Annotated in this window: 46 protein-coding genes (2 of these 46 running past the window's edge); 31 read left to right on the top strand and 15 right to left on the bottom strand. The window is 44.8% G+C overall.

What is annotated here, in order from left to right; all coding sequences use genetic code 11:
• The 11 genes from AC58QC_RS03570 to AC58QC_RS03520 form a co-directional block, all read left to right on the top strand.
• Positions 1-1,077 carry the 3' portion of a response regulator gene (locus tag AC58QC_RS03570; protein ID WP_497413817.1) on the top strand. It extends 531 nt beyond the left edge of the window, so the window shows 1,077 of its 1,608 coding nt (coding positions 532-1,608); its start codon lies beyond the left edge, outside the window; it ends in the stop codon at positions 1,075-1,077.
• 100 nt (positions 1,078-1,177) lie between these two features.
• On the top strand, positions 1,178-2,002 hold the full coding sequence (locus AC58QC_RS03565; RefSeq protein WP_497414067.1) for a phytanoyl-CoA dioxygenase family protein: 825 nt from the start codon (positions 1,178-1,180) through the stop codon (positions 2,000-2,002).
• A 306-nt stretch (positions 2,003-2,308) separates the two neighbouring features.
• Entirely contained in the window at positions 2,309-2,611 is a 303-nt protein-coding gene (locus AC58QC_RS03560) for a helix-turn-helix transcriptional regulator (protein ID WP_497413816.1), read from the top strand.
• 108 nt (positions 2,612-2,719) lie between these two features.
• Positions 2,720-4,423, top strand: a complete 1,704-nt coding sequence (locus AC58QC_RS03555) for an extracellular solute-binding protein (protein ID WP_497413815.1) — start codon at positions 2,720-2,722, stop codon at positions 4,421-4,423.
• 91 nt (positions 4,424-4,514) lie between these two features.
• Positions 4,515-6,626: a beta-galactosidase gene (locus tag AC58QC_RS03550; protein WP_497413814.1), complete on the top strand. Its 2,112-nt coding sequence runs from the start codon at positions 4,515-4,517 to the stop codon at positions 6,624-6,626.
• An 18-nt stretch (positions 6,627-6,644) separates the two neighbouring features.
• Positions 6,645-7,706, top strand: a complete 1,062-nt coding sequence (locus AC58QC_RS03545) for a glycoside hydrolase family 88 protein (protein WP_497413813.1) — start codon at positions 6,645-6,647, stop codon at positions 7,704-7,706.
• On the top strand, positions 7,703-9,124 hold the full coding sequence (locus AC58QC_RS03540; protein WP_497413812.1) for a sialate O-acetylesterase: 1,422 nt from the start codon (positions 7,703-7,705) through the stop codon (positions 9,122-9,124). Before AC58QC_RS03545 ends, AC58QC_RS03540 begins: the two co-directional genes overlap by 4 nt.
• Before the next feature lie 341 nt (positions 9,125-9,465).
• A complete protein-coding gene (locus AC58QC_RS03535) occupies positions 9,466-10,116 on the top strand; it encodes a TetR/AcrR family transcriptional regulator (RefSeq protein ID WP_497413811.1) in 651 nt (216 codons plus the stop codon).
• Positions 10,117-10,246: 130 nt separating this feature from the next.
• Entirely contained in the window at positions 10,247-11,860 is a 1,614-nt protein-coding gene (locus AC58QC_RS03530) for a beta-N-acetylhexosaminidase (RefSeq protein WP_497413810.1), read from the top strand.
• A 24-nt stretch (positions 11,861-11,884) separates the two neighbouring features.
• The gene (locus tag AC58QC_RS03525; protein ID WP_497413809.1) at positions 11,885-13,240 is read left to right on the top strand and encodes an MFS transporter; all 1,356 of its coding nucleotides are present in this window, start codon (positions 11,885-11,887) and stop codon (positions 13,238-13,240) included.
• A 394-nt stretch (positions 13,241-13,634) separates the two neighbouring features.
• The gene (locus AC58QC_RS03520) at positions 13,635-14,843 is read left to right on the top strand and encodes an epoxide hydrolase family protein (RefSeq protein WP_497413808.1); all 1,209 of its coding nucleotides are present in this window, start codon (positions 13,635-13,637) and stop codon (positions 14,841-14,843) included.
• A gap of 90 nt (positions 14,844-14,933) precedes the next feature.
• On the opposite strand, the gene AC58QC_RS03515 is transcribed toward AC58QC_RS03520, so the two are convergent.
• Together AC58QC_RS03515 and AC58QC_RS03510 are read right to left on the bottom strand one after the other, a co-directional pair.
• A complete protein-coding gene (locus tag AC58QC_RS03515) occupies positions 14,934-16,280 on the bottom strand; it encodes an LLM class flavin-dependent oxidoreductase (RefSeq protein WP_497413807.1) in 1,347 nt (448 codons plus the stop codon).
• A 41-nt stretch (positions 16,281-16,321) separates the two neighbouring features.
• Positions 16,322-17,401 (bottom strand): aliphatic sulfonate ABC transporter substrate-binding protein, encoded by a 1,080-nt coding sequence (locus AC58QC_RS03510; protein WP_497413806.1) that lies wholly within the window; start codon positions 17,399-17,401, stop codon positions 16,322-16,324.
• Positions 17,402-17,970: 569 nt separating this feature from the next.
• Between AC58QC_RS03510 and AC58QC_RS03505 the strand changes: the two genes are divergently transcribed.
• The 7 genes from AC58QC_RS03505 to AC58QC_RS03475 all read left to right on the top strand — a co-directional run bounded on the left by AC58QC_RS03505 (position 17,971) and on the right by AC58QC_RS03475 (position 26,028).
• Positions 17,971-18,750: an ABC transporter ATP-binding protein gene (locus tag AC58QC_RS03505; RefSeq protein ID WP_497413805.1), complete on the top strand. Its 780-nt coding sequence runs from the start codon at positions 17,971-17,973 to the stop codon at positions 18,748-18,750.
• Between the two features lie 28 nt (positions 18,751-18,778).
• On the top strand, positions 18,779-19,657 hold the full coding sequence (locus tag AC58QC_RS03500) for an ABC transporter permease (RefSeq protein WP_497413804.1): 879 nt from the start codon (positions 18,779-18,781) through the stop codon (positions 19,655-19,657).
• A 53-nt stretch (positions 19,658-19,710) separates the two neighbouring features.
• Positions 19,711-20,712, top strand: a complete 1,002-nt coding sequence (locus AC58QC_RS03495; protein ID WP_497413803.1) for an aldo/keto reductase — start codon at positions 19,711-19,713, stop codon at positions 20,710-20,712.
• Entirely contained in the window at positions 20,709-22,019 is a 1,311-nt protein-coding gene (locus AC58QC_RS03490; RefSeq protein ID WP_497413802.1) for an LLM class flavin-dependent oxidoreductase, read from the top strand. Before AC58QC_RS03495 ends, AC58QC_RS03490 begins: the two co-directional genes overlap by 4 nt.
• A 423-nt stretch (positions 22,020-22,442) precedes the next feature.
• The gene (locus AC58QC_RS03485) at positions 22,443-23,525 is read left to right on the top strand and encodes an endospore germination permease (RefSeq protein WP_497413801.1); all 1,083 of its coding nucleotides are present in this window, start codon (positions 22,443-22,445) and stop codon (positions 23,523-23,525) included.
• Positions 23,522-24,925, top strand: a complete 1,404-nt coding sequence (locus AC58QC_RS03480) for a spore germination protein (protein WP_497413800.1) — start codon at positions 23,522-23,524, stop codon at positions 24,923-24,925. Before AC58QC_RS03485 ends, AC58QC_RS03480 begins: the two co-directional genes overlap by 4 nt.
• Positions 24,922-26,028, top strand: coding sequence for a Ger(x)C family spore germination protein (locus tag AC58QC_RS03475; RefSeq protein WP_497413799.1), 1,107 nt, complete (start codon positions 24,922-24,924; stop codon positions 26,026-26,028). The genes AC58QC_RS03480 and AC58QC_RS03475 overlap by 4 nt, the downstream gene beginning before the upstream one ends.
• 322 nt (positions 26,029-26,350) lie before the next feature.
• On the opposite strand, the gene AC58QC_RS03470 is transcribed toward AC58QC_RS03475, so the two are convergent.
• Entirely contained in the window at positions 26,351-27,130 is a 780-nt protein-coding gene (locus AC58QC_RS03470; protein WP_497413798.1) for a sporulation protein, read from the bottom strand.
• Between the two features lie 124 nt (positions 27,131-27,254).
• Positions 27,255-28,766 (bottom strand): arabinosylfuranosidase ArfA, encoded by a 1,512-nt coding sequence (gene arfA, locus AC58QC_RS03465; RefSeq protein WP_497413797.1) that lies wholly within the window; start codon positions 28,764-28,766, stop codon positions 27,255-27,257.
• 142 nt (positions 28,767-28,908) lie between these two features.
• Between arfA and AC58QC_RS03460 the strand changes: the two genes are divergently transcribed.
• From AC58QC_RS03460 to AC58QC_RS03430, 7 genes are all read left to right on the top strand, one after another.
• Complete coding sequence (locus AC58QC_RS03460; protein ID WP_497413796.1) at positions 28,909-29,805, top strand: ArsR/SmtB family transcription factor; 897 nt, start codon at positions 28,909-28,911, stop codon at positions 29,803-29,805.
• Positions 29,806-29,941: 136 nt separating this feature from the next.
• Positions 29,942-31,093 (top strand): serine hydrolase domain-containing protein, encoded by a 1,152-nt coding sequence (locus tag AC58QC_RS03455; protein WP_497413795.1) that lies wholly within the window; start codon positions 29,942-29,944, stop codon positions 31,091-31,093.
• A gap of 227 nt (positions 31,094-31,320) precedes the next feature.
• Positions 31,321-32,082: a DUF975 family protein gene (locus AC58QC_RS03450; protein WP_497413794.1), complete on the top strand. Its 762-nt coding sequence runs from the start codon at positions 31,321-31,323 to the stop codon at positions 32,080-32,082.
• A 13-nt stretch (positions 32,083-32,095) separates the two neighbouring features.
• The gene (locus tag AC58QC_RS03445; RefSeq protein WP_497413793.1) at positions 32,096-33,115 is read left to right on the top strand and encodes a hypothetical protein; all 1,020 of its coding nucleotides are present in this window, start codon (positions 32,096-32,098) and stop codon (positions 33,113-33,115) included.
• On the top strand, positions 33,049-33,954 hold the full coding sequence (locus AC58QC_RS03440; protein ID WP_497413792.1) for a DUF8832 domain-containing protein: 906 nt from the start codon (positions 33,049-33,051) through the stop codon (positions 33,952-33,954). The genes AC58QC_RS03445 and AC58QC_RS03440 overlap by 67 nt, the downstream gene beginning before the upstream one ends.
• Positions 33,955-34,119: 165 nt before the next feature.
• Positions 34,120-34,398: a hypothetical protein gene (locus AC58QC_RS03435; protein ID WP_497413791.1), complete on the top strand. Its 279-nt coding sequence runs from the start codon at positions 34,120-34,122 to the stop codon at positions 34,396-34,398.
• A 188-nt stretch (positions 34,399-34,586) separates the two neighbouring features.
• The gene (locus AC58QC_RS03430) at positions 34,587-36,350 is read left to right on the top strand and encodes a glycoside hydrolase family 2 protein (protein ID WP_497413790.1); all 1,764 of its coding nucleotides are present in this window, start codon (positions 34,587-34,589) and stop codon (positions 36,348-36,350) included.
• Between the two features lie 51 nt (positions 36,351-36,401).
• Here the strand turns inward: AC58QC_RS03430 and AC58QC_RS03425 are convergent, their stop codons facing one another.
• The 5 genes from AC58QC_RS03425 to AC58QC_RS03405 form a co-directional block, all read right to left on the bottom strand.
• Entirely contained in the window at positions 36,402-37,277 is an 876-nt protein-coding gene (locus AC58QC_RS03425; protein WP_497413789.1) for a carbohydrate ABC transporter permease, read from the bottom strand.
• 16 nt (positions 37,278-37,293) lie between these two features.
• Positions 37,294-38,223 (bottom strand): ABC transporter permease, encoded by a 930-nt coding sequence (locus AC58QC_RS03420; protein WP_497413788.1) that lies wholly within the window; start codon positions 38,221-38,223, stop codon positions 37,294-37,296.
• Between the two features lie 75 nt (positions 38,224-38,298).
• A complete protein-coding gene (locus AC58QC_RS03415) occupies positions 38,299-39,960 on the bottom strand; it encodes a type 2 periplasmic-binding domain-containing protein (RefSeq protein WP_497413787.1) in 1,662 nt (553 codons plus the stop codon).
• A gap of 347 nt (positions 39,961-40,307) precedes the next feature.
• On the bottom strand, positions 40,308-42,677 hold the full coding sequence (locus AC58QC_RS03410; RefSeq protein WP_497413786.1) for a helix-turn-helix domain-containing protein: 2,370 nt from the start codon (positions 42,675-42,677) through the stop codon (positions 40,308-40,310).
• 130 nt (positions 42,678-42,807) lie between these two features.
• Complete coding sequence (locus AC58QC_RS03405) at positions 42,808-44,079, bottom strand: MFS transporter (protein ID WP_497413785.1); 1,272 nt, start codon at positions 44,077-44,079, stop codon at positions 42,808-42,810.
• 156 nt (positions 44,080-44,235) lie between these two features.
• On the opposite strand from AC58QC_RS03405, the gene AC58QC_RS03400 reads away from it, so the two are divergent.
• The 3 genes from AC58QC_RS03400 (at position 44,236) to AC58QC_RS03390 (ending at position 45,702) form a co-directional block, all read left to right on the top strand.
• Positions 44,236-44,469 carry a cold-inducible protein YdjO-related protein gene (locus AC58QC_RS03400; protein WP_497264711.1) on the top strand — a complete coding sequence of 78 codons (234 nt, stop codon included), beginning with the start codon at positions 44,236-44,238 and terminating at the stop codon, positions 44,467-44,469.
• A 144-nt stretch (positions 44,470-44,613) separates the two neighbouring features.
• Positions 44,614-45,057, top strand: coding sequence for a DUF2663 family protein (locus tag AC58QC_RS03395; RefSeq protein ID WP_497413784.1), 444 nt, complete (start codon positions 44,614-44,616; stop codon positions 45,055-45,057).
• 36 nt (positions 45,058-45,093) lie between these two features.
• A complete protein-coding gene (locus AC58QC_RS03390) occupies positions 45,094-45,702 on the top strand; it encodes a carbohydrate-binding family 9-like protein (protein ID WP_497413783.1) in 609 nt (202 codons plus the stop codon).
• Positions 45,703-46,431: 729 nt separating this feature from the next.
• On the opposite strand, the gene AC58QC_RS03385 is transcribed toward AC58QC_RS03390, so the two are convergent.
• Complete coding sequence (locus tag AC58QC_RS03385; RefSeq protein WP_497413782.1) at positions 46,432-47,631, bottom strand: ornithine--oxo-acid transaminase; 1,200 nt, start codon at positions 47,629-47,631, stop codon at positions 46,432-46,434.
• Between the two features lie 243 nt (positions 47,632-47,874).
• Here AC58QC_RS03385 and AC58QC_RS03380 point away from each other — a divergent pair, with 243 nt between their 5' ends.
• Positions 47,875-49,293 (top strand): aspartate ammonia-lyase, encoded by a 1,419-nt coding sequence (locus AC58QC_RS03380; RefSeq protein ID WP_497413781.1) that lies wholly within the window; start codon positions 47,875-47,877, stop codon positions 49,291-49,293.
• Between the two features lie 68 nt (positions 49,294-49,361).
• Here AC58QC_RS03380 and rocF read toward each other — a convergent pair whose 3' ends face one another.
• The 4 genes from rocF to AC58QC_RS03360 form a co-directional block, all read right to left on the bottom strand.
• On the bottom strand, positions 49,362-50,273 hold the full coding sequence (gene rocF / locus AC58QC_RS03375; RefSeq protein ID WP_497414066.1) for an arginase: 912 nt from the start codon (positions 50,271-50,273) through the stop codon (positions 49,362-49,364).
• Between the two features lie 147 nt (positions 50,274-50,420).
• Positions 50,421-52,166, bottom strand: coding sequence for a SulP family inorganic anion transporter (locus AC58QC_RS03370; protein ID WP_497413780.1), 1,746 nt, complete (start codon positions 52,164-52,166; stop codon positions 50,421-50,423).
• Positions 52,167-52,334: 168 nt separating this feature from the next.
• Positions 52,335-52,661: an ArsR/SmtB family transcription factor gene (locus tag AC58QC_RS03365; protein WP_056616766.1), complete on the bottom strand. Its 327-nt coding sequence runs from the start codon at positions 52,659-52,661 to the stop codon at positions 52,335-52,337.
• A 225-nt stretch (positions 52,662-52,886) separates the two neighbouring features.
• Positions 52,887-54,119 carry an aminopeptidase gene (locus tag AC58QC_RS03360; protein WP_497413779.1) on the bottom strand — a complete coding sequence of 411 codons (1,233 nt, stop codon included), beginning with the start codon at positions 54,117-54,119 and terminating at the stop codon, positions 52,887-52,889.
• 168 nt (positions 54,120-54,287) lie between these two features.
• On the opposite strand from AC58QC_RS03360, the gene AC58QC_RS03355 reads away from it, so the two are divergent.
• Positions 54,288-55,223, top strand: a complete 936-nt coding sequence (locus tag AC58QC_RS03355; RefSeq protein ID WP_497413778.1) for a VanW family protein — start codon at positions 54,288-54,290, stop codon at positions 55,221-55,223.
• Positions 55,224-55,347: 124 nt separating this feature from the next.
• Positions 55,348-56,748 carry a glucuronate isomerase gene (gene uxaC, locus AC58QC_RS03350; RefSeq protein WP_497413777.1) on the top strand — a complete coding sequence of 467 codons (1,401 nt, stop codon included), beginning with the start codon at positions 55,348-55,350 and terminating at the stop codon, positions 56,746-56,748.
• 237 nt (positions 56,749-56,985) lie between these two features.
• Here the strand turns inward: uxaC and AC58QC_RS03345 are convergent, their stop codons facing one another.
• Positions 56,986-57,671, bottom strand: partial view of a Ger(x)C family spore germination protein gene (locus tag AC58QC_RS03345; RefSeq protein ID WP_497413776.1) — the 3' portion only. Its footprint extends 421 nt past the window's final position; 686 of the gene's 1,107 nt are visible here — the last part of the coding sequence; its start codon lies off the right edge, out of view; it ends in the stop codon at positions 56,986-56,988.

Raw genomic sequence — 57,671 nt, 5'->3', positions numbered from 1 at the left:
AAGGGAGACTCGTTTGCCATTGTGGTACTACGGTTGGAAGATTGGTTTCGTCAATCCAAGGAACAAGAGAGAGAGTTATATGAATATGCGATAACAAATATCGCCAATGAACTGATGCATAGTGATTTTGAGTTATGGTCCTGTACAGATCATCTTGGATATATGGTTTTTTTACTTAAGCCTTTATCTTCCGGAGATGAGCCCGAGTCCTACTCAAGACTGGCGGAGAAGTTAGCTACGCAGCTTCAAACAAGTATTCATAATTATTTGAATGGGAGAGCATCTGTACTGCTGAGTCCTTTTGGAACTTTCCCAGAAGATATTCCTGCTCTTTACCGCGGTTGCCTGCAAAAGTATCGTCAATTACCTCTCAGATATCAGGATTACTTTATCCGGCTATCCGAAGAGAAAAAAAGTTACGACTTCCAGACGCTGCAAACTTTATATGCCCCGCCTACCATTATCCAATTGTTTGAGACAGGGCGTATGGACGACGTACGTACCAAATGCGCGGATATTCTAGCAGAAATGATGCACAAAAAAATGGATACCGAGGAATATATTCTCGAGGTGGTGCTTGCATTTCGCCACGCGTTTGTCTACAGCGCGCATTTGCAAGGCATGTCTCTGATCGAGTTGGAATCGGAGGTTGGGGATATTTCTCAAAGGACGCTTAGATCACTTGATCAGTTATCTGAATGGGTTCTTGGCATCGTTGACAAGCTCGAGCAAAAGACGATCCAGCAGACTCGAAGTACGCATGAAAAGGTCATTCTGCGGATTCATCGGTATATAGAAAGCCATATATCAAAAGATGTTTCCTTGCAAGCGCTTGCTGATGATGTCATGCTACACCCCGTTTATTTATCTTCGATGTACAAGCAAGAGACGGGGGAGAACATCAGTGATTATATTTTTCGATTCCGTATGGAAAAGGCAAGTCATCTCCTGAGAAACTCCAGCATCAAAATATTTGAATTAGCGCGGGAGCTTGGCTTTCAAAATCCTACTTATTTCAGCAAGCTGTTTAAAAATCATTTTGGCATGACGCCTCAAGAATATAGGGGATTAAGTTGATGCAAGGAAATGATTATTTCCGGTTCGGCAAACACGTGCTAAATTATAAACGTTGGGCGCACCAAAAGATATTGGGAGGTTGAGTGAACCAGTGAGCAGAATGGAAATTGACCAATTACCGAGTATGAGTGACGAGTACACGTTGACAGAACAGCAGGTTTCCGAGTATCAAAAAAATGGACACACGATGCTGAGGGCGGTTGCTTCAAAGGCCGAAATCGACGTTTATGAGCCCATTATTAGCGATAAAGTAAGGGAATTGAATTATTATCATGACAAACCATTATCAGAACGCAGTACGTATGGCAAAGCTTTTATTCAGGTTACGAATTTGAGGGTTCAGAGTGAAGCTGTCATGAAGTTTACGTTAGCCAGACGATTCGCTAAAATCGCCGCTGATTTAATGGGAGTAACTGGAGTCCGCATCTATGCGGACCAAGCATTGTTTAAGGAACCGGGCGGCGGCTATACACCGTGGCATCAGGACCAAATCTATTGGCCGCTTGATGCCCGCACGATTACGATGTGGATGCCTCTCGTGCATGTAGCTGAAGAGGTAGGCTCCATGACTTTTGTATCCGGTTCACATGCATTCAATCATATTACAAGAATGGCCATCTCCGACGAATCCCATAAAACATTGGGCGGGTTCATCGATAGCAAGGGATTGGAAAAGGTGAATTATGGTGAGCTTCAGGCAGGGGACGCTACCTTCCATACAGGATGGACGCTCCACAGCGCGCCGGGGAATCCTACCGACAAGATGAGGGAAGTCATGACAGTCATCTATGTGGAAGACGGGGCTCGCCTAGTGGAACCGGAAACCAATGTTCGAACACAGTGCTTGCAGATGCATACGCCAGGGTGCAAACCGGGAGATGTTGTGTCCAGCAGCCAAAATCCGCTTATTTACCACCGTTCATAAAAAACAGACCCGCTATGAATAAAGGAGAAACCGTACAGATTTCCGTGACGGTTAATGAATAATCAAAACCAGGCTGCGCAGAGATGCGCAGCCTGATTCATGTAAACTGGAACCATCCAGAGCTGGAAAATCCGATGACAAGACGTTAAAAATTTACTAGGTTTTCTTTATTCTACATGACTACAGGAATCATTCAGACCGTTATATGATGAATTTGCTAGCAAATTGCAATCGTTATCATAATGAAATAGGGATGTGATGCATATCAGATTGAATGACAATTTATGCAAAATTTCGAGTGATATTATGAAAATGATACACGAAGAATACGACACGGATCTAACAATAGAAGTCTGTGCGGAACGGCTTCATTTTCACCCCAGCAACATATGGCGTTTGCTTCGGAAGGAAGCAGGGATTAATTTCAGCGATTATTTGGCGCAATATCGACTGAAAATTGCAAAGATGTGGCTTGAAGAGACAGAGATGACGATTAAGGAGATGGCCGATAAACTAAGATATACGAACGCGCAGAACTTTATCCGGTATTTTAAAAAGCGTGAAGGGGTGTCGCCGGGGAAGTTCAGGTATTTACACAAGGGTATGTAAAAGTTAAGAATTTACTATACTATCTTTATTCATTATTACTACTGTGAATCTAAAGTCCGTTATATGATGAATTTACAGCAACTCAACATTTTGTTTAGGGGGAAAAATATGAAAAGACCAAAGCTTTTTGTCGTCTTAGTTTCCGCGCTCGTACTCACGAGCAGTCTTTTGACGGCCTGTTCGCAATCAAGCAATCCAGGCAGCACGACAGGTCCGAGCAGTACGGCTAAGCAAGAGGCGGCAACAGGCGCCAAAAACATCGCAAGTGAAATTCAAGCAGGCACGTATAAGTTCGAGCAGCCTGTAACGATCACAACTGTCAGATCAACCTCGCCCTCGCATGTTTATAAAGCCGGTGAAGGTCCGACGGACAACGCATCAACGAAGTGGGCAAAAGATAAACTTGGCATTGACATTAAGTATCAGTGGGTATCGCCACTCGATCAATACAGCAATAAAATTCGGTTGATGTTAAGCTCGGGTGAAAAATTGCCGGACGTTATCCGGGTAGGTGATGCAAGGTTGATTAACGACTTGGTTCAATCAGGCAGGTTTAAAGACATTTCTGCTGATTTTGAAAAGTACGCTTCCACGGAATTTAAAAACTCTTTAAATAAAAATCCAAAGTTGCTGTGGTCATCTGTCAGCTTCGATGGCAAGAAGATGGGAATCCCGATCTTGACTCAAACGGCACTTAACAACTCACTGCTTTGGGTGCGACAGGATTGGCTGGATAAACTTAATTTGAAAGCGCCAACAACGCTTGACGAAATGGCTGCCGTCTTGAAAGCGTTTAAAGACAATGCGGAAAAGCTTGGCGTAAAAGATATGGTTCCGCTCGGATTGAGCCTGAAGTCCGGATTCAAAGGATGGATTGCTGAATCAACGCCTATTTTCGGAATGTTCGGCACAGTGCCAGATCAATGGATTAAAGCTTCCGATGGCAAACTGGAATATGGTACCTTCAAGCCAGAAATCAAAGAAGGATTAAACGTGCTCACCGACTGGTATAAAAAGGGATACATAAGCCCGGAAGTCGGACTTCATAACGAAGGAAAGATTGCGGAATTAGTAGGTGCCGGTAAAGTCGGCATGATGTTCGCTCCATACTGGATCCCGGCTTATCCATTACCTGATATGTTGAAAAACAACCCGAATGCCTCCTTTAAACCCTATGCGCTCCCAGTAGGGCCTAGTGGAAAGGTAATGGGATACGATTACAACATTAATGGCGGGGCGCTGCTCGTCAATAAAGATTTTGAGCGTACTGATGCGCTATTCTTATACTTAAACCGGCTCTTTACAGCGAATAATCCAAAACAAGGCAGTGAATTCGAGAACGGCTGGTTTGAAGGTTACGATTATGTGATGAAAAATGGAAAAGTATCGATTGATCCGAAGGACTTCCCGGACGGGAAATGGATCAACAGTGTCAAGCATGATTTCCTTATGGAACCGATTGATCCCAATATTTTCAATGACACGGCGAAACTGCTTGCCAAAGGTAAAAAACCGGAAACGCCAATTGAAAAGAAGATTGCAGATAATAACACCCCTGATGCGATCTATGCAGCGGGATTAGTATCAGATCGTGCCCAGAGTTACGTAGTCGACGCCTATCTCGGCGGCCCAACGCCAACATTGTTATCCAAAGGACCTGTTATCGACAAGATCAAAGCAGAGGGAATGCTGAAAATTGTATACGGTCAAGCGCCTATTTCAAGCTTTGACGATTTGGCTAAACAGTGGCAAACGGCTGGAGGGAATGAACTGTCCTCTGAAGTGAATAAAGCTGCAGCGAGCAACCAATAGCTGTAACTTGAGATGTTAACCATACCAACTCCTTCGGTTTTTATGTGATGGAGTTGGTATTGATTTATAAAGAGTTCCGGAGGTATTCACATTGGATAAACAGACTGCAGAGATGACTGCGAGAATGAAATTAGGCTGCCAAATTTGGTTGGAGCCTACCGACTCATCTGAACGAGTGGACGATTTATTCTCAGCCGCTGAGCAGAGCGGTTTGGGTTGGGTTCGGATCTTCCTTATGTGGCCATGGATAGAGCCGACACCTAATCAATGGGTTTTTGATACATTTGATTATGCATTCGATGCTGCCCACAAATACGGGATTAAAATCAAAGCTACGCTGACAGCAAATTCGGGACCGTGGCATATTGGCACACCGTCTATGCTCCATTCCCATACAGGGTTTCTATCTCCCGATCAACGTGAGCCCATGTCCAACTACATTCAACAATGTGTCTCCAGATATAAGGATCATCCGGCTTTAGGACAATGGATTTTATGGAACGAGCCCGTCGGCGGAAGAGAAAGGACGGAAGAGGTTCTCGTTCATTGGAGGAAATGGCTTCGGGAGCATTATTCAGAGGGGATTCAAGTGTTGAATGAAAGATGGCGGACCGGATACGCTTCCTTTGAAGAGGTACCCTTTCCTGAAGATGTTCCACATGCCAATCATAAAGGAGAAGCCTGGAATAGTTACAGGCCTTGGATTGATGACTGGCAGAGCAGAGCGACATGGCTCGTTAGTGAACTGGAATGGATCTCGTCTGTATTAAAACAGGTTGATCCCTTTACGGAAACCTGTGTAAATCCGATTCCTTTACTGGATAATCAGGCCGTATCTGGTATGGATATGAACCGTATGGGCAGCATCGTGGATGTCATTGGTGCCAGCTACCACCCTGCATGGATGTTTACATATGCGAAGAGATCGAACTTTCCCCTTTTAATGGCTGCTGGGGTAAAAAAACAATTTGCTTGTCCGGATGTGCGGCAAGTTGAGGTTACCGAAGTTCAAACAGGAAACACATTAAACTCATCTCAAAAACCATGCGAAGCTTCCGCGGAAGAAATTAGCAAGTTCTTCCTTGCCAGTCTGGCGGCGGGAGCCCATTCAGTGACCGGATGGTGCTTAAATGTAAGAAGCTACGATTTTGAAGCGGGCGATTGGGGACTATTGAGCGATAATGATGAACCTACTTCACGCAGTCGAGCCTTAGCGTTGTTGCAAAGCAAGCTCGCCACACTACTTGAAGAGCTAGGCGATTGGACAATACCTGAACCGAATGCTTGGGTCGGGTACGATCCACGCTCACAAGCGATAGAATGGGTGGATAACAATAAGCGTCTAAAAGATATCCCAGGACGTATGGTCCAAGATGGCGCCCACGGAGCTTCCCTTTCCACGATTGCCCTTATGCAAGCGGGGTGGAATGTTTCCATGACACGCATGAATGATATGCCAACGAATGGCGAAGGCGGGAAAATCGTGTGGCTTTCCCATGTTGTGGCTTGGGAGGAGCAGGACCTGCAAGCGGTCTTATCCTTTGCTAGAACAGGTGGCACAGTCGTTGTGGATGCGACAAGCGGCAGAAAGGATTTAGATGCTGGATTGCACCGTCCATGGCCTGGCAGCATTGCCCTTGAAATTGGAATGAAGTCAAATGGTTTACTTTCCAATCCTGAAGGATACGAAATCTCTTTCCAAGGTGTCCCCATGGGTAAACTTTGTTTGGCTAGAATAGAACCTGAATTTTATGCAGAGGGCGGATGGTTTCCATGGGAGGATCTTCGGTTTTCCAATGACGGTCAACCCCTCGTGTGGGAGAGAGGATACGGCAAAGGCAAAATTGTATTTGTCAACGGTATATTGGGGCCTTCTCTTGTACATACCGGGATAGCCAAAGGCGCAGATCGGATTGTAACCTATGTGATTTCACAACTATCTCATCCTATTTTAAACCAAATTAGACCTGTGTTCTCTTCAAATTCAACGGTAGTTCTGCCTGTAGATACACGCAAGGGAAGGCTGTCCATCTTAATTGGCGAAAACATACTCGAAAGAGCGGGCCAGCCGATTGGACTAAAGGCGCCGCAAGGCACTTATAAGGATTATTGGAACGATTGCGTGTATACGGTTGATGCTTCTTCCGAGTTGTGGTTGCGTTCAAATGATGGCATTGCCATTCTAAAAAAGATTCAAGATTAATGGACGGTGAGGTTGTTTATGAACCATCAAACAGCGTTAACAGCGATTGAAGCCATATTTCATAAAATTTCCAATCAAACTTCGGACGCTTGGAATCTTAATATTCATCGATGGGATTGGTCTTGCGGCGTAGGTTTATATGGATTAGTTAGAGCCATAGAGGCAACGAACAATCCGGACTATTCTTCCTTTCTTCGTGGCTGGTTCGAAACGAGTTACACAGGCAGAGCATTTGGCTCTGTCAATCATGTGATTCCTGCCGTCGGAGTACTCCATCTCTTGAAGGAGCGGGAAGACTCCCGATACAGAGAAGTGTGCGAAGAGTATGCACATTGGTGTCTTCATCAAGCGCTTCGCACAAATAATCGAGGATGGGCGCACGTTTGGGAGGGAGGCGATCCTGACTATAAGAATCAGTTATGGATCGACTCGATGTTTATGGCGGGCATATTCATGGTCAGTTATGGACGGTTAACGGATCGGAAGGACATCATGGAGGAAGCGTGGCTACAATTTAACATGCATACGGAATGTTTGATTGACCCTAATGAAATGCTCTTTTACCACGGTTATCATTGCGTGAAACGCACTAGCCTTGGGGAGCATTGGGGCAGGGGAAACGGCTGGATGGTCGCGAGCCTGATCGACATGCTTGAACAGCTAAGGGAAACGGGAGATAGTCCAAAGTATGATCTGTCAAAGGAACAACAATTATTTCAAAATGTTATGGAACGAGCCCGCGCATTGAGAACTTCGGACGGCATGTTACGTACGCTTCCTCTTGTTGAGGAGTCGTATCCGGAAACAACGGCAACGGCATTGTTTGGATATGCTGCCCTGAAGGGATATCGAATGGGCGTGCTTCCGCATGCATTCCGATTATGGGGGGAGCAGATTGTTCAAACTGTATCTGGATTCGTTTCCAAAAGCGGTATGATTGACCATTGCTCCTACGGTACGAATCCTGAGAGTAAGGAAGTGTATTTGACTCGGCCATGTGATCAATCGCTGTATGCGGATGGCATTGTCATGATGCTTATGAGCGAGTATTTGCTCTTGCATCGGGAGGAGAAAAGATGACCAATGTGGGTCCCCCTATCCGACTGGATCCGATTTTTAGCGATCACATGGTTATTCAAAGGAATGAACCTATTCCTATATGGGGAACCGGTATAGACGGAGTGAGGGTTACCGCTTGTTGTCGTGGCGAATGTGCAACGGGTATCATTCAGAATGGACGCTGGAAAGTCAACTTGCCTGCGATGGATGCAGGCGAGGCATGCAATTTGACTATCCTAGAAGAAGATAGAGTTGTAAGAACATTGTCAGATGTACAATTCGGAGATGTGTGGTTGGCTGGCGGTCAATCGAATATGACTATGCGCTTATCGAAAACGAAAAATGCCAGTAAGGCTATTTCTAAAGCGGATTTGCCGCTTCTCCGTTATTATGACGTGCCGAAAATTGCCCATGAATCGGAAGGGACGCAGATCGAAAGCAGCTGGAAGATATGTACACCTGAAGCTGCCGGCGAATTCCCTGGTGTTGCTTATTACTTTGCTCGCTGCTTAATCGAATCGGAGCAGGTGCCAATCGGTATTATTAGCTGTAATTGGGGAGGCACCTCAGCTTCCTGCTGGGTTGGAGAAGAGTTATTGCATGCAGATGCCGAACTCTCGGCATACACCAGGGAATTTGCGGAGCAGATGAAGGATTTCAGTCGGCAGGAATTCGAAATCATCCAAGCTCAATATAACGAAGCGGTCGTCAAGTTCAATCGCAAGCTGGAAGCAGGATATAGCGAAAAGGAGCTCGGGGGCTATCCTTGGCCGCCGCCATTAAGTCCGCAAAGCTATATGCGCCCCGGCGGGTTATATGAAACGATGCTGCGCAAAGTGATTGGATATCCGCTGAAAGGCGTCATTTTTTATCAAGGAGAGAGTGATGTACATCGTCCGCAGACGTATAGTCGATTACTGCAAGCTCTCATTCAGGATTGGCGCAGACAATGGCAAGATGAAGAGCTTCCTTTTTTGTTTGTTCAGCTCCCTAACTTTGCATACAATGGGGACCCAGACGGGACAGAGTGGCCGTTGATCCGAGAAGCGCAGCAGCTAACGGCGATGCAGGTCGCCAATACCGGAATGGCTGTCACTTTAGAATACGGAGAGGCCGATGACATTCACCCGACTGATAAAAAACCGGTTGGTGAAAGGTTGGCTCTGATCGCTCTTGATCAAGTATATGGCAGAGGCGTACAAAGCTCCGGTCCTTTGTATCAAGCATTCAGCATAGAAGGTGACGAAGTGTTGGTTGCCTTTCATCATGCAGAAACGGGATTAACCACGCGTGGAGAGCTGCAATTACATGGTTTTGAGGTTGCTGGTGAGGATGGGGGATTCGTGCCTGCGGTAGCTGAAATTCACGGCTGCATTGTTAAGATCAGAAGTGAAAGGTTCCTTCTCCCCGCGCGATTCGATATGGTTGGGGCAATGTAACGAATGCCAACCTAATCGGCATGAATGGGTTACCAGCCGCACCGTTTCGAGCCACAATGAGATAAGGATCTAGGAATAGGGAAGGAGATGGTCTTGAGATGGGACTAAACACTCCTCCAGGAACTTATCGGGATTATTTATGTAAACGCACTCTTACCTAAAACGACGAGGCTGGCACTACAATAGTAGTCTATTTGCTAAATATATATGAAATTTGTAGTTCAATAAACAAAGAACACGGAACCCAATATGGGATTTCGTGTTCTTTTTTGTCTTTGGAAAGGATGATTGCAAAATCTTCTATATCTTGTTACATTGGATTGTGAACTGGGGGGATTCCATTGATCTTTGAAGTTAAGTATGATGAAAGCAAAACGAAACAAAATCAAAGAAATAACATATTAAATCAAGCTTTCAAATTATTCATCGAGAAAGGAATTCAGAATGTTACCTTGCAGGACATTGCTGATGCCTGCGCTATTCAGCGTCGAACGTTGTACTTTTACTATAAAAATAAAGAAGATGTAGCACTTGAATTAGTTAGAAACGTTATTTTGGAATTTAAAAATGTCTCCGTACTCTCAAATATTCCAGATTACATCAATACTGGTTATGCTCGGATCGAATATATGCTTTATACCTATTTGGATTACTTATTGAAGAATGAAGAGGTCGTCTTATTTACTGTTCATGCGGATTATTTCTTTCATAAGAGCTATGGAGATACGAATGCTGGGAATTCTTTTATTTCCGTGTACCAAGAGCATGGGCAAATATTCCAGAAAGAACTCCAACGTGGGATCAAGGACGGCAGCATTAAGCAACAATACGCTCATACTATTGAGGACGTCTTTTTTGTCTCCATTTCGGCCTTGATGGCACTTGCACAAAGATTTTTGTTCAGGGAAGAAATCATAAAAATGGAATCGGGATACGACAGAAAAAGCATTTCGCTGCTCGTCGACGTGATTTTAAGCGGTCTAAAAGCATAATATTTTTTATGTATCCGTTCGCAGAGAATGGATTTTTTCGCGGTATTTATTTCACTTAATGTGAAATAAATATTGATAATTTACACATAAAGGGATATTATCAATTTATATCTTATAAGGGGGAACACCAATGCAAATCATTCCAAAGATTAATGGCAGCTTTTTAAAGAGTGAACTCTATTTTACATTGCATGATCAACTTGAAATGGACACTGGAACTTTTAATCCGTCGATTGTGGACGTCTTCTTGAATAGAGTGAGGGAATATTGTCAAATTCACGTAAATGTAAGCGCAAACAAAAATGCCGCCATTAAGCTTATTAACGATGTAAAAGCCAATCATGAAGCTTATGCCGTGGAAATCGAAGCAAATGAGATTCGTTTATATGCTCGTGATGATATAGGTATGACCTGGGCACTGACTTCGCTGTATCAAATGATCGTTGAAGCGCAGAAAGTAAATGAAAGCAAGCTTATGTGCATTTCTTTCAATGATTGTCCTAACTATACGCATAGAGGACTATTAGTCGATGTTGCCCGACATTTCTTCGATGTTGGAGAAATGAAAAAAATTATCGAAGAGATGTCTTTGTATAAATTAAACGTGCTGCATTGGCATTTAACGGACGACCAAGGATGGCGTATTGAAAGCAAAATTTTTCCGAAACTTAACGAAGTCGGGTCTTGCGGCAACTATTATACCCAAGAGCAAATTAGAGAGATCGTTGCATTTGCGAGCAGTAGAGGCGTAGACGTTGTGCCTGAAATTGATATGCCTGGACATGTTTCCGCGGCTATAGCCGCTTTTCCAGAATTGAGCTGCTTCGATGAGCACATTCAAGTTACGGAGAAACCGGGTATTTATAAAGTGATTTTGTGTGCAGGGAAAGAATCAACCTATCATTGGATTTATCAATTATTGGATGAAATTATAACGCTATTCTCCTCCGATCGGATCCATTTGGGAGGCGACGAAGCCCCCAAGGATAAGTGGAAATCATGTCCACATTGCAATGCATATATGAAACTGAACCAAATTGACAATTACGAAGAACTGCAAGGAGTTTTCACAGAGAAAGTTGCCAATTACTTAACATCGAAGGGGAAGACCGTCACTTGCTGGAATGAGAGCTTGAAGGCAGAACGTATTTCAAAAGACATAGCAATACAGTATTGGATTGAAGCTGAACCAAAAAGTTATGTTTATCCGCATTTTGAGAAAGGCCAACCGATGATTTTCTCTGAGGTCTTTCATATGTATTTTGACTATCCTTACTGTATCGTGCCATTAAAGAAAACCTATGAGTATGAACCTAAGATTAGAGAAAATCAAAATCTGAAAGGCGACAACATTTTAGGTATCGAAGGGGCTATTTGGACAGAGCGTGTTCCGACGCCCGAAATTCTCGAAGCTATGATTTCCCCGCGTATTCAAGCTCTTGCCGAGGCTGCGTGGACGGTTGACCGCAATTATGAAGACTTCTTGGTTCGCCTGAAGGCGCATTTAGAACATTTAGGTTTAAGCAGACTCGGTTCAACACCGTTTGAAGAAGCAACGATTCAAGGGGAGCAGGCAAAAGCGCAGGCAATTTCATTTTTGCAAGGTTTTATGGGGATGATGTCCAGTCCGGACATCGAATTAGGTTTATCGCCAGAAGAAATAAAAGGGATGGCCGTGATGTTCATCTCGAACATTTTTGACGAAGAGACAGCCGGAGAAATGTTGAAATCATTCGAGTTTTAATAATCTGATCTGGGGGAAACCACCATGAAAGAGCAAAAATACGCAGCAACGCGATTTGAAAGAATTAGCTACGACATGTTTTTTACGGGTCAGAACATCATTTACATGGTTCTTTCAACTTTCTTAGGCGTTTACTATACGGGAAGTCTGGGAATTCCAGCCACAGTTGTCGCTGCCATTCTCCTCGTTGCGCGGATATGGGATGCTTTTATGGATCCGCTGCTAGCGACAGTTATTGAAAAATCCAATTTTAAAATCGGGAAATTTAGACCGTGGGTATTAATGGCTGCCTTTACTGTTCCGCTGTTTACGTTATTATGTTTTAGTTTCAACGATTTTCTAATTGGACAAAGTCTAACTGTGAGGATCATATATGCTTCTGTAACTTACTTTATCTGGGGGACCCTATATGCGGCAGCGGATGCTCCGGCTTATGCGCTTTCAACCGCAATGACACCTGTACCTGAAGAAAGGAACTTGCTTCTCTCCTATAATAAGCTCACAGGACTCATTGGTGTTATTATTGGAATGGCTGTATTTCCGGTCTTGCTGAATGCCACCCATAACAACTACTTTATCTCCGTTCTCGTGATGTCCGTTATTGCTTTCCTGACTATGATTATGATTCGGTTTACAAAAGAAAGAGTTAAACAAGAGGGAAGAAAACAACCTGCAGTGAGTGAAATCTTTAAGTCTATTCTCGGCAATAAATATTTAGTGGTGATAGTTCTAGTAGGCTTGATTGCCAATGGCACCAATTTCGCCATGACCCTAACTCCTTTTGTTGCTTTGGATATTTATGGAGATTCAACGAAAGTTTCAGCGATGTTAGGGATTGGAATCATCCCAATGCTTATAGTAGCACCGCTATCCCCATTGCTCATTAGAAAATTTGGCAAAAAGAACTTAGCGGTGTTCTCCTTTGCGACTACAGCAATCTTTTCTCTTCTTATTTATTTCTTGGCAAAAGATAATTACATGTTATACCTCGTTTTATCTTTGGTCCGTGGGCTCTTATCCGCTCCATTTATCATTGTTTCTGCCTTATTCTTTACCGATTGTATCGAATATGATGATTTCACAAACGGAAAAAGATTCGAAGCTGTTACCTTTGCAGCCCAAACATTTATGTCTAAACTCATTGGAGCCATTTCTGGCGGTGTAGGCATGTGGATTATCGGCATTGCCGGATATCAAGCTGCTGTTGCTGGCGAAACGGTCACACAAACTCCTGTTGCACTGAATGCATTATGGGCGGCTATGAATGTAGGACCTGCAATTGGTTCCCTTATTGCTATTATCATTATGGTTAAATTCTATGACCTATCTGAAGCTGAAGTGCAAAAGATGATTGAAGCTAATTTGCAGAAAGCAAAATAATTATTTCAGGCGTGAAGGTAGCTGATCCATTTGATCGGCTGCCTTATTTTTTAAGAAAAAGTAAAGTGTTTTTCAAAATGTTCCATATCAATTCACAATTGTGTGGTGTGTTGCCTTATTGTTGGGTTAGTGCGAGACGGGGCGGATTACGATCGACTATCCGTTTGCTGGGTATGGAAAGCTTGTTTAGAAGTGTTAAACAGACAAATCAAAGAGCAGCATTAGTCCATTTATCGGGCAATGCTGCTCTCTGTAATTGTGATTCAAATTCATTTTAAATTCTTTCGAATACTTCGTTGGTTTTGCTCGTAATCATAAAGTTAGGGCTATTCGGAAAAGAGAAGTTGCGTACGGTAAACTCAAAATCCAAAACGAATCGAAAGGAGATAAACAAATGGCGCCAAAAAGTAATGAGCAACCCACAGTCAGAAATAGCATTCGGGGTCCGTTTCGTGTGAATGTCCCGGAAGATGAACTTACCGAATTGCTCAGGCGCATAAACGCGACAAAATGGCCGGAGAAAGAAACGGTCGCGGATGCATCGCAAGGCGTGAAAATTGCTACGATACAGGAACTCGCGCGCTATTGGGCGACAGATTACGATTGGCGTAAGTGCGAGGCAAAGCTGAATGCTCTACCGCAGTTCATTACCGAGATCGATGGACTAGACATTCACTTCATTCACATTCGTTCGAAGTATAAAGATGCGTTGCCGCTCATCATCACACACGGATGGCCGGGCTCGATTATTGAGATGATGAAGATTATCGGACCACTGACCAATCCCACCGCACATGGCGCGAGTGCTTCGGATGCCTTCCATATGGTGATTCCGTCGCTACCCGGTTACGGGTTTTCAGGCAAGCCGACCACGAACGGCTGGGAACCCGCCCGTATCGCGCGTGCCTGGACAGAGCTGATGAAGCGCCTTGGATACAAGAAGTATGTGGCGCAGGGCGGCGACTGGGGGGCGGTTGTCACAGATTTGATGGGTGTACAGGCACCTCCGGGACTGGTTGGCATTCATTCCAACATGCCTGGCGTGGTTCCGGACTACATTGAGAAGGCGCTCATGTGCGGAACCCCCCTGCCCTCTGGTCTCACTGATGAGGAGATGCGCGCGTGTGAGCAGCTGGCCTTCGTGAACATGCACCTCGCCTATGCCAACATGCTGGGTACGCGCCCGCAGACAATGACCGGACTTGTGGATTCGCCAGTCGGTTTGGCGGCCTTTATGCTAGACCATGACGCCGCAAGTCTGGAACTGATCTCCCAGGCTTTTGCAGGGCATCCCGGAGGGCTTACAAGAGATGATGTCCTCGACAACATTACACTCTACTGGTTGACGAACACGGCGATTTCTTCGAGCCGCCTCTATTGGCAAAATAAGTTTACCTTCTTCGGCGTCAAAGGCGTCTCCATCCCTGCTGCCGTGAGCGTCTTTCCTTACGAGCTCTATCAAGCCCCGAAGAGTTGGACCATGCAGGCGTACCCCAAGCTTATTTACTACAATAGGGTCGACAAAGGTGGTCATTTCGCAGCATGGGAGCAGCCAGAGCTTTTCGCTGCAGAACTCCGCAAAGCATTCAAGTCGTTACGCTGATTCGAGACCGTGCAGAAGCAGTTTTATATGAAAAGGCATCCAATAAGAGTAATTGGATGCCTTTTTTTGCTGGGAGGATGGCTTCTTTATTTAGATTGGCGTCGCTTCTTTGGCATAGCGGTTTGCGGGCCTCGATAACCCGAGATTTTCACGCAGCGTCGTACCCTCATACTCGTTGCGGAACAGGCCGCGTTTCCTTAATTCAGGAAGAACGAGATCGACAAATTCCTCGAGTCCTCCTGGGAAATAAGGAGCCATGATATTGAAGCCATCGCAGCCTCCCCCAACAAACCACGCTTCGAGCTGATCAGCAATAGAGGAAGGGGTGCCAAAGATGGTCCAGTGTCCTCGAGCGCCAGCGACTTTTCGGCTTACTTCTAGAATGCTAAGCTGATCTCGTTTGGCAATATCTTTGATTAAGTGTAACCTGCCCTTCACGCCATTGGAGGTATCGGGAAGATCGGGGAAGGGTTCATTCGGATCATAGGAAGTGAGGTCGTGGCCGATCATACCAGAGAGTAGGGTTATTGCCGCTTCCGGATGTATGAGGCTCTGGAAATGTTCATATTTCCTAAGTGCTTCGTCGTCTGTTGCCCCGATGATCGGAAGAACACCAGGCAAGATTAAGAGATCACCTTGAGAACGTCCGTAGGTCACTGCTCGACTTTTCACATCTTGATAAAAGGTACGCGCTTCTTCAAGCGTTTGCCAAGCTGTGAAAATAACCTCCGCGGTTTGGGCGGCGAAATCTCGTCCATCACTTGAGGAGCCCGCTTGAATAACGACGGGGCGCCCTTGCGGCGAACGGGGCATATTAAGCGGTCCTTTAACGGAAAACCAGGTGCCATTGTGATTGGCCGGGTGGACTTTGTCCTTATCGGCAAATAAGCCGTTCTCTTTGTCTAGGATCAGCGCGTCGTCTTCCCAGCTGTCCCATAGCTTGGTCACAACGTCCAGATATTCTTTGGCCCGTTCATATCGACGATGGTGCTCCATATGAGGCGTTTCACCAAAGTTGCCGGCTGCTCCTTGATTGGAAGTTGTAACTACATTCCATGCGGCGCGTCCGTTACTTAAATGATCCAACATACCGAATTGTCTTGCTACGTTATAGGGCTCACTGAAGGTGGAGGACAGTGTTCCGGTCAAGCCAATGCGTTCAGTGACAACGGAAAGCGCCGATAGCAGGGTGAGAGGTTCAGGTCGAATGGTGGCCATACGCGTGATGGCTGTATCGAAATGCTCGGAAACGGCCAGAATGTCGGCAAAAAAAATCATATCGAACTTCCCGCGTTCGGCCAACTGTGCCAAGTATTTATAATGCTGGAAGTCTAGAATACCTTGCTCATTAGCTCCTGGATACCGCCATGCAGCCAGATGGTGTCCTGCTCCGCTGAGAAATGCGCCTAGTCGCATTTGTCGTTTCGTTTCTGTCATCGTCATCTTCTCCTTCATGCTTTCATTTAGCCCAGGGTGCCTTACTTCTGGGTGCTTAATTCCTTTAGCGCTTGTTCGACGAATTTACTTTCTAACACTTGTGAAGTATCTAATTTCTTATTAATGGCTCCTTGTGAAAAAAGAAAATCGGCTTGCTCTTGATGGGCTTTGGCGAATTCCGGTGTGATTGGAGACAGCAATGGGAAAGAGTTTTTGAGTACAGTCTCAATAATAGGTTTATCCAGTTTCTGTGTTTTGACAAAGCTGTCAGCAACTTCATCTTGATGTTCCAGGTAATATTTACGAGCTTGCTCATAGGTTTTGAGGAACAGCACAGTGAGATCAGGGTGATCTTGCGTGAATTTCGTTCTGGCAATAAGGAAGCCTGGTGCATTAATATTTAGATCCTCACCAGAGACTAACACTTTGGCGCCTGCTTGGAACACAGCGATGGTCGCATATGGATCCCAGATGGACCAGGCATCGATAGCGCCGCTGTCCAGCGCCGGTCTAGCTTCATCGGGCTGAAGTTGAATAACCTTGATATCGTCGTCTTTGAGACCCGCTTTAGCAATGGCCATGTACAGGAAGTTATAAGCGCTGCTCCCTTTAGCAACGGCCACTTTTTTGCCTTTCAGATCTTTCAGTTCTTTGATGGGGCTATTTTTCGGAATGACAATCATATTGCCTTTCTTTCCGTCACTGGTAACGCCAATGGCTTTAAAATCGATCCCGCCAACTTGGCCTGAGACGACTGGGGTTCCACCGACACTTCCGAAATCGAGTCTGCCTGAAGCCAACGCTTCAAAGTGGGGAGGGCCGCTGGCGAACTCATTCCAAGTTACTTCAGCGCCAACAGCAGCGAATGCTTTTTCGAAGAAGTTATTCTCACGTGCATATACTAGGATACCTGTTTTGCCTTGTACTCCGATGTTCACTTTCACTTTTTCCTTCGGTTTCGTCGACGCCGAGGCAGCGGTCGTTCCCGGGGAGGCAGGGGTTGCAACATTAGATCCTGCTGTAGTTGTATTGCTGCCTTGGCCGCAAGCTGTTAAGGCAAGTGCAAAAATCAGAAAGACTAGGACGGATAAGTGCTTGAATGACCCTATTTTAATAGACATAGTTAAAAACTCCTTTATATATGTTGTAGTTGAATCTCAAACATGGATGATACAAGCGCCTGTAGGATGGCCGACACCAAATATAAATACCCTAGATGAAGCTATTTTTTCGTATTCCCCAACATGGACACCTCCTAGAAAGCGTGTTTAAATGGCTGTAATGACTCATAAGTTCTGCCTCCAATTCGAGAGATCAATTTATTGAATAAAAAAAAGACTCCATAAGCAGATCAACGTCTTAAACGCTGTCAGTTAGGGAGCCTTTGGATGACCAATGGGCTTATATGTGGTGTTGGAGTCATGTTATCAGGTTTATTCCGATTATTCAAGTGGGTTTTATAAGAAATAATGATTGACCCGATTAAAAGTGGGTGTTATGATCGGTTTACATTCAAAATTTTTACAGTTTGGCAGTATCTCATACGAATAAGTCCACCGGACAACTGGAGGCTTCCAATTCGATTCTTGCGTAGAATCGGGTCGGGAGTCTTTGTGTTTCTAAGATTCCTGAAGGAGTGATGTGTTATGCAAAGTATTCATTCGCAGAAGCAAGTAAGGAGGAGTCTACAATGAGTGTAGTTACACTAGATATCGATCTGCCTCACAAATGGTTTCACACGCCGCAAGGCACTCGCATTGAAGCTCTGAACAACATTCAACTAACGATTAAACAAGGTGAATTTATTACAATTATCGGACCTAGCGGTTGCGGTAAAAGCACACTTCTGAAGATAATCGCAGGACTAGATACGGATCATGAGGGAAAAGTTTGGTTGGATGGGCAGCAAGTGGTTAAGCCAGGCATTGATAAAGGATTTATTTTTCAGGAGCATCGCTTATTTCCTTGGTTAACCGTTGAGAAAAATATAGCCGCCGATCTTTCATTAAAGGATCCTGCGGTGCGCAAAAGAGTAGAAGAATTGATTGATTTGGTTAAGCTGAAGGGCTTCGAGAAAGCTTACCCACGAGAATTGTCCGGAGGAATGTCGCAACGCGTGGCGATTGCCAGAGCTCTGCTGCGTGATCCTAAAGTATTGCTGCTGGATGAACCTTTCGGAGCGCTGGATGCCTTTACAAGATCACATTTGCAGGAGGTTGCTCTGAACATTTGGGAAGCGAAGCGCACGACGATGGTGCTGGTTACCCATGATATAGATGAGGCTGTTTTTCTTGCGACCCGTGTTGTTGTGATGAATGCAAGGCCTGGTACAATTCGTAACATTATACCAGTTGATCTGCCCTATCCGAGAAAGAAAGCGTCAGTTTCGTTTCTGGAATTGCGCAAAATCGTTATGAGTGAATTCGAGCGGGTTGAGGAATTGGAGCTTATCGACAGTTCAGGAATTTAATTGAGAATAAGAGTAGGGGTGAATCCGTATGAGTCAATCAGAAGTGGTAGCCGGAGTTGGAAAGGGATTTGTTCAATCCAATTCACCAAAAGAAGCGCAGGCTCCGAAGATAAGCCAACACGCACTGAAAGCAGTTAAAAAAGATCCCAAGTGGTTGCTCATCGTAAGAGGATCGATTCTGCCGCTAACCGTTCTAATTATTTGGCAAATTGTCGGATCGTTAGGCATTATTTCGAAAACACTGCTGCCGACACCAGCTGAAATTGGGGTTGCTTTTTATGATCTGTTAATTACCGGTGAGTTGTTTAAGCATTTGAAAATCAGTATTTGGCGCGCAGCGGTAGGATTTTTGGTAGGGGGAAGCTTGGGGCTGCTATTCGGTCTATTAGTCGGCTTATTCCGCAAGTTTGAGCAGTCGGTAGACCCTTCGGTACAAATGCTGCGGACAATTCCCCACTTAGCGATTACCCCGTTATTCATTTTATGGTTCGGCTTTGGGGAGTTTTCGAAAATTTTGCTTATTGCCAAAGGCGCCTTTTTTCCGCTCTACGTACAGACGTTTCTAGGAATTCGCAATGTGGATTCCAAATTGTTCGATGTAGCGCGCGTGCTGGAATTTAATCGGTTCAAACAAATCACGAAGCTGGTGCTTCCGGCAGCGCTGCCGAATATTTTGTTAGGTTTGCGGTTATCCATTGGGGTGGCTTGGCTCGGCTTAGTCGTGGCTGAAATCATGGGTTCAAGCGAAGGCGTGGGGTATTTGATCATGGATGCTAGACAGTTTTCACAGACAGCGATTGTGTTTGTCGGTATTTTAATTTTTGCTTTTGTCGGAAAAGGTTCGGATTCGCTGGTGCGGATTTTAGAGAAAAAGCTGCTGAAATGGCGAGACAGCTTCAATGGATGAAACAAGCGTTTCACGCTGAGGGTAATTTAACCTATAAACGAGGAGATGTTGACATGAGTATCGGACAAAGAAGATTAGGCAGAACAGGGTTAAAAGTATCGGAAGTGAGCCTCGGCACGATGGCTTTCGGTCGTTGGATTGACGAGAAGGCGTCGGCAGAAGTGCTTGATACGGCGTTAGCATCGGGGATTACCCTCATTGATACAGCAGATGTGTATGGCTCGGGAATGGATAAAGGCAACCCATTGGAAACTGGCGAATCCGAAACGATTCTAGGTAATCTTCTTGGCGCTCGCAGACATCAAATTGTTCTCGCCACCAAGGTACACGGCAGAGTGGGATTAGGACCAAATGATGCGGGACAGAGCAGATATCATATTGAACGCGCGATAGACAATAGCTTAAGAAGATTGAAGACGGACTATATTGATCTTTATCAAGTGCATCGCTTCGACGAAGAGACGCCGCTGGAAGAAACCTTGCGAGCGCTGGACGACCTTGTGCGTAAAGGGAAAGTTCGCTATATCGGCGCCTCTAATTATGCAGCTTGGCAAATCGCCAAGGCGCACGGTATCTCAGCTCGGCTTAGACTGGAAAGATACGAAAGCATCCAGCCGGAATACAGCCTCATCGCTCGAGGGATTGAGCAGGAGCTGTTGCCTTTGGCCGCTTCTGAAGGCGTAGGCGTAATTGTGTATAGCCCGCTTGGACGCGGCTTGCTGACAGGGAAGTACAGCTACGGCGGACAGCCACCGGTCGGAACGCGCGGAGCAGCCGGCGAGCAGCGTCTCAAGGTGCTGCTGGAGCAGGAACGCAATTTCCACATCGTGGAACAGCTGAAGCCGATTGCTGAGCGGAGAGGCTGGACGCTGGGTCAGCTAGCACTGAATTGGGTACTTAGTCAACCAGCGATAACGTCAGCTATACTAGGTGTCTCCAAGCCGCAGCATATTACCGAAGCGCTGCCCGTTCTAGGCGAGAAGCTAGGTAGCGAGGAGCTTAAACAGATTGACGCCATTACAAGCGGCACGAGATTGGAGTTGATTGCTCGATGAGTGAAACGAAGCGGAAGTTGCATTTGAACGTGTTTTTGCGAGCAGCCGGTCATCATGAAGCGGCATGGCGTCATCCGGAGGTGCATCCAGAAGGGGATCTAGACATCCATTATTTGAGTAAAATGGCGCTGATCGCCGAGGGCGGTTTAATGGATTCGGTTTTTCTGGCTGACGGCTATGCCGGACGTACGGCTAAACTCGAGCCGTTTACCCAATTGGCCGCCTTAGCTGCGGTTACCCGACATATCGGATTAATTGCTACTGTTGGGACAGTCTACAATGAGCCGTTCCACGTAGCCAGACAGTTTGCTTCGCTTGATCACATTAGTGGAGGACGGGCAGGATGGAACATCGTGACGGGCGCTGGAGATGCTTCACACAACTTTGGCCGATCCGCACATCCTGAGCTTACAGAGCGCTATATAAGCGCAGAGGAATTCGTCGAAGTGGTCAAGCAATTGTGGGATAGCTGGGATGATGACGCACTTGTGTACGATAAGCAGACCGGTATCCTGATTGCGGAGAACAAAGTTCGAGAGATCAACTTTAAGGGCAATGTGTATGCCGTCAAAGGACCGCTCAACATTCCACGTCCGCCGCAAGGCTATCCTGTGCTTGTTCAGGCCGGCTCATCCGAGCAAGGCAGAGAGCTGGCTGCCCGGACGGCGGAGGTCATCTTCACCGCGCAACAGACGTTCGGCGCCGGGCAAGCGTTCTACACGGATGTCAAAGGAAGACTGAAGAAGTATGGACGGTCGACCGACGAACTGCATATTTTGCCTGGGCTCAGCCCGATTGTGGCTGATACGGAGGCGGAAGCCCGTGACATTGAGGCTGAACTAAATGGGTTGATGGATTTGCCCAAAGCGCTGCAGGCCATGTCGGAGCGTTTCGACGTCGATTTGGCTGCGTACCCATTGGACGGTCCAGTGCCGCTGGACAAAGCCAAAACGGCAGAAGCGTTTAACGGGATTCGCAGCCGTCAGGAAGTCATTCTCGATGCAGCTCGTCGTGAGGGGATGACGATCCGGCAGCTGATATACCGCCATGCGGGCGGCCATGGACATATTACGTTCACTGGCTCAACGCTGCAGGTTGCCGATTTTATCGAGAAATGGTTCCGTGGAGGCGCGTCCGATGGGTTTAATATTTTGCCTCAGACATTTCCCGGCGGGTTGGAAGCTTTTGTGCAGAAGGTCATACCGGAGCTTCAGAACCGGGGCCTATTTCGCACTGCTTACGAAGGGAGAACCCTTCGAGAAAATTTGGGGCTGGTCCGCCCAGGAAACGTGCGCAGCGTGGTCTAGGCGTGTATTTACAAAACTAGTTACAACAAAAATAAATTCAAAGGACCGTCAGGATGCCCTGACGGTTTTCTTGGCGTACTGTTACAAAACAATGGCATGTGAGTATAAAGACTGGAAGGTCAAATTGAAGTAGATTTAAAGAGGCGGACCTGATGGGGGAGGCTAACGAAGGTCTTGAATGAAGTGCACTCCATCTTCCACCTTCGAGGCAATAAAGGTGACGTACCTAACAATTATGCGCTGCTTCCGAAATTTGACTCGTCTCGCCACATGAGCTTCCGTGGCTGTGAGAATTTCGGGAAGTTGGTATAAACAAAGATCAGTCCAACTCACCTAAAAAAGGTGTAAGACTGGTCACCTTTTACCTATTCTTGGGATAGAAACATAACTTGTAGGAAAATATAGGAGCAAGAGGTGAGCCCTATGTCGACGTTTTCCAATTCCAAAATCAATCCCGTACATGCTTATATTCTATGTTTTGGCGGATCTTTTGCACTGTCCCAAATTTCAGGCGCAATCATATTAATTGAACAAGCTAAAAGGGATGCGCTTGTTAGCAGTGTAATCGGGTGCATAGCCTATTTCTTATATGCCTTTTGGATTTATAGAATTGTAAATAATCTAGCACCTAACCAAACCTTCCTCGATGTCATTGAACTTAAAATGGGGAGTTTAGTCGCGTGGGCAGTGAGATCTTGGATTGCCTTATATCTGTTTTGTGAACTATTTGTCATTGATAAAAATGTAGTTACATGGGTTAAATCCATGATTCTGCCCTTTACGCCTATTTGGGCGATTTCATCGCCTTTACTGATCGTTTGTGCCTACTTAGCTATTAAAGGGATCAAACCGATCGCCATTTCCTATTCTATCTTAATGCCGGCTAATTTTCTTCTGATTGTATTTATGGCTGTATTTACATTTAGATACAGACATTTCGACCTTCTGCTCCCGCTATTTAGCGAAGGAGCAAGGTCCATCTTAGAAGGCGCGACAACCACCCTTAGAGCTGGCATGGAATTGTTCCTGTTATTATTACTATCATCACATACGGAAGGCAATTTCAAATGGAAGCATTTTGTAGGAATAATGTCTGTTTTTTCGTTAATAGTCATCAATGCTGTTTTGAGTGTGTTAATGATTTTCGGTCCATATGAAGCATTGAAACAGCGGTTCCCTCTTTTTACGCAGTGGCGGTTAGTTAGAATCAGCAGTTTCGTGGAGCATCTTGACTTTTTATCTATGTACCAGTGGCTTAGTAGTACGGCTATTCTAATCAGTCTGGGGCTGTTTTTAATAGGCGATTTACTGACTCCCAAGCAACGGTATCAAAAAATTACGATCGTTGCATGCACGATGGCCTTATTTATCGGTGTAGAGCTTCAAATCAACGATAGCGATTTTTTAGCTTTTACTAAAAATTACTTCTATCCACTATCCACGTTGTCTATTCTCTGTTGGACTGCCTTAGCCTACTTTACAACAAGAAAAAGAGGATTGGTATGAACATCAAAAATGCAAAAGAAGCGGACTTCAGGGCTTTATTCTCTTCCTGTTATGATGTGAAATTTCAGAAGCGCAGCGGCACTCAAGTTGTTTACTGCGAAGGCATGGTGGATAGCAAACAGTTAAATGAAAATGTACTCCCGCGAATGACTGAAATGATTCGAAACGATGAGCTGAAGCTTATAGACGAGAATGAAGAGCTTAGTCACATTGAACAGCTTGTTTTTTCAGGTAATGTGATTGTTTTATTTTTCCATGAGAATGAAACACATGTCTATGAAGCAGATATTGCCAATCCGCCTAAACGCCAGCCGGAAGAATCCATCAGCGAAATATCCATTCGCGGACCGCGCGATGGTTTTACAGAGGAAGTAATCACCAACGTTGCCCTCATTCGCAAACGATTAAAAACCACTTCCCTTCAATATGAACATTTCATTGTAGGTAAAAGGGGGAATGTACGTTTAGCCATTCTATATATCAAAGATATTATGAACCCGGATTTCGTTACTGAAGCGAAGCGTCGGATTTCCCAAATTGATGTAGACTCCGTTATTGGATGTGCTCAGTTAGAAGAATATTTAAGTGATTCAAGCGACTCCATCTTTCCATTAGTGGACACGATTGGAAGACCTGACTTTGCAGCTGAGGCGCTGTTGAAGGGCAGATTTGTTATCCTCTTGGACGGATCTCCAATGGCAATCATTGGCCCATCCAATCTTACCGAGCAATTAAAATCTCCCGAGGATGCACATTCTTCTTACTACTATACGATATTACAACGCATGTTACGTCTTATCGGTCTTGTAATTGCCATGTTTCTGCCTGGATTCTATATTTCATTGACCTGCTTTAATATCGACCAAATTCCGTTTCCATTACTTGCAACTATTGTTCAAGCACGTATAGGTATACCCTATTCATCGACGATAGAGAACTTTTTGATTTTTGGACTATTCGAATTGTTTCGTGAAGCCGGCATTCGTTTGCCGAAACCAGTAGGACAAACGGTAACGGTAGTCGGGGGACTTATTATTGGGGATGCTGCGATTCGTTCTGGACTTGCCTCTTCCGCCCTGCTTATGGTTACAGCAGCGTCTGCCGTTGCATCCTTTACCTTGGTTAATCAATCCTTGACAGGTACCGTCACCCTTGTTCGCATTTACGTGCTAGTGATATCATCCTGCTTAGGTATATATGGATTTTTTATCGGATTACTTTCAGTGGTGGCGTATACCTCTACACTGACATCTTTCGGTATATCCTACTGGTCTCCGATCGCCGAACTCAATGTTAAATCGTCCATATTAGCGCTATTTACTCGACCTTTCAAATCCAAAAAGAATAGACCGGGCATGCTGCATACGACAGATTCTACGTCACAAGGAGAGAGGCAATGAAACCAGTGACACTCTTAATCACACTTTGTTGTATGATATGCCTTTCCGGGTGTTGGGATAATAAAAATCTTCAAGATCTGCTTTACGTTACAGCCATAGGGATTGATTATAAAAATAATCTTTATGAGGCCTACATTCAAACGGTATCCTTTGGCAATGTAGCTAAGTCGGAAACTGGAGGCGGAGGGAACGGCCCGCAAGTGTATGTCGGTAAAGGGAGAGGAAAGACGCCCACTTTGGCATTTGGCGATATTTATAATACGGTACAAAGAAGAATATATTGGAGTCATGTTCGCGCATATCTGTTTACCGAAAGTGCGATGCAAGCTGGAGGCGAGGATTACTTCGATAATTTAAAGAGATACAGAGAATTTAGGTATACACCATGGATATTCGGCACGAAAGGATCCATTGAGGACATCTTTAAAACACCCTCTTTTTTTCAAATGTCGCCGATCACCACCATTCTTGGGCAACCGGAAGATAATTATATTCAGAGTTCGTTCGTAAAGCCCCTCCTTGCGCAAGAATATCAAATTAATCTCAATGAGCCCGGTATGGACGCTATAGTTCCAACCCTAACCATCGATAAAACCGCATGGCAGTCCGAAAAGAATTCTGAAAATAAATTGAAAATAAACGGTGTGTTTGTCGTTCGAAAAAGCGGCTTTCAAGGTTGGATGGCAAAAAATCAGATTAATGGATTGCGATGGATGGAGAAAAAGACATCTAGAACACCCATTGAGATAAAGTCTGCAATCATCTCACTTGAAAAACCCAAACCTAAAATAACGGTTACAGAACAAGACGGGAAACCGATTTTCAATATTGAGGTCAGAGTCAGGGGGAATATTGTTGAATTACTTGACAGCCTTCCATCCGAGCAAGAAATGGAGAAAGAAGCAGAGGATCTAATAAAAAAAGAAATCCGAACTACATTTGAAGAGGGGTTAAGTATAAAGGCTGATATTTACAATTTTAGAAATGTTATGTTTAAGAAAAAAATGAAAAACTGGCAAGATATTGAGCTTACTTCTTCATCGCTAAACCAAATCAATGTCCATGTTTATATTCAACATACCGGAGAACTCAAGAAAACATAGCATATCTCGGGTTAAAACACATCATACAAGCACGCATTAGAAAAGAGGCTACAGAAATGAGGCGCTCCATGCGGGCGTCTTTTTCGCTGAGCAAAAAAAACTCCACCTATCGGTGAAGTTTTTATGTGCCTAAATTTTGAATTCGATTGATCAAGCTTGTTATATTACTAATTGTAATGAGTGTTTGCGAATTTTTATGGTTTTTTACGTTTTTCTACAAAAAGGGTTTCAATCCCATGTTGGGCAAAAGAATCTACAAAATAAAGAAGCCTCTCCTCATTGGGAAAGGCTTCTGTGCGTTTGTAACTATGTTGATGAAGTCTTATACATAATTGCGGATCAAATCAGCCAGTTCACCGGCAACGTAGTTAGCTCCGGAAGCTAGTTCATTGCGGTCGAACCGTACCTTTACAAAATTCTCATCCGTACCAGTCGCTTCAGCGAATAGGCCAGCTAGCCCGCGCGCTTTGCGATCGATCTGCAGCAGCAACTCGACGCCGTCCTCGTCCGGGAAGAAGATAATTTCCAATTCATCGAGTTGGCCCCGGAATTGCGAGGAAGGGACGAATTCGAATTCTTGAACGAAAGGCAATCCGTTCATTCTGCCAAAACTTGGCGCGTATTCGCATGTCACCTCGCGGAGTCGGAATCCAAGCTCTTCGACAGCCTCCAGTACAACCGCGGCATGCGGGTGTGGTCTTACTTGAAGCTGATCATGATCCTTCGGATCAACGGCTTCTTTAATATCAAGTCCGGTTTGTATCCAAACAGGGGTTCTTCCCATCGTCGCTGGCGTAATAGCTGGAAGCTGGAACGAGACGGGAAACTCATAAACCTGCTCAGCCTCAACCGTAAATTTCCCGGTAAGCTGGAATTTGGCCACGGCAGCTTCGACTTGTATTTTTGTATCGTTCTGTTCCTTCACGTAACGTGTCATAACGAAGGCATAAACGTCATCAATCTGCTGATCCACGCGTCCCCCTTGAATCTGGACGACGCCGCTGATCATATCCCCCGCGTTCACCTCATCTTCATGGAGCATGAGGTCTACTTGGGCTGCGCCGATCCCGACGCTTGCTAACATTCGTTTAAACATGGTCATCTGTAAAGTTCCTCCTTGGCATTCATATATTCACTGATACGATGTAATGCGCAAGAAGTTTCATATGGTGTCATTAAAAATGGAACTTTAGAAGAAATTGGCTATTACGCATACTGGCTGTTTGCTACCCTTTTTTAGCTTGCAATCGAATGACGTTCCAAGATGCTTTGGCAAGTTGGCTCGTGACATATCCATTGTCTATGTGGGAATTACCGCTCCAGTGAGGAGTTACATGGTTTGGATTAGCCTTGGTATTCATCGCTTTAAGATCTTCATGCTCAAGCACGATATGCTCGATCAAGCTAACATCTCCGAAGCTGCGAATATCGAGTTGCAATTCCATTGTTTCTGTCAGATGCCGATTCACAGCGAAGATCGTAATATGCCCCTGCTCCTCATCGTAAACACAAATCGATTCAAGATAAGGAACATCCGTATAATCTTTGGAATCGTACTTCGGTGATGAATTGACCGTATGAAGAACAGTTCCTCTGCCATAGATGGAAGCATGAAGGAACGGGTAGTAGGTCGTTTGCAGCCATAGCGGACCACCTGTTTCAGTGGTAATCGGTGCGATAACGTTAATCAATTGAGCCATGCAAGCCATTTTGACACGATCAGCATGCTTCAATAACGTAATAAGGAAGCATCCCACGGCTAATGCATCTTCGTGTGTATAGACATCTTCGAACTCTGGCGGAGCAATATGCCAGCGTTCTGTCGCGCGACTAGTTCCAATGGTGTTCCACACATTCCATTCATCTAAGGAGAGCATAATCTTCTTCTTGCTTCGCTTTTTGGCTTTCACATAATCGCAAATGGATGCGACACTGTCGATGAACTGATCGAGATTAAGCGATGTGGCAAGGAAATTGGAGGTATCATTGCTATTATTATTGTAGTAGGCATGCAATGACAAATAATCCACATTCTCATAGCTCAAATCGAGAACGGTTGCCTCCCAGTCTGCGAAGGTACTCATGCCGCTAGAGGAGCTGCCGCAAGCAACCAATTCGATGGTAGGATCTACCCAGCGCATGACTTTTGCCGTTTCATTGGCGAGGCGGCCATACTCAACAGCTGTTTTGGTGCCGATCTGCCAGGGGCCGTCCATTTCGTTCCCTAAGCACCAAGTTTTGAATTTGTGAGGTTCCTTATAGCCGTGCGAAATTCGCAAATCACTATAGTAGGAGCCTGACGGATGATTGCAGTACTCGATCAGATTTCTTGCATCGTCGATGCCGCGTGTTCCGAGATTAACCGCCATCATGACCTCTGAACCAACTAATTTCGCCCAATCCGCGAATTCATTGGTACCGATTTCATTGGTCTCCGTTGTCCACCAGGCAAGCTCAAGTAGACGCTTACGATCTTTCTTGGGTCCGACCCCATCTTCCCAATTATATCCGGAAACAAAATTGCCTCCTGGATAACGAATGATAGGAACTTGCAGCGCCCGAATGGCTTCAATCGCATCTTGTCGGAAACCATTCGCATCTGCCGTAGGGTGACCTGGCTCGTAAATACCGCCATAAACAGCTCGGCCTAAATGTTCAATGAATGATCCGTAGAGGCGAGGATCGACGGGTGCCTTAATAAAGTTTTTGTCAATGAGCATAGTTGAACGTAAAGACATTGGAATATCCTCCTTCAAGGATTAGTATATTTGTTTATTCTGAGTTTGCTGATTTCATCTATATTATGTATGATAATGACTATGAGGTTCAAGTATAAAGTTTAGGATTAATTAAATTGCTAATTCTGCGGGGTGTTATTCCATGTATCTAAAGACGGATTCTGCGTCACTTCAGGTTTATGAAGCTTTGGCGAGCGATGTTCGCCTCAAAATAATAGATAAACTATTTATTAAGGAAATGCATATTAAGGAGCTTGCTGCCGAGCTCTATCTCAGTAATGCGATTGTAAGCAGTCATGTCAACAAGCTTGAACAAGCGGGTCTTGTAGGTAGTAAAATGAAACGAGTAAACGGCGGTACCTACAAATTTTGCTTCGTGAATACGGAATATTTGCAGATCAAGCTGTCTCCAGAAAGAAAAAATAGCTTTAAGGAAGTGTCCGTCCCAATCGGACATTACACGGATTATGAAGCATGGCCGACATGTGGAATTGCGACGACAGAGAAGATCATTGGCCACTATGATAATCCAACTTATTTTATGGATCCGGAAAGGGTAAACGCAGGAATTCTTTGGTTAGCTAAGGGATTTGTCGAGTATAAAGTGCCCAATTACTTGTTAAAAGATCACGTTTTAAGAGAAATAGAAATTTCGCTGGAAATTGGATCCGAGGCTCCTCAAGTGAATGAAAACTGGCCTTCAGATATCTGTTTCTCTCTCAATGATCGGTTGCTGGGCACTTGGACAAGTCCTGGCGATTATGGGGAATCGAGGGGCAAGCTGACGCCAGAATGGTGGCATTCGGATGTGAATCAATACGGGTTGCTGAAGGTGCTTCGTATTACTGACAATGGTACGTACATTGATGGTCAACGTCTTTCAGATGTGAGCATCCATGACCTGCGGGTAGACCCGAAGTACTGGAGTTTCCGAATAAGCGCAGAGGATACCAAACGTGGACGTGGCGGTTTGACTCTTTTCGGTAAGGGATTCGGAAATTATGATCAAGATATCTTGATGAGATGTTACTATGAGTAAGGTCCATGAACGAAGAAAATAGGGTAGGGCACGAAGGAGTTACAGGATAAATAAGGAAATAGTTGTTATCAAGAAATAATCATCTTTGATTCTCATACAATTCTTGGTTCTCATATAGGAAAGGGTGAAGAATTTTATGGAACGTTTGCAAGAGCGTTTAACGCCGCTACTTACGGAATGGATCGAAAAAGGACCTCCTGGATGTGCCTGTACAGTGATCAAAAATGGCCAAGTTGTGTATCAGGAAAGCTTTGGATACGCAGATGTAGAGCTGAAAAAGAAGATAGAAGCGGACACCATCTTCCGCATTTACTCCATGACCAAGGTGATTACCTGTGTAGCAGCTTTAATGCTGTACGAGAAGGGGCTGTTTCTTCTAAACGATCCGCTCGAGAATTATTTGCCTGAGTTTAAAAATCCGATGGTGCACCGGTATAATGAATTCGGTGTAAGATCAGCATCACCAGCTACATCTCCGATCTTGATCAAAGATTTGTTCACCATGACTTCGGGGTTCACATACGGCGGTGACAATTTAGAAACCGAACGATTGACTCTTACGTTAATAGAAAATGCTACAACGATGGATATGCGCTCGTTATCTAAAGCACTTGCGGAGATTCCGCTCGCATTCGATCCTGGCACACATTGGAAGTATGGGACGAGCCACGATGTCCTTGCCGCATTGATTGAAGTTTTGTCTGGTAAAACATTGGCTCAATTTATGAAAAAGGAAATTTTTGACCCACTTGGGATGACTGACACTTCATTCCGTATTTCCGAAGATAAACGGGATAGGCTTAGTAGAATTTATGATCGCGCAGATAATGGGGAGCTCACCCCTAATAGCGATACCGACGCGCCTTATCAGCCTGAATGTAAATATGAGAGCGGCGGGGCCGGCCTTTTGTCAACCATCGGTGATTATAGCCGGTTTACGCAGGCACTGGCGAATGGCGGTGAGTTGGACGGCGTGCGGATTCTTAGCCGCAAGACGGTGCAATTGATGGCTACCAATCACTTAAGTCCACAACAGCTCCAAGATTACAATTGGCCGCACCATAGCGGTTATGGCTATGGGCTAGGCGTCCGAGTTATGATAGATCCTGCAGCTGGCGGCTGTAACGGCTCGATAGGCGAATATGGTTGGGCAGGTCTAGCTGGATCCTGGGTATTGATTGATCCGCAGGAACAACTGTCCGTTGTGTACATGCAGCAAATGCTGCCGAGTCTGGAGCCGTATATTCACCCCCGTCTGCGTGCTGTCATCTACGGATCGCTTACGTAATGAAGATGACAACTTGAGTAAGGGAAAATGCGGGTTGCTGAAGCAGCCTCTGGCTGTCGAGAACGTCTCGGCAGCTTTTTTGCTTTTGATTTAAGATAAGACCACCCAATGTATAACTACATTGATCCAAGAAACTTAATGTAACCTTTGGTAAAAAAAGGTACTGTTCTATGACTATCTGAGATAAAATAGGATGGTATATATTGATTTTCCTGAGGAGGGATTACGTGAATTGGTCGCGTAAAGAGTTAAAAAGTAGAGCGAAACAAGTACTGCGTACATCGTATTGGAAGGCATTTCTGGTAAGTTTGTTACTGGCTTTAGTTAGTGGTGGGATTCCAAGTTGTTCTGGGAATTCTAATAAGGGCTCATCTTCGTCTTTTAATCTATCTGACATGCATGGAGGCTTTGGCGATGTCTCTGATGGTGTAGGTGCAATCATTCTTATTTTCATCATTATTTTTGCTTCCGTAGCTGGATTGGCAGCGATAGCTTTCAATATTTTTGTGCTTGCTCCGTTCAAGGTGAATGCGCAACAATATTTTAAACAAGCCTCTCAGGGGGATGTCGAAATGAATTACCTCTTGTACGCTTTTGGCAAAGGCAGATATTTAGGAGTTGTAGCAGGCATGTTCTGGAGTGCATTGCTTAATTTCTTGTGGTATTTATTGCTCATTATCCCAGGCATTGTGAAGACCTATGCGTACAGTATGGTGCCTTATATTTTGGGTGATAATCCGACCATCGGAAGGAAGAGAGCCGTTCAGCTCAGCAACCAGATGACCCGAGGATTTAAATGGCGGATGTTTGTTCTGGATCTCTCTTTCATTGGGTGGTTTCTGCTCGGTGCCATAGCGCTCGGCGTAGGTGTGTTGTTCGTATTACCGTATTATAATTCTACGAAAGCAGAGTTATATTTGGTTTTGCGTGAGCAAGCCTTGCACGATGGTCTGAGTAACCCGAAAGAATTAAATCTACCCATTTTATAAGGAGCTGATTGTTTTGTCTGTCCCAGTGATGGTAAATGACGCGCAAGTAACCACAGCTACGTCGAAGCATTCGATTACGATGATCATGGGGATGTGGCTAATCATTGGTTTGTTTGTGGACGGCTTCGCCCATAATCATGGTGCGGTGGAGACGTTCTTTACACCATGGCATGGCATCTTATACTCAGGCTACCTGGCTTGTGCCATTTGGATTTTCATGATGATTCGCTCGAACAAATTGAAAAGTCAGTCTCCCACTTGGATCGCGGCGATCCCCGTTGGCTACAAGCTTGGTGTAGCAGGGGTGATTCTCTTCTTCCTAGGTGGGCTCGGGGATATGTACTGGCATACCGTCTTCGGTATAGAGGTTAATATTGAAGCCCTGCTAAGCCCGACACATCTCCTTTTACTTGCGGGTGTCCTCTTAATTCTGACAAGTCCCTATCGTGCGATCAGCGCTGCTGAAAAAGGTGCTGCGCCGACATTTCGCCAATTGTTACCGGCGTTAACTTCCATTGGACTAACCTTTACGGTGTTCGCTTTCTTCCTCATGTACGCATGGTCTTTTCGCCAGCACTTATGGATGGCTAGGGATTATGATGCAATCGCAAGAGCAGTCGTGGATTTCATGCTGACAACGATGATTCTTGTGATTCCGTTGATGTTTGTGTTGCGAAGATGGAAACTCCCTTTCGGAACGGTTACTTTCTTCTTTCTGTTTGAGTCGATATTCCTGGCAGTCCTTGACGGATTTAGAGATTATGGATCGATTATCATTCTGCTCATAAGCGGGGTGATCGGTGATGTGCTATTTCGGGAGATCAAAGAGAGGGAAGTTACGGACTGGCGCTATAAAGCTGTTTTCTTTGTTCTTCCAGTTATGATCTGGGGACTGTATTTCGCTAACCAGAAATTATTTCATACATTAGACTGGTCTCCTGAGCTCTGGGGAGGAACGATTTTCCTGTGCGCATTGTCCTCACTTGGATTAAGTATTCTTGCAGCGCCGGTTACATCAAACAAAAACGAATGAAATGGCATGGAGTGGTATTTATTTGCTTGACCGTCTTAGTAACGGCTTGCGGTGCATCTTCCACAACGACGATTGATATGTCCGATATGTCTGGCATGTCGGGGATGACGATGGCCCCGTCATCAGTCACACATCAGCATACCAGTGATGCAATTGCCCACTTCTCGGTGGATTCCCCGAATTATTTACCTAATGAACTGTCGAACATCACGATTTTGGTTCAAAATAAATGGAATCGACCCATCGAGAAATTTGATGTGATGCACGAGAAGCTCATGCACCTCATCGTGGTCAGTAAGGATTTGTCCTACTTCGACCACTTGCATCCCAGCTATGCTGGCGGTGGGCGATTCGATGTCCAAACGACTTTCCCAGCGGGAGGCTATTATCAACTTTTTGCTGATTATACGCCAACTGGCTTAGGGGAAACCGTACAGTCCCATTGGGTGACTATTAACGGAAAGGCACCGAAGGCTGTTAAGCTTCAGCCAGACAAAAGCTTAACCAAACAAATAGGTGACAAGGAAGTCACCCTAGCCTTTGATCATCTCATGGCGGGTATGACGCTGGACATGGTATTCACGTTTAAGCAGGGTGCAGGGAAAACGCCTGTTACGAATTTGCAGCCATATCTAGGCAGTGTAGGCCATGTAGTTGCGATTAGTGAGGATGGCAAGGAGTATGTGCATGTGCATCCGACAGAAACAGCAGCTACTTCGGGACCTACCGCGGCGTTTAAGATTCTGTTTCCCAAGAAAGGGATCTACAAAATTTGGGGCCAGTTTCAGCAGAATAACGAAGTTTTCATCGTTCCCTATGTGATTCAAGTAAATTTGTAATATAAAAGAAATATTGTAGTCATCTGACATACATGTTAATCGCCTATAATAAAAGACGACCCCCTTTTAAAATATAAACCTTTAGACCCGCAGCCCGTTGCTGTGGGTCTCTTTTTGTTCACTTATGGTACAATAGGCGATATAACCAGATTAGGAGTGAGAAGAATGACTGCACCAATGAATGAGCAGGAGTTGTTACAATTCATTATCAATAAAACAAAGACAGATCCGAAACAAATTGAGATCGTTCTGAAACATGAAAAAGCGTATATCGCCAAAGCTGAACAAGGCTCGAAAGGACCTGTTGATATTGATAGTGACGATTTGATCGACCATATTCTGAGCCGCCCCGATGTGAAGCTAAGTGAGCTTGCGGTGGATACGATTCTGGAAGCTGAGATGGAGTACTTAATGAAAAATGGCATGGCTGGCTATATCGACTAAGTCATAATAGGAGGACCCTCACGTAAATGTGGGGGTCTTTTCTTTTGGGAATAGGGTATTAAGTTAACTTTAAAGTTAATTGAATAACACATATTGACTTTATTTTGGTACGATTGCATAATGAAATTAGGGATTATTACGTTATTTAGTTAACTTTTAAATTATCTAATTGGAGGTTTTCCAACACAATGAGCAACCAACCGAGAGCTGAATACCCAAGGCCGCAATTTGTACGTGATAGCTGGGTTAATTTGAATGGCGAGTGGCAGTTTGAGTTCGATGATGCAGGTGTTGGGGCGAAGCAGAAGTGGCATACGGGCGACAAGGACTTCTCGCAGACAATTCAAGTGCCGTTTGCTTTTCAAAGTCAATTAAGCGGCATTGGCAATAATGAATTCCACGATATTGTCTGGTACCGCCGTGAGCTTGAGATTCCACAGGCTTTTGACAATAAGCGAATTCTGCTTCATTTTGGAGCAGTCGATTACCTAGCATCGGTTTGGGTCAATGGCATCCTGGTAGCAACGCACGAAGGTGGTCATACGCCTTTCCACGCGGACATTACAGATGCTCTTCAGGACGGGACCAATCACCTCGTTGTAAAGGCAGTAGATTTCAGCACAGATGTGACGCTGCCACGAGGGAAGCAATATTGGAAAGCGGATTCCGCTAGTATTTTCTATACGAGAACCACGGGGATTTGGCAAACGGTGTGGATGGAGGCTGTTTCTGCCAACGCTTACTTGGATAAGGTGAAAATGACGCCGGATATCGATGCCAAGCAAATCGAAATCAGCTACGAAATCGAGGGCATCGACGCACATCCGACGTCCAAGCATCAGCTGAAGGTTGATATTTCTTTTAAAGGCGAGCTAGTCTCCGAAGATGTGTATGGAATTCGAAGCGGGACGGGTGCACGGAAGATCCGTTTGAACGATTTTAATGATCATGGACTTGGCGGTTGGTGGACACCAGAGAATCCAAATTTATACGATGTCACCTTCACACTTCTGATTGATAACGAGGTTGTGGATGTGGTGAGCAGTTACTTTGGGATGCGGAAGGTTTCGATCGAGGACGGTAAACTATGCTTGAATAATCGTCCCTATTTTCTGAAAATGGTGCTGGATCAAGGCTATTTCCCCGATGGGAATTTGACGCCGCCGAGCGATGAAGCGATTAAGCAAGATATCGAGCTTACCAAGTCGATGGGCTTCAATGGGGCTCGGAAGCATCAGAAGCTGGAGGATCCAAGATTCCTATATTGGTGTGATGTGTTGGGACTCGTCGTATGGAGCGAAGCAGCGAATGCGTATGAGTACTCGGATAAATACGTGGGTCAATTTACCAAAGAATGGATCGCCTCGATGGAACGGGATTATAACCATCCGTCGATTATTGCTTGGGTACCGCTCAATGAAAGCTGGGGTGTCCCGAATATTCAAATCGATAAACGGCAGCAGCAGCATGCTTTAACGATGTATCATTTGAGCAAATCGCTGGATCCGATGCGCCCTGTCATTTCGAATGATGGCTGGGAGCTTGTGACAACCGACTTATTCGCAATTCATGATTATGAGTGGCGGGAAGAGGTGCTAAGTGAGCGATATAGCTCCAAGGAAAAGGCTGTCCATGCGATGCCGGCGAATCGACGTTTATTTGTGGAAGGCTTCCCTTATCAAGATCAGCCGATCCTCGTAACTGAATTCGGTGGGATTGCATACAAGAAGAGTGAATGGGAGGGCTGGGGTTACTCCGGGGCAGATAATGACGAGGATTATGAGCAAAAGCTGCGCGCCGTTATTCGTCCACTCCTGAACTCAGGTGTTGTTCAAGGCTATTGTTATACGCAATTGACGGATGTCGAGCAGGAGATCAATGGCCTACTGACCTATGATCGCAAACCGAAAATCCCTGTGGAAATCATCAAAGCGATTAATGATCGTAACTAGAAGTATTCATAGAAACGCCGTCTGCTCCCAATGGAGTCGACGGCGTTTTTGTCAACCTTTGACAGCGCCGATCATGACGCCTTTGACGAAATACTTTTGAACGAAAGGATAGAGGATGAGAATCGGGACAGATGCAACCATGATGGTGGCATACTTGATCGATTCCCCGATCTGGAACTGATCGGCGGCATTGGCGCCGGAGGACATCATATCCGTGTTATTCGCGATTAAGATTTCTCGAAGCGTGAGCTGAAGCGGATACAATTCTCGGTTTTTCAGGAAGATCGAAGCCCAGAACCAACCGTTCCATTTTTCTACGGCATAATACAAGATCATTACCGCGATCACGGGCATGGAAAGCGGGATAATGATTTTAAACAAGATGGTGAAATGATTGGCACCATCCATTTTCGCCGATTCCTCTAGGCTCTCGGGAACGGCCATAAAGGCTGTGCGCATAATAATTAGGTTGAAGGTATTGACGGCGAAAGGCAAGATCGTTGCCCATAAGGAGTCGATTAATCCGACGCCCTTCACGACAAGGTACATCGGCACAAGTCCGCCGCTGAAAAACATGGTGAGGATTACGATAAAAATAAAAACTTTGTTCCACATCACATTTTTACGGGAGAGCACATAGGCACCTAAGGCAGTGACGATTAAGTTGGTCGTAACACCAAAGACAAGAATAAATAAGGTGTTGCGGTAGCCTTTTAATATCGAAGGATTTTTAAATACACTTTGGTAAGCATCTAGACTGAAGCCCAGTGGGCGATAGAGCAAGCCTTTATGTGTAATTAGTTGAGCACCATCGCTGATGGAAGCGAAAGTGACATAGATGAGCGGATAGAGTGTTACAACGACTAATAAAAGTAATAGGACATGGTTAATTGCGTAAAATACGCGGTCTGAATAGCTGGTTCTCATCTTTGCGCCTCCTTCACTACCATAAGCTATTTTGACTAATTCGCTTACTTATTTTGTTGGCTGCAATGAGCAGCGCCAAATTGATGACAGAGTTGAATAGGCCAACGGCGGCGCTATAGCTCCAACCAAATTCGAGCAACCCTTTGCGGTAAACGAAGGATGAGATGACATCAGCCGTATCGTAGGTACTTGGGTTGTAGAGCAAAATAATTTTCTCAAAGCCCACGTTGAGCAAATTCCCCATTCGAAGAATGAACATAATCGAAATGGTAGGTAGAATTCCTGGTAAGGTGATGTGCCATATAGACTTAAGTCTAGTTGCTCCGTCCATTTTCGCTGCTTCATATTGCTCCTGATCAATGCTCATGAGTGCAGCTAGATAAATGATGGATTCCCAGCCGATTTTTTGCCAAATTTCAGATAACACATATATCGTTCGAAACAGCTCAGGCTTTTGCAGCATTGCTGTATCATTCGCGCCAAAATAAGTCAGTAACGTATTCACTACGCCGCCGTTATTCGTAAAATCTTTAATCATTCCGGCAATGACGACTAGCGAGATAAAGTAAGGCATGTAGGTAACCGTTTGCACAAAACGTTGGAACCTTTTATTCGCCAGCTCATTAATGAGAATAGCCAAAATAATCGGGGCAGGAAATTCAAAGCATAACGTATAGAGTGAGATGAGAACCGTATTTTTGAGGATACGCCAGAAATAATAGCTGGTGAAGAAGTCATGAAAGTTTTGGAATCCGATCCATGGACTACCTAGTATCCCTTTGATCGGGGTATACTCTTTGAACGCAATGATGGCTCCATACATCGGCGCATAGTGGAAGATAAAGTAGTAAGCCAGGACGGGAACCATCATGAGGTATAAGTATTTATTCAATAGAAAATCGCGTTTGAAGCGTACAGTAAAGCTAGCCTCCGCTGTTTTACGCATCATATCTCTCCTTTCGCCGCGGAAATTGAATGCATGGGGGGAGGAGCTAGTGCTCCCCGCCCCCATGGTTACTCTCTATCTTTTGTTATAACGATCTAGAGAGGCTTTTTTGATTTCGATCGCACGGCTTAATTTCACGGAATTGAATTTCTCCATATACTTGTCAAAGCTTTCAACTGGCTCAGTTCCCAAGATGATTTTCAGTGTCATTTCATCAACAATGGTGTTCAGATCTGTCATGATTTTCGCAAGCTCTGTACTTTCTTCTGGTGTTGCTGTAATTGGAGGCAATTTGTGCTTATCTACATCGGTTTTCGACCAAGTGGTTAAAGCGTCTCGTTGTGTTTGCAAAGCCAGATATTGTTCGATATAGCGTTTATCCTGAATGAAAGGACCATTGTAGTTACCGCGGATATAGAGGGACATTGCTTGTGCTGGAGCTAATTTATCTGGATTTTTCATGAGCAAATCTGTGTATTTCGGATAGTTACCTTCCATATTGTACGAAACGCCAGCTGTTCCGAAGTTGAAGAACAAACTGCCTTGTTCCGAATAACCATAATCAAGCAACTTAGCCGTGGTTTCGATGTTCTTGGAGGTAGCTGTAATCGCTACGGATCCACCTGGTGCATTCGCAGGGTCTTTTTGACCGTACATGGCAATGTCACCTTTTTTGAGAACTGGATATGGAGCCGCGATAAGAACGGCTTTAGGATCTTTGGCTGAAATTAGGGGCTGCCATTTACCTATCCCGCCACCTGCATTCCCAACAGTTACACCTGTAGCTCCAGAGGCAATGTTCGCATCTAAGGCTTTGCTGTCTGCTGTTGCAAAGTTTTTATCGATTAAGCCTTCTGCATACCATTTGTGGAAGGTAGCGAGGAAGTCTTTGTAGCCTTTCTCAGCTGGACCAAATTTGATCGCGCCTTTATCATCGATGAAGAAATCACGTGTGACACCGTAAGCACTCGCGAATGCGCCGTTGGCTAATTCGTTGAAGGGTCTAGGAACACTAACGACGGAGAAAGAAGCTGTGGCACCTTTCTTCTCTTTGAAGGCTTTGAGTGTGGTATACCACTCATCAATTGTTTGAGGAACAGGCAGACCTAACTCGTCCAACCAGTCCTTACGTATGATAGGTCCTTGGAAAACGCGAAGCAAATCATCGCCGCGAATGAAAGGGAATACATAATAACTGCCATTGTCTGTTTTTACTTGTTTATCAATTTCTGGATGTTCTTTGAGATATTTCTTCAGGTTCGGTGCAAATTTATCAATCGTATCATTTAATTTGAGAATGTATCCGTCTTTAATTGCCTTCTCAGGTCCGCCTGGGAATTTACCTTGGAAATCATATTCAATCATATCCGGTAAATCACCTGTTGCTAACATGACGTTTATGGCCTGATCCGCTTGGTTGGTCGGCGGCGCAGTAAACTTCATAGTAACACCAGTGACTTTTTGCCAGTTTTGGAAGAACGGCACATCAGCATGTGCGCCCTTTACCCCTGTTAAGTTCCCAGTAACCTCTCCCCAATAAGATAAGGTTTTATCCGTTTTGAGAGGGTAAGTAACGGCTGCTCCTGCTGGCGCAGTAGAAGCATTTGTTGTACCTGATGAAGCTGCCGGACTTGTAGTACTTGTAGTAGAAGAGTTGGACGAACAGGCAACAACTAAACTTCCCATTAAAGATGTGGTAACCAACATGGTGAACATTTTTTTACTGTTTCTTTTCATGTGTTGACCTCCTAAAAGTTTTTGCCAATAAGAACTGGCATTGAAAGCGATACTGGTGTTTCGCCACAAAAGCTGGCATGAGAGCTGTAATGAGAAATTGACCAGAAAAAGAGGCTTCGGAAGTCTTATGGTGTAGTTGCCTGTGCCATACCCTAACTATATGGTAACGCTTACATGAATGGTATCTTTAATTTCTCCAATTGCTTCTCGATAATTAGCGCGAGACTCTTCAAAATATCCAATTCCTTCATGAAAATAGCCAATTTCGGGTTGAATAGCCTCTGAAATTGATTAGAAATGGCTGAATGGAAGCAAAAAGGGCAGCTATTCGCCGCCCACTCCATGCCTTATTTCTCAAGCATTTCTTTATATTTTCCTGGTGTAATGCCTTCTACCTTTTTGAATACACGAATAAAAGCGTTAATATCATTGAAGCCTACCCCATATGCCGCGTCGCCAACGGATTGTTCTTTCCCTTTAAGCAGCTGCTTGGATTTCTCAACCCGGACCTTGTTGATTCGATCAAGCAAGCCTTCACCGACATAATCCTTGAAAAGCTTGGATAAATAAGTCGCTTTACGGTCAAAATGACTGCCGATCATCGTCACATTTAAATTTACATCGGTATAATTGTGCTCAATATAAGTGTTCACTTGCTCTACGAGCTGTTGCAGTGCTTTCTGTTTCGTTAACGAATTGGCATGTTGTCGTTTGGCGGCTGTAAAGGCACATACTTGCGTGATCATGTCACCTAGTTGACCTTCCATGTCTTGGACGGTTTTAGAGTTCAAGAGGCGATCAAGCTGCTTGGGATTGCGGATGAAGAAGCTTTCCTGAATACCGCCGGTGTCATTTATACTTTTCATAATGGTAGTGACTAAGCCTAGCATGAGACATTTCTTTAGCGAAACGGAAATACCAGAGCCTTCAAAGTTTTTCTGAATAATGTCACTAAGAATGGTACGAGCTTCTGTCAGCTCTCCGAACTTCAAGGCATTGAGAAACTGTTGTTCCACGCCCATTGGATAATAATAACCCGAAGGATTATCACAGTGACTATGGGGTGTGAGATCATTGTAGGCTAGAATTTCGTGATCACCCATGACGAGTTTATAGGTCATTGCGTCTAAGGCTTCCAGAAAAGCTTGTGGAACACATGAAATGTGCTCATAAACGTTGCTTATTGCAATGGTAAGGTGGATATCATAGGTGGATGCAAGGAAGGTTTGAGCCTCATCTGCGATGCGAATTAACTCATCCTTAGAACTATGCCCTTCTTCCATCGTTAGATTAACTAAACAGCCAAGTGTGTCGTCAATTTCGGCCACATAGCCGCGGTGCTGCTGAGCCACTAATTCTTCTACCACATTACTTACGATAAATTGAAGCAGCTTCCACTTTTCCTCTTCGGGTGTATGTGTAATTCGTTCGAAGAAGGACTCGCTTTTATCTATAACAAAGAGCATGACTGCAAATTCTCTCCGGTCCAGCTTCATATCAAAGGTTGTTAATGCCTCCGCGATCGGAATTTTACCGTCGAGCTTACCTTTTAGCAGCTTTTCTACAAAATGAGAGCGTACAATATGCCGATGCTGTTCGACCTTGCTTTTGAAATCAGCCATCTCAATTAACGTACTGTCTAAGGCTTCCTGTATGAAATGAAATTCATTATAGGTTCTACCGGATTCGAGCGTCTGTTTCTTGGAAAAGGCATGAACTAAGCGGCGAACAGGGTTGTAATTCCTTCTCAGGAAGACAAAAGTCAGTAAACCTCCGCCTAATAGACTAATGATCATACTTAAATAGGTAAGATTGCGGATATGAGATGCCTTCTGCCAATAAATCGTGCTAGGCATGATCGAGACGTATTTGAGCTTGGAATGCGGCGATTGGATATTAAATACTTCATAATTCACACCATCGTTACTTTTAAAATAGAAATTTGTTGCGTTATCCAGGTTGGCATAAGGGAAATCCATAGGCATCGTGCTCGAGGAACTGGACGCCAGAACTTGATTCTGTTCATTGAGAATGATGACATGGCCTTTATTGAAGATTTCCATGTTCTGAATGGCACCTAGAATGCGCGACTGATCGATCATAATGACATTCGTAGCAAGAGGCTGGTCGTGTTCAACGGGATACGTACTGACATACGCAACAGTTTTACGAAGACTATTATCGTCACCAATACGGTACATCGGGATAAATCCTTTAAAGTTACTGCGTGTCATGATATCTTGCCAGGAATTATAGGGGAAATCATTGCTTTTATGTAACGTCTCGTAGGCAAAGTCCTTCGAACGTACGGTCGTGGGGAGAATGACAGACTGACTTTTATTCAAATATACATAAAATGAGTCGATCAATGGATAGGAGGTTTTGTATAAAGATAAGCTCTTCGCGATTTGATAAGCATCATAAGGTAAATCTTTCGGATAAGTTTCATACTTGTTGGAATAGAGCAGCTCTTGAATATTCACATTCCAAGTAATCTCGAAATTGAGCTGTTCCATGGCTTTAAACTGGTTGTCCATTACTTCTCGTACTTGCTTCAGCAAGGAGTCATTGGCTTGTTGAATTTCTTCCTTTAAGGTACGGCTGGACTCTATATATAATAGGAGACCGATCGCTACAGGTAATAGGAGGATTACAATATATGAAATCAACCATGTTAATACGATGCTCTGTCCATTAAAGATGATTTTATTCCGCAAAGGTAGGGACCCCCTCGTATTCGATTTTCATCAATGAGCACCGAGAAGTAATTATGAATGCGCTCTCATTCCATTGTATTTCCTTTCCTTCGTCTACGTCAACGAGGGAAAAGAGATATTTCTTGTGGGATTATTCAAGGGTTTTGAATCGTTGCTTGCCAAAGAAGAAATAAAATAAAAACGAAATGACAGAATAGACAACCGCCGTAATACAAAAGGCATATGCATACCCGAAATAACTGCCATATCGGAAAACAAGGCCAGTACTAATGGGAGAAGCAATAAACCAACCCAAGTTAAAAACAGCTTCTCCTGAGCTCGATGCAAGGCCGCGAAGCGAACGATGTACATAGCTCATTTTGATAGAATTGTAGAAAGGATTAGCCGCATTCATTAGGGCTTGGCGGAATAAATACCCGCCTGATGATAAGTAGAAGTTAGCTGAAAAGGCGGTAATTAGCAGAAAAGGAATGGAACTCAGCTGCAAATACACAACAGATTTGACTTCACCAAAGCGTTTAGCAATCATGGGTCCAATTAGAAAAGCTACACCTGTAGCGGCTTGTCCTAAAGCGACGACGATCCCAATGGCGGATTTCGAAGCTTCAAAGCGATCCTCGAAATATACGTTCAGATACGGTACGATCATCCCGCCGCCGAGTGAGGAAAGTAAGCCAAGTAAACAGAAAATACCTATGACTTGGATGGACGTTTTGTGTTCACGCCAAGTATGTTTCCAGTTTAACGTTTCGGCATGCGGGGATGCTTCTGATGCTTCTTCTACTTGTTCACTCTTTTCGAATAAAGACATAGGAAGGACACCAAGTGCTGCGACCGCGACACCAATTAATAAGGTGTACCGAAGGCTATGTATTTCGTCTACGCCAATGAAGAATTGAAAGAAATCACACAGGATGCCCCCAAGGGAAATGCCAATTACATTGGCGAGCATAACCAGCGCCATATTGAGGCTGAACAGATGCACCCTCTGCTGGGGAGAGGAGTTATTCGCCATAAAGGGCAAAATTGTGGCCGAAACAACGGCCAATGCCATGCCGCCTAAGAAGGCAGAAATCATCATTCCTTCGTTGGTTTCGATGAGGGATCGCGCGGTGAGCGCTGCAATTGTGAATATAAGGCCGAAGGAGATGACTCGCTTCGGTCCGAAGCGATCGTTCATGATGCCAGCTGGAATGAGGATGATTGCCGCAGCCAATGCGGTCATCCCTACGATATGTCCGACCATGGTCTGTTCGTAGCCTAAGCTTCGTACATACAGGTTGTACACGAGGCCAAACATGCTAATGCCTAAGTTCCAAACAAAATTAAACCAGAAAAACAGCTTAATATTTCGGCTATAACCTTCAAGTTGCTGCTTCCATTCACGTAGTAAATTGGTCATGCGAAATTCCTACCTTTGTAGTTGTGTCTAAATTGCAATCGCTTTGTCTATTCTACCACTGGTAAATACTTTTGAACACGGGAAAGACTTGATATTCGATCCGATCTGTATAATAATAAGTAGTCTAATCTACGAAGCAGGGAGCACATAATTGAAATGTCTACATCAACGAGTATTGTAACGGAAGAGCAGAAGCCAGAAGTTGAACAGATTGAGATTTGGAAATGTAAAGGAACCGAATGTAAAGCTTGGGTTCGCAAAGAATTCGTTACGGAAGCTTTACCAACATGCCCGCTTTGTAAAACGCAGATGGTGCGCAGCTACAAGCATGTGCCTGTAACATCTAAAAAAGGAAACAAAAAGTTTCTTGTAGGAAAGAAACGCTTCTAAACGAAATTATTGAAGTTATTTCTTCTAATAATAGGTCAAGATCGAGAGCATCTTCAGCGAGGCGTGAAGAGTGATGCTCTTGGTCTTTTTTTTTGTAAAGAAAAGCAGTAGACAAGCATAGCATGGTTATGAGGGGGAGATGCTGTGTTAGGACCTACTATTAATGTGAGTGATGATACCGAAGGCATGCTGATTGAGTTGGAAAAAAGAAAGAAAAAGTGGGATACATTGAAACAAAGACAACCCTTTTTATCCATCTTAACCGGGGCCTTTCTGTTATTCGCCATTTACATGTTATATCGTTTGGTAATCGTAAGATCTGGTGGCAGTGCACTGGTTATCTTGGATTTAATCATATCCAATAAACTGTTATGCGGCTTGCTGCTCTTTTGTATTTCACTCTTTCTCTATGCTTCCAATCAGTCGCGCGAAATGGAAAAGGCGAAAGGTAAATATGAGGACTTGCGTATAGAAGCGATAGACCGCTTAGATGCCTCTTGGCTCAAAGATGTGAAGTCGGAGTCTCGTGATCAAATTTCGCGCTTCCTATCGAAGGAATTTGATATTAATATTGTTTATAAGAGTTGATTAATGCGAGGCAGAAGTGAGGTATAGGCATCTGGGATGAAATACGAATGTCGTTATATTGAGGACGTTAGCCATTGGAATGGGACAGAGGGGCAAACTGGTTATTTGCGTGATGTGGTGACGGAGGAAGCTCCAAGGTTGGAGACTCGTTTTCGTGCCTGCTGGACGAAGGAAGCAATACATATCCGATATGAATGTAAGGATGATCACGTTGTCGCGACAATGACGCGGCGTGACGATCCTCTGTATGAGGAAGACGTCGTTGAGGTGTTCCTTGATCCATTCGGCGGTGGCAAGACCTACTACGAATTTGAAGTAAGTCCGCGAGGCGTCTTATTTGATGCGTTGATACATAACACGCTAGATGGGAATAAAGAGGTCGATACCTCCTGGATCGCAAAAGGATTTCAAGCAGAGGTCACGGAGGATACTGATGGCGGTTGGCTCATCTATGATGTGCGAATTCCCTTTGCCGATTTGGATCATGCAGGCGTGCCGCAGCCAGGTACGGTTTGGCATTGGAATGTATTCAGAATCGATGATGACCCTGAAGGCATCCGGCATTATTGGGCGTGGTCGCCTACGGGGAAGGTCAATTTTCATATTCCTCAGCAATTCGGGGAGCTCGTGTTTGTGAAAGAATAAAGAAAGACTCCCACGCTTCCTTGCGGAAGTGAGGGAGTCTTTTATTGTTTGAGAATCGATAGCTAGGCGCGGCAATGTGTGTGGAGTTAGTCGAAAACCACGCTTACAGCGAGAGAACGGCGGGAAAAATCCGCCGACTGGATAGCTGTAGCGGTGAAAATCACGCTTACAGCGAGAGAACTGCGGGAAATCCGCCGGCTGGATAGCTGTAGTGGTGAAAATCACGCTTACAGCGAGAGAACTGCGGGAAATCCGCCGGCTGGATAGCTGTAGCGGTGAAAATCACGCTTACAGCGAGAGAACTGCGGGAAATCTGCCGACTGGATAGCTGTAGCGGTGAAAATCACGCTTACAGCGAGAGAACGGCGGGAAATTCGCCGGCTGGATAGCTGTAGCGGTGAAGTTAGTCGATAAAATCGACTAACTCGTGAGCGGTAGTGGCAATGTGTGTGAAGTTATTCGATAAAATCGGCTAACTCGTGAGTTGTAGTGGCAATGTGTGTGAAGTTAGTCGATAAAATCGACTAACTCGTGAGCGGTAGTGGCAATGTGTGTGAAGTTAGTCGATAAAATCGACTAACTCGTGAGCAGTAGTGGTAATGTGTGTGAAGTTAGTCGATAAAATCGACCAACTCGTGAGAAGCAGTGGCAATGTGTGTGAAGTTAGTCGATAAAATCGACTAATTCGTAAGAAATGAGTCGGCCTGCGTCAGTGTGCTTCGAAAAAAGTTAATGAACATTCAAAACATCGTACAAGTGCTGCCAAGCCCAATCCAGCTCATCCTTCTTGATGATTAATGGTGGCGCAAGCCGAATGATATGCTCGTGTGTTTCCTTACACAGTAAGCCTTTCTCTTTCAGTGCTTCGCAGAGAGGGCGTGCCGCAACGGTCAGATCAATGCCGATAAATAGCCCGCGGCCGCGAATTTCCTTAATCTGCGGTGACTTGATTTCCTGAAGCCGCTTCAGGAAATAAGCCCCAAGCTCATCCGAACGCTCTGCGAGCTGTTCGGACTCAAGCACCTCAAGAGCGGCGATCCCCACGGCGCAGCCGAGCGGATTCCCGCCGAACGTCGAGCCGTGAGAGCCTGGCTCGAACACCTCAAGAACCTCCCGATCTCCGGCCACCGCCGAGATCGGGAATACACCGCCGCCAAGGGCTTTGCCCAAGACATACAGGTTCGGCGTGACGCCTTCCCAGTCGCTGGCAAAGCGGCGGCCTGTGCGGCCGAATCCTGTCTGGATTTCGTCCGCAACGAACAATACATGATTCGCTTGACATAGCTCATAGCATTCACGCAGATACCCTTCCTGCGGGATGACAATACCAGCTTCGCCCTGAATAGGCTCCACAATAAATCCGGCGGTGTTCGGCCCTATCGCTTCACGCAGTGCCTCAGCATCCCCATAAGGAATGATGCGGAAGCCTGGCGTGAAAGGCCCGAAGCCTCGTTTGTATTCCGGCGAGGAGGAGAACGACGTGATCGTCACGGTACGACCGTGGAAGTTACCCTCGCAGACGATAATTTCGGCCTGATCGTTAGGGATTCCTTTGACATCGTAACCCCAACGACGGACAGCCTTAATGGCTGTTTCAACCGCTTCTGCGCCGGTATTCATCGGCAAAATCATAGGTTTACCCGTGTATAACGCCAATTTCTCATAGAACTGTCCAAGTGTTTCACTGTGGAAGGCTCTAGAAGTCAAGGTAACCTTGCCTGCTTGTTCAACCAATGCTTTCAGAATATGCGGATGGCGATGCCCCTGATTCAGAGCGGAATAAGCACTTAACATGTCCATATATCGATGACCTTCGGGGTCTTCTACCCAAACGCCTTCTGCCTTGGAAATAACAAGCGGGAGTGGATGGTAATTACGTGCACCATATTTCTCGGTTTGTTCAATGATATAGGAGCTTTGATTAGCCATGTGAATTCCTCCCTGTCATTAGGTCCTAGCTTCCTCGGGTGTACTTCATTGTATTCTAGTATTGGCGTACGATGACATCCTAAGTATATAATTGAAAAAGAGGTGAGGCTATTCAAAGTTAGCCTGCCCGTGCATATCCCTGACTTTTAAGCTAAAAATAACCATGATAGTGGACTTGAGGCCGCGTCGGGTTCAGCGGAAGCTTAGGGAATGAAATATGAAGTGATAAAGGATGGTAGTCCGATGACTTTTCGCATTGAGAAAGACTTTTTAGGTGAAAAGCAAGTTCCTTCTCATGCCTACTATGGCATTCAAACGATGAGAGCAATTGAGAATTTCCCAATTACAGGTGTCACCATTCATGTGGAGCTTATTACGGCCCTTGCCGAAGTGAAGCGTGCAGCCGCACTAGCGAATATGGATACCCACATGCTGCCCAAGAAAATAGGCGAAGCTTTAGTAAAAGCAGCTGAAGAAGTGAGCGAGGGACGGCTCATTGAGGAATTTATTGTCGATTCCATTCAAGGCGGAGCAGGTACCTCCATTAATATGAATATGAACGAAGTGTTGGCTAATCGGGCCTTAGAGCTGTTAGGCGAGGAAAAGGGAAGTTATTTCCACTGTAACCCGAACAATCATGTGAATATGTCCCAATCGACGAATGACGTGATACCAACAGCGATAAAAATAGCCGCTTATCGCTTATCGGAGCAATTAATAGAGGCATTAAGCTCGTTACAAAGTGCATTTGCACGGAAAGAAATTGAGTTTGATGATGTGATCAAAATGGGCCGAACGCACCTTCAAGATGCCGTGCCTATCCGTATGGGACAAGAGTTTGGCGCCTACGCGCGCGTGCTGATGCGTGATATCAATCGAATCAAGCAGGCGATGCGGGGGCTGTTGATCGTCAATATGGGGGCAACTGCCGTCGGGACGGGGCTTAACGCGAAGCCTGAATATGTGGAACGTGTCATGTTTCATTTGAAGGGCGCAGCGGGGATTCCTGTCGAGATCTCGGAGCACCTTGTAGACGGAACACAAAACATGGATGCCTACACGGAGTTGTCTGCATCCTTAAAGGTATGCGCCGTGAATTTATCAAAAATCTGCAATGATATCCGTATGATGGCCTCCGGACCTCGCGCTGGGTTAGGTGAACTGAAGCTGCCACCTAGACAGCCAGGGTCTTCGATTATGCCAGGGAAAGTAAATCCAGTCATGCCGGAAGTTGTGAATCAGGTTGCGTTCCAAGTTATTGGAAATGACCATACGATTTGTCTAGCCTGTGAAGCGGGGCAATTTGAGCTTAACGTGATGGGGCCAGTCCTAGCCTTTAATCTCTTGCAATCACTTAAAATATTACGAAACGCAGCTGACGTATTTGAGCGCTTTGCGATTGAGGGGTTAGAAGCTGATCGTGAACGTTGTAAGAATTACGTCGAGCAAAGCTTCGGGATCGTAACTGCCTTAAACCCTCATCTAGGCTACGAGGTCGCCGCGCAGCTTGTCAAAGAGGCGGTTCGTACCGGACTCACACTGAAGGAACTCATCTTAGAAAGAGGTCTTCTCACAACAGAGGAGATTGAAGAAATTCTGAATCCGATTCAAATGACCACGCCTGGTATCGCGGGCGATAGATTGCTTCGTCCAGCAGACTAAACGTTAATAACTAAATGACAATACCCCCATCTCTCTAAATAAGAGGTGGGGGATATTTGCGTGGTTACTTATAAAATTTGATCACCAAAAAAGGAACTGATAAGGCTTACCGCTAACTCGGAAGTTTTGTTGCTATCGTCGAGTAGCGGGTTCACCTCAACAAATTCAGCAGAAGTCACAATACCTGCTTCATGCAGCATTTCGACGGCGAGATGAGCTTCGCGGAATTGAAGTCCACCTTTGACGGCAGTCCCTGTGCCAGGTGCCTCAATAGGATCCACAGAATCAACATCATAGCTGAGATGAACGCCATCTGTTCTTAATTTAATATAATCAATTGCTTCTTGCATCACATGTGCCATGCCCTTGCGGTCAATATCGTACATGGTAAAACATTTGATACCAAGGGAGCGAATGAGTTTCTTCTCACCTTCATCCAGAGATCGGGCTCCGATAAGCACGATATTTTCTGGCTTTACCTTCGGATTTATTCCTTTCATGTTGGTCAATAAGGGATGCCCTATGCCCAGGCTGACCGCAAGCGACATGCCGTGGATGTTTCCAGACGGACTTGTGTCTGCTGAATTTAAGTCGGAGTGCGCATCAATCCAAATGACCCCTAGCTGCTTATAATGACTAGATAATCCCGCAATGGTGCCAATGGCAATACTATGATCGCCCCCGATAATGAGCGGGAAATAATCTTGGCTCACGACATTAGAAATTTGTTCAGCTAGTTGGGTATTGATCTCAATAACCTCAGCGAAATGTTTCAAATTTGTCGTATCCACTTGAGCATCTAAGGGAGCTGCGGTTTCATTATCCAGACGCAGATCAGCAACGTGATCAACGGTATAATCCATTTGGTGTAACGATTGAAGTAACCCTGCTTCAAAAATGGCCTTAGGTCCATGACTTGCGCCCCGGCGGCCAGCCCCAAGATCAAAGTTGACACTGATAGCAGCTATTTTCGGTTTGATACTCATCGGATCAACTCCTTTTGATTGAATGATTAGATGATAAATCCTCTGGTTGCGCTCCTTTGACTAACATTCCCAAACTTCATGTAACCATCCTTCTTTACTATATGAAGCTATGTTTTCTTTGTTCGTTTGTGAAATCCTTTTTCAATCAAATCGCGTTCGTACATTAACAACTCTCGGATCAGATAGTTGATGGCATTCACGGAACGCAAAATGCGTGCATCCAAGACATTGAGGCGGGTTAAGTTTTGTTAAAGCAAAGCTAACCGCCTCACCTGTTTTTTGGAAAAAGTGTTCCTGCCCAATAAATTCGTCTAATCTTGTTTTTTTCAGCATTTGGTGTGGTTGGTTTTGAATTTCGGAAATGATTACGGTGCAACCATGCTGGCCAAAGTGTTTGACAATACTTGATATATGGGCTGCCCCTGTTGTGTCCATGTAGGGAACATTGCCCATTTTCAATAGTAATACTTGGGGCTTGTTATGTATTTCGTCCATAATAGATTTCTCGAAGGCATTGGCAACCCCAAAGAACAAGGCGCCTTCCACGGTGTAGATACTAATTTGAGGACAATTATGCTGTTCAGTGACGATATGTGCGGCTACGTGTTCATGCTTATCGGAAGGATTAGGTAAGACCTTGGCCGTAGTTAGAATCTCGCTCATATGTTTCACAAAAATGATACCAGACAAGAGTAATCCAACTTCAACTGCGGTTGTCAGATCCGTAAAAACAGTAAGAAAAAAGGTAATAAGCAAAACGAATGACTCCGCAGTTTTGGTTTTTAAGACGTGAGCGAACTCTTTACGTTCACTCATATTCCAAGCAACAACCATTAAAATAGGCGCCATACTCGCAAGCGGAATGCTTGAAGCATAGGGAGCAAATAAGATCAAAACCAGCAGGACGACAATACCGTGGATGACCCCCGAGAAGGGAGACTCCGCACCGTTCTTAATATTTGTTGCAGTACGGGCAATAGCCCCGGTGGCAGGAATACCCCCAAACAAAGGCGTTATCATATTCGCGATACCTTGACCAATCAATTCGCGGTTGCTGTTATGTCTGGTTCTTGACATCCCGTCAGCAACGACGGCTGATAGTAAGGATTCAATGCCACCTAACATCGCTATGACAAGAGCGGGCTTTATTAGAAATTGAATGTGTTCAATGGTGAGTGCAGGAAAGTGTAGGCTAGGTAAGCTATTTGGAATTGCGCCGTAGGTGGAACCGATGGTTGCAACTTTGTCAGGATAGAAGATGGACGCTACAACCGCAGAAATCAATAACCCTACTAAGGAGCCAGGAATTTTAGAAAACAGACGTGGTGTGAGAAGGATAAACACCAGACAAATCAGAGCAGTTAAGACACTGTACATATTGATTGTTGAAATGTGAATGCCTAATTCCTTCATATTGGAAATAAATTCTTGATGTTTTTGAAGATCATGTAATCCAAGAAAATTGGCAATTTGTCCTGTGAAGATGGTAACGGCGATTCCTGTGGTAAAACCGATCGTGACAGGACGTGGAATAAATTTAATGACACCACCTAATTTAAAAATCCCCATGAATAGCAAAATGACGCCTGCCATAAAACCTGCGATAAGCAAGTTTTCGTATCCATACTGCATAACAATCGCGAAGAGAATGGGGATAAATGCGCCTGTGGGACCGCCAATTTGAAACTTTGAACCACCGAATAATGAAATGAGGATGCCTGCTACAAAAGTCGTGTATAACCCGTACTCTGGCTTTACACCTGAAGCAATTGCAAACGCCATTCCTAATGGAATGGCGACAATTCCTACAATCAGACCTGAGACCAAGTCTTTTTGAAACTTTTTTCTATTGTAGCCTTGGAATCTGCCTCTAAAAGAAAGTTTCATATCGAATCCCACCATTTTAAATATTTGATTATTTGAATATATATAAAATCATATATATAAAACGAAAGGGTGTCAATTTGATATTTCTACTAAGAAATCACAATAAAAAAAGGATATAAATCGAGAACAATGGACCCGATTCACTCCTTTTTGTGAAAATAGAAGCATTTACTGATTTTTTATATTTTCTAACATGGAAATAGCATTCACAAGATGATTGTCGAAAATCTGTTTGGCAACAATAAGCAGGTCTTTAATTAAGGGGTCTGTTAGGGAGTATATCACAGAGGTTCCGTCTTTTATCCCACGGACAACGTTTTTATTTCTTAATACGGCTAACTGTTGTGAAACGGCAGAACCTTCACTGCCCAATATCGTTTGGATCTCATTAACGTTTTTATCGCCATCCACTAAAACTTCAAGGATTCTTATACGCAATGGGTGTGCTAATGCCTTGAAAAAATCGGCTTTAAAATGCTGTATTTCTTGATACATAACGTTCTCCCCTACTAGACATATTCGAACATTTGAATATATAGAATATCATATCATAAACAGGAAAGTATGGAAGCAAGTTTCAAAAGCCTTTGCGTTTACCCTAATAACATTGAGGCATCACTGAAAGTGAACCTAAGGGTTGAAAGTCTAGCGATTTAGAAAGTAGAAACTGAAAAAAGGCTCGGATCGTAGTTGAATAACTACAATCCGAGCCTTTTTGCCTTAAAACGCCCAATTTCCCTTACGGAAAATAGGTTCTATCGTGCCATCTGCATGTTCACCGTCAATGTCCATCTCCGCGGAGCCGATCATAAAGTCGACGTGAATGAGGCTGTCATTCAAGCCTGCTTGCAGTTGTTCTTCTTTGGTCATCTTCGTGCCACCTTCAATACAAGTAGGGAAGGCTCGGCCGAGGGCCAAATGGTTTGAAGCATTTTCATCATAAAGTGTATTGAAGAAGATCAAATTCGTGTTCGAAATCGGGGAAACATGCGGCACAAGTGCGATTTCACCCAAGAAGTGCGCACCCTCATCCATCTCGATCATGGCTTGCAGAGATTCAAATCCCTGTTCCGCCGTGTAGTGCGTGACGCGGCCTTGCTCGAAAGTGATCGAGAATTTATCGATCAAACTACCTTGGTAGCTTAATGGCTTGGAGCTGCATACCGTGCCATTCGTACCTAAGCGGTTAGGGGAAATGAACACTTCCTCCGTCGGAATGTTCGGATTGAAATCGAAGCCGCCTGTTTCATTCGTCGCAGAACCGCCACGCCAAATGTGCTGCGGCGGGAGTTCAACGGTTAGCTCAGTGCCAGGAGCACGGTAATGGATTTTGTGAAATTGTTTCTCATTCAATTGTTCCCGTTTGCTGCGAAGTGTCGCATTGTGCTCGTGCCATGTCTGCACGGGATTTACTTGATCTACACGGGTAGCTTCGAAAATAGCATCCCACAAGGCGCTTACAGCTGCTTGATCTTCAAGATCAGGGAATACTTTTTGTGCCCAGGCTAGCGAAGGTGCTGCGATGATGGACCACGTCATTTTATAGGAGGACATGTATTCTCGCCATTTGACTAGTTTTGGACCCGCCGCTTTCGCATTCGCAGAAATTCGAGCAGGATCAACATCCTTGAGCAGCTCTGGATTATCAGCATCGATCCATAAGTATGCGCCATTGCTTTCAGCTAATTCGGTTAGCGCTTGCGCACGCCAAGTTGGATATTCGTTGAAGGATTCTTCAGGTGCGTACGTATAGCGGATTTGTGTACAAATTTCATCCTGCCATTCAATATGTACATGCTTGGCCCCGGCTTCATATGCTTTGCGGGAAATGAGTCGCACGAAATCGGGGTGCCCAATTGGCGCATTAATCCATAGCGATTGACCGGATTGAATGTTAAGTGCTACTCGTACCGTCAACTCTGCATATTTCTCAAGATTTTGTTCAAAAGTCATTAGAAAAATCCTCCTTTTTCTCTGTCTTGCTTGAAGTTTATCGCTCTGTTGGCCGACTGTCAAATAAATTTTACCGTCTGGAATACTCGTCAATTAAAATGTATCTTAGTTGTCATTGCATGGAATTTTTACATTTGTTTACACTAAGGCAGGAGGTGAATTGCGTTCATGCGTTATGAATGGTTATTGGGTCTGCTGCTGCTTGCCCAGCCCAAAGAAATACCTTTTCAACTAACAGAAAACTCGGATGGTCATCAGAGGATGGCCCAGATTCAGCGAGAGCCGTACACCCTGCATCATCTAGATGTGCCGATGGTTGACGCTCAGAAACTAGACCGCCTTGCCGAGCAGATTGACAAATCGATTTATCGAAAGCCGATCAATGCCAGTATTAATGACGGTGGGGGAATTGTAAAAGAGGTCGCAGGCGTTAGACTGAATCGTCGTGCTTTTCTCAATCAATTTTATGCGCAATTCTATGAAGAAGGACCGATGAAGGTGGAGCTGCCGCTTCAGACCATGTATCCCAAAGTGGATAGTGAGCTGCTTGCAAGCATACGTGTTCGTCCAATCGGCTATTATGTTACCTATTTTAATTCGCGCAATAGTCACCGTGTTACAAATCTCAAATTAGCATCACAAGCCATTAACAACTATGTTGTGCAACCGAATGAGACGTTCTCCTTTAATAAAGTTGTTGGTGTTCGAACGCCGAGCAGGGGGTATATGTCAGCGAAAGTTATCGTGAGAGGTGAATTCTCTGAAGGGATAGGCGGAGGTATCTGCCAAATATCCTCAACCTTGTTTAATGCTGTAGACCGTGCTGGTCTCACCATTATTGAAAGATACTCGCATAGTCGATCGGTGCCCTATGTGCCGCCGGGAAGAGATGCCACAGTTAATTGGGGAGGGCCCGATTTTAGTTTCAGAAACGACTATAATCAGCCTATCTTAATTCGAGCGCACACGCTGCCTGGACGGGTCCAAATTAGTATTTCGTCATCAGAGCTTGTTAATTTCAAAGCGCGCCATGTGCCTGGTGCAGCGGTTGCCATTCCGGAGGAAATTCAAACGGATTCAGATGTAGGAAAAGAACACCCTTAGTGCTTGTGATGTCAATATATGCATATTTATTGAAATTAAAGCACGAAATCGCAAGATTTCTGAGCTGATTTTTTGCTAATATAGAGGGCAGATCATTCAGCTTGAGAAGGGTGGAAATCGCTTTATGAAAACGTTTTTAGACGAGAATTTCTTACTTAACAATGAAACTGCTGTACATCTTTTTCATGAATATGCCAAAGACCTACCGATTATTGACTATCACTGCCACTTAAGTCCTAAGGAAATTTATGAAAATAAGCAGTTTAATAACATAACTGAAGCTTGGTTATATGGTGATCATTACAAATGGCGCATGATGCGTGCCAACGGAGTAGACGAGTCCAAGGTTACTGGTGAAGCTAGTGATTATGACCGTTTCGTAGCTTGGGCTTCAACGGTTCCAATGGCGATCGGGAATCCATTGTACCACTGGTCCCACATGGAGCTTCAAACGTATTTCGGCGTATACGATATTATTAATGAGCAGAATGCCCCAGCGATTTGGGAAAAAGTGAACGCGAAGCTAGCTGAAGGTGGATCACGTGCTAGAGACCTGATCACAAATTCCAAAGTAACGGTCATTTGTACGACAGACGATCCCGTGGATTCTTTGGAATATCATATCAAAATTAAAGACATTGAAGGTTTTGATACGCAAGTGCTGCCATCTTACCGTCCAGATAAGGCGCTGGAAATTAATCGTGCTACCTTCCTTCCTTGGATTGCGCAATTGGAAGCAGCTACAGGTACAGCGATTCGTACATACGATGATCTGTTAGCTGGTTTGGAAAGCCGCGCTGTCTTCTTTGATTCCGTAGGTTGTAAAGTCTCTGACCACGCGTTGGATTATGTGCCTTTCGCTGTTGCGACGAAAGTAGAAGTTGACGCTATCTTCGCTGCAGGACTTGCTGGTCAGCCGGTTAGCTTAGAAGACGAAAAGAAATACAAAGCGTTCACGCTCTTATTCCTTGGCGGCATCTATAAGAAATTGGATTGGGCGATGCAGTACCACATTAATGCGTCGAGAAACAATAATGGACAGGCATTTGCTAAACTAGGACCGGATACTGGCTTTGACTCTATCGGTGACAGCCCAGTGGCTAGCGCGTTGACAGGCTTATTGTCATCATTGGCTGTAGCGGATTCGTTGCCGCGCACAATTCTCTACTCGTTGAACGCGCGTGATAACGAAATTCTCGCTTCCTTGATGGGCAGCTTCCAAGGTGACGGCATTCCTGGCAAAATCCAGCTAGGCGCTGCATGGTGGTTCAATGATACGCGGGATGGCATGGTATCCCAAATGAAATCGCTAGGCAACTTTGGTTTGCTCGGCCGTTTTGTGGGGATGCTGACAGATTCGCGCAGCTTCTTGTCTTACACGCGTCATGAGTATTTCCGCCGCATTCTATGTAATATGTTCGGTGAGTGGGTAGAAGCGGGCGAGTTCCCGAATGATGAGCAGCTGCTGAAGCAGTTGGTTCAAGGCATTTCATACAACAATGCGAAGCAATATTTTGGATTTTAATTTGAGGACCTTCATGCGAGCGTGAGCTTGCATGGAGGTTTTTTTATTTGGTGTAAGTGATCACGGCGGGAGGAAGGAGAGGGACGGGCGTGAAAATGAAGTTGGTGGAGTGAGAAAGCTCCATCGGAATCTGTTTCACGAAACCGTGCCCGATACTTTAATAGGCTACCGAGCATCTCGGTAGCCTAGCCTATTGTTATTGAGCTATAGTTCTCTTTCTCATTATGCGGTTTTGCCTTACTCCAAGAGGCCTCTTTTGACGATGTTTATGGTAATTTTGGGTTCGATGGACATTTCGGGATAGACCTCGTCCCATTGAATTGTTTTCCAATAGCGATAATGATGCGCTTTTACTTCCAACCCAATACCTAAGGCATCGCAAGTGGCTTGTTGCAGCGCCTTAATGACTTCCTTCGCCCTTTCGTTCATCTTTTGCTCCAATTGTGAGCTGAGCTTCTTCAGCATTTCATCATCGACGTGAATAGTATCGGGCACTTCTACTAGGTCACAAGTGAAGTCGGCGCTTATAACCGCCCTGACGGAGCCATTGTCGTTTGTGACAGCAATTTTACGGTCGCCGTCTCGGTTCATGAACAGCGAAACATACATGTTGGAAGAAGTGTCCTTCTCGGTGATGGTAAAGTAATCAGGTTTGGATTTCGAAAGCATGATGAAGAGCATGGATGCTTTGCTGTCAAGCTCGCCGGTCATCTGCTTGTTGTGGAATAGCGCGAGTCCCGTTATTTTAGCCCGATCTGCGCCCTTAGGATTGACGATCGGAATCGTAGCGTCGGTACCGTGATTCGTTAACATCGAATAAATTAAATAGGGAGAGGCTTTCGGAATCAGTCCGTTATCTTCGCCGCTCTTTAGCAATTCGTAAAGATACTCACTGACCATCAAGCGATCCTCCGCTTTCAACT

This window comes from Paenibacillus sp. J22P51 (genome assembly GCF_059692215.1).
The sequence above is the reverse complement of the archived record's forward strand: the minus strand, read 5'-3'. Positions and strand labels throughout refer to the sequence as shown.

Coding starts and splice junctions, on each gene's coding strand:
- AC58QC_RS03565 (WP_497414067.1), top strand. CDS start 1,178: ATGGAAATTGACCAATTACCGAGTATGAGTGACGAGTACACGTTGACA.
- AC58QC_RS03560 (WP_497413816.1), top strand. CDS start 2,309: ATGAAAATGATACACGAAGAATACGACACGGATCTAACAATAGAAGTC.
- AC58QC_RS03555 (WP_497413815.1), top strand. CDS start 2,720: ATGAAAAGACCAAAGCTTTTTGTCGTCTTAGTTTCCGCGCTCGTACTC.
- AC58QC_RS03545 (WP_497413813.1), top strand. CDS start 6,645: ATGAACCATCAAACAGCGTTAACAGCGATTGAAGCCATATTTCATAAA.
- AC58QC_RS03540 (WP_497413812.1), top strand. CDS start 7,703: ATGACCAATGTGGGTCCCCCTATCCGACTGGATCCGATTTTTAGCGAT.
- AC58QC_RS03530 (WP_497413810.1), top strand. CDS start 10,247: ATGCAAATCATTCCAAAGATTAATGGCAGCTTTTTAAAGAGTGAACTC.
- AC58QC_RS03525 (WP_497413809.1), top strand. CDS start 11,885: ATGAAAGAGCAAAAATACGCAGCAACGCGATTTGAAAGAATTAGCTAC.
- AC58QC_RS03520 (WP_497413808.1), top strand. CDS start 13,635: ATGGCGCCAAAAAGTAATGAGCAACCCACAGTCAGAAATAGCATTCGG.
- AC58QC_RS03515 (WP_497413807.1), bottom strand. CDS start 16,280: ATGACAGAAACGAAACGACAAATGCGACTAGGCGCATTTCTCAGCGGA.
- AC58QC_RS03510 (WP_497413806.1), bottom strand. CDS start 17,401: ATGTCTATTAAAATAGGGTCATTCAAGCACTTATCCGTCCTAGTCTTT.
- AC58QC_RS03505 (WP_497413805.1), top strand. CDS start 17,971: ATGAGTGTAGTTACACTAGATATCGATCTGCCTCACAAATGGTTTCAC.
- AC58QC_RS03500 (WP_497413804.1), top strand. CDS start 18,779: ATGAGTCAATCAGAAGTGGTAGCCGGAGTTGGAAAGGGATTTGTTCAA.
- AC58QC_RS03495 (WP_497413803.1), top strand. CDS start 19,711: ATGAGTATCGGACAAAGAAGATTAGGCAGAACAGGGTTAAAAGTATCG.
- AC58QC_RS03490 (WP_497413802.1), top strand. CDS start 20,709: ATGAGTGAAACGAAGCGGAAGTTGCATTTGAACGTGTTTTTGCGAGCA.
- AC58QC_RS03485 (WP_497413801.1), top strand. CDS start 22,443: ATGTCGACGTTTTCCAATTCCAAAATCAATCCCGTACATGCTTATATT.
- AC58QC_RS03480 (WP_497413800.1), top strand. CDS start 23,522: ATGAACATCAAAAATGCAAAAGAAGCGGACTTCAGGGCTTTATTCTCT.
- AC58QC_RS03475 (WP_497413799.1), top strand. CDS start 24,922: ATGAAACCAGTGACACTCTTAATCACACTTTGTTGTATGATATGCCTT.
- AC58QC_RS03470 (WP_497413798.1), bottom strand. CDS start 27,130: ATGACCATGTTTAAACGAATGTTAGCAAGCGTCGGGATCGGCGCAGCC.
- arfA (WP_497413797.1), bottom strand. CDS start 28,766: ATGTCTTTACGTTCAACTATGCTCATTGACAAAAACTTTATTAAGGCA.
- AC58QC_RS03460 (WP_497413796.1), top strand. CDS start 28,909: ATGTATCTAAAGACGGATTCTGCGTCACTTCAGGTTTATGAAGCTTTG.
- AC58QC_RS03455 (WP_497413795.1), top strand. CDS start 29,942: ATGGAACGTTTGCAAGAGCGTTTAACGCCGCTACTTACGGAATGGATC.
- AC58QC_RS03435 (WP_497413791.1), top strand. CDS start 34,120: ATGACTGCACCAATGAATGAGCAGGAGTTGTTACAATTCATTATCAAT.
- AC58QC_RS03430 (WP_497413790.1), top strand. CDS start 34,587: ATGAGCAACCAACCGAGAGCTGAATACCCAAGGCCGCAATTTGTACGT.
- AC58QC_RS03425 (WP_497413789.1), bottom strand. CDS start 37,277: ATGAGAACCAGCTATTCAGACCGCGTATTTTACGCAATTAACCATGTC.
- AC58QC_RS03420 (WP_497413788.1), bottom strand. CDS start 38,223: ATGCGTAAAACAGCGGAGGCTAGCTTTACTGTACGCTTCAAACGCGAT.
- AC58QC_RS03415 (WP_497413787.1), bottom strand. CDS start 39,960: ATGAAAAGAAACAGTAAAAAAATGTTCACCATGTTGGTTACCACATCT.
- AC58QC_RS03405 (WP_497413785.1), bottom strand. CDS start 44,079: ATGACCAATTTACTACGTGAATGGAAGCAGCAACTTGAAGGTTATAGC.
- AC58QC_RS03400 (WP_497264711.1), top strand. CDS start 44,236: ATGTCTACATCAACGAGTATTGTAACGGAAGAGCAGAAGCCAGAAGTT.
- AC58QC_RS03390 (WP_497413783.1), top strand. CDS start 45,094: ATGAAATACGAATGTCGTTATATTGAGGACGTTAGCCATTGGAATGGG.
- AC58QC_RS03385 (WP_497413782.1), bottom strand. CDS start 47,631: ATGGCTAATCAAAGCTCCTATATCATTGAACAAACCGAGAAATATGGT.
- AC58QC_RS03380 (WP_497413781.1), top strand. CDS start 47,875: ATGACTTTTCGCATTGAGAAAGACTTTTTAGGTGAAAAGCAAGTTCCT.
- AC58QC_RS03370 (WP_497413780.1), bottom strand. CDS start 52,166: ATGAAACTTTCTTTTAGAGGCAGATTCCAAGGCTACAATAGAAAAAAG.
- AC58QC_RS03365 (WP_056616766.1), bottom strand. CDS start 52,661: ATGTATCAAGAAATACAGCATTTTAAAGCCGATTTTTTCAAGGCATTA.
- AC58QC_RS03360 (WP_497413779.1), bottom strand. CDS start 54,119: ATGACTTTTGAACAAAATCTTGAGAAATATGCAGAGTTGACGGTACGA.
- AC58QC_RS03355 (WP_497413778.1), top strand. CDS start 54,288: ATGCGTTATGAATGGTTATTGGGTCTGCTGCTGCTTGCCCAGCCCAAA.
- uxaC (WP_497413777.1), top strand. CDS start 55,348: ATGAAAACGTTTTTAGACGAGAATTTCTTACTTAACAATGAAACTGCT.